At 39.3% G+C, this 57,671-nt stretch carries 58 protein-coding genes and 1 other annotated feature (2 of these 59 running past the window's edge); of the genes, 38 read left to right on the forward strand and 20 right to left on the reverse strand.

Annotated features, from left to right (window positions below):
- Positions 1-532 carry the 3' portion of an ATP-dependent Clp protease ATP-binding subunit gene (locus tag A6M13_RS03715; RefSeq protein WP_066542970.1) on the forward strand. Its footprint begins 1,598 nt before the window's first position, so 532 of the gene's 2,130 nt are visible here — the last part of the coding sequence; its start codon lies beyond the left edge, outside the window; its stop codon occupies positions 530-532.
- A 287-nt stretch (positions 533-819) separates the two neighbouring features.
- On the opposite strand, the gene A6M13_RS03720 is transcribed toward A6M13_RS03715, so the two are convergent.
- Positions 820-1,005 carry a YjzD family protein gene (locus tag A6M13_RS03720; protein WP_066542974.1) on the reverse strand — a complete coding sequence of 62 codons (186 nt, stop codon included), beginning with the start codon at positions 1,003-1,005 and terminating at the stop codon, positions 820-822.
- Between the two features lie 286 nt (positions 1,006-1,291).
- Between A6M13_RS03720 and A6M13_RS03725 the strand changes: the two genes are divergently transcribed.
- From A6M13_RS03725 to A6M13_RS03735, 3 genes are all read left to right on the forward strand, one after another.
- On the forward strand, positions 1,292-2,236 hold the full coding sequence (locus tag A6M13_RS03725; RefSeq protein WP_066542975.1) for a beta-ketoacyl-ACP synthase III: 945 nt from the start codon (positions 1,292-1,294) through the stop codon (positions 2,234-2,236).
- Positions 2,237-2,253: 17 nt separating this feature from the next.
- Positions 2,254-3,492 (forward strand): beta-ketoacyl-ACP synthase II, encoded by a 1,239-nt coding sequence (fabF, locus tag A6M13_RS03730; RefSeq protein ID WP_066542976.1) that lies wholly within the window; start codon positions 2,254-2,256, stop codon positions 3,490-3,492.
- A 166-nt stretch (positions 3,493-3,658) separates the two neighbouring features.
- Positions 3,659-4,048, forward strand: a complete 390-nt coding sequence (locus A6M13_RS03735; protein ID WP_066542977.1) for a hypothetical protein — start codon at positions 3,659-3,661, stop codon at positions 4,046-4,048.
- Between the two features lie 40 nt (positions 4,049-4,088).
- Here the strand turns inward: A6M13_RS03735 and trpS are convergent, their stop codons facing one another.
- Positions 4,089-5,078 carry a tryptophan--tRNA ligase gene (gene trpS / locus A6M13_RS03740; protein WP_066542981.1) on the reverse strand — a complete coding sequence of 330 codons (990 nt, stop codon included), beginning with the start codon at positions 5,076-5,078 and terminating at the stop codon, positions 4,089-4,091.
- Positions 5,079-5,130: 52 nt separating this feature from the next.
- Positions 5,131-5,344: a binding site (T-box leader), on the reverse strand.
- Between the two features lie 413 nt (positions 5,345-5,757).
- Between trpS and spxA the strand changes: the two genes are divergently transcribed.
- From spxA to pepF, 4 genes are all read left to right on the forward strand, one after another.
- Positions 5,758-6,153, forward strand: coding sequence for a transcriptional regulator SpxA (gene spxA / locus A6M13_RS03745; protein ID WP_066543669.1), 396 nt, complete (start codon positions 5,758-5,760; stop codon positions 6,151-6,153).
- 273 nt (positions 6,154-6,426) lie between these two features.
- On the forward strand, positions 6,427-7,083 hold the full coding sequence (locus tag A6M13_RS03750; protein WP_066542983.1) for an adaptor protein MecA: 657 nt from the start codon (positions 6,427-6,429) through the stop codon (positions 7,081-7,083).
- A 166-nt stretch (positions 7,084-7,249) separates the two neighbouring features.
- A complete protein-coding gene (locus A6M13_RS03755) occupies positions 7,250-8,317 on the forward strand; it encodes a competence protein CoiA (protein ID WP_066542984.1) in 1,068 nt (355 codons plus the stop codon).
- A gap of 67 nt (positions 8,318-8,384) precedes the next feature.
- A complete protein-coding gene (gene pepF, locus A6M13_RS03760; protein ID WP_066542986.1) occupies positions 8,385-10,196 on the forward strand; it encodes an oligoendopeptidase F in 1,812 nt (603 codons plus the stop codon).
- A gap of 517 nt (positions 10,197-10,713) precedes the next feature.
- On the opposite strand, the gene A6M13_RS03765 is transcribed toward pepF, so the two are convergent.
- The 5 genes from A6M13_RS03765 to A6M13_RS03785 form a co-directional block, all read right to left on the reverse strand.
- Entirely contained in the window at positions 10,714-11,121 is a 408-nt protein-coding gene (locus tag A6M13_RS03765; protein WP_066542988.1) for an acyl-CoA thioesterase, read from the reverse strand.
- A gap of 172 nt (positions 11,122-11,293) precedes the next feature.
- Entirely contained in the window at positions 11,294-12,106 is an 813-nt protein-coding gene (locus tag A6M13_RS03770) for a DsbA family protein (protein WP_066542992.1), read from the reverse strand.
- On the reverse strand, positions 12,106-12,507 hold the full coding sequence (locus tag A6M13_RS03775; RefSeq protein ID WP_066542997.1) for a globin domain-containing protein: 402 nt from the start codon (positions 12,505-12,507) through the stop codon (positions 12,106-12,108). Before A6M13_RS03775 ends, A6M13_RS03770 begins: the two co-directional genes overlap by 1 nt.
- Positions 12,508-12,803: 296 nt before the next feature.
- Positions 12,804-13,562 carry a lytic transglycosylase domain-containing protein gene (locus tag A6M13_RS16595; RefSeq protein WP_066542999.1) on the reverse strand — a complete coding sequence of 253 codons (759 nt, stop codon included), beginning with the start codon at positions 13,560-13,562 and terminating at the stop codon, positions 12,804-12,806.
- A 5-nt stretch (positions 13,563-13,567) separates the two neighbouring features.
- Positions 13,568-14,152 carry a CYTH domain-containing protein gene (locus A6M13_RS03785; RefSeq protein ID WP_066543001.1) on the reverse strand — a complete coding sequence of 195 codons (585 nt, stop codon included), beginning with the start codon at positions 14,150-14,152 and terminating at the stop codon, positions 13,568-13,570.
- Positions 14,153-14,266: 114 nt separating this feature from the next.
- On the opposite strand from A6M13_RS03785, the gene A6M13_RS03790 reads away from it, so the two are divergent.
- From A6M13_RS03790 to dut, 10 genes are all read left to right on the forward strand, one after another.
- Positions 14,267-14,650, forward strand: a complete 384-nt coding sequence (locus A6M13_RS03790) for a UPF0738 family protein (protein ID WP_066543006.1) — start codon at positions 14,267-14,269, stop codon at positions 14,648-14,650.
- A gap of 39 nt (positions 14,651-14,689) precedes the next feature.
- Entirely contained in the window at positions 14,690-15,361 is a 672-nt protein-coding gene (yjbM, locus tag A6M13_RS03795) for a GTP diphosphokinase (RefSeq protein WP_066543008.1), read from the forward strand.
- Positions 15,361-16,161 carry an NAD kinase gene (locus A6M13_RS03800; RefSeq protein WP_066543670.1) on the forward strand — a complete coding sequence of 267 codons (801 nt, stop codon included), beginning with the start codon at positions 15,361-15,363 and terminating at the stop codon, positions 16,159-16,161. The genes yjbM and A6M13_RS03800 overlap by 1 nt, the downstream gene beginning before the upstream one ends.
- Entirely contained in the window at positions 16,133-17,053 is a 921-nt protein-coding gene (locus A6M13_RS03805; RefSeq protein WP_245669227.1) for an RluA family pseudouridine synthase, read from the forward strand. Before A6M13_RS03800 ends, A6M13_RS03805 begins: the two co-directional genes overlap by 29 nt.
- Before the next feature lie 229 nt (positions 17,054-17,282).
- A complete protein-coding gene (gene mgtE / locus A6M13_RS03810) occupies positions 17,283-18,614 on the forward strand; it encodes a magnesium transporter (RefSeq protein WP_425393908.1) in 1,332 nt (443 codons plus the stop codon).
- Between the two features lie 485 nt (positions 18,615-19,099).
- Positions 19,100-19,324, forward strand: coding sequence for a glutaredoxin family protein (locus A6M13_RS03815; RefSeq protein ID WP_066543014.1), 225 nt, complete (start codon positions 19,100-19,102; stop codon positions 19,322-19,324).
- Positions 19,270-19,692 (forward strand): class Ib ribonucleoside-diphosphate reductase assembly flavoprotein NrdI, encoded by a 423-nt coding sequence (gene nrdI, locus A6M13_RS03820; RefSeq protein WP_245669229.1) that lies wholly within the window; start codon positions 19,270-19,272, stop codon positions 19,690-19,692. The genes A6M13_RS03815 and nrdI overlap by 55 nt, the downstream gene beginning before the upstream one ends.
- The gene (gene nrdE, locus A6M13_RS03825) at positions 19,677-21,770 is read left to right on the forward strand and encodes a class 1b ribonucleoside-diphosphate reductase subunit alpha (RefSeq protein WP_066543017.1); all 2,094 of its coding nucleotides are present in this window, start codon (positions 19,677-19,679) and stop codon (positions 21,768-21,770) included. The genes nrdI and nrdE overlap by 16 nt, the downstream gene beginning before the upstream one ends.
- Positions 21,758-22,726, forward strand: coding sequence for a class 1b ribonucleoside-diphosphate reductase subunit beta (gene nrdF / locus A6M13_RS03830; protein WP_066543018.1), 969 nt, complete (start codon positions 21,758-21,760; stop codon positions 22,724-22,726). Before nrdE ends, nrdF begins: the two co-directional genes overlap by 13 nt.
- A gap of 12 nt (positions 22,727-22,738) precedes the next feature.
- A complete protein-coding gene (gene dut, locus A6M13_RS03835; RefSeq protein WP_066543019.1) occupies positions 22,739-23,170 on the forward strand; it encodes a dUTP diphosphatase in 432 nt (143 codons plus the stop codon).
- Positions 23,171-23,673: 503 nt separating this feature from the next.
- On the opposite strand, the gene A6M13_RS03840 is transcribed toward dut, so the two are convergent.
- The 3 genes from A6M13_RS03840 to A6M13_RS03850 form a co-directional block, all read right to left on the reverse strand.
- Positions 23,674-24,108, reverse strand: coding sequence for a GNAT family N-acetyltransferase (locus tag A6M13_RS03840; RefSeq protein WP_066543021.1), 435 nt, complete (start codon positions 24,106-24,108; stop codon positions 23,674-23,676).
- Between the two features lies 1 nt (position 24,109).
- On the reverse strand, positions 24,110-24,625 hold the full coding sequence (locus A6M13_RS03845) for a YjcG family protein (protein WP_066543023.1): 516 nt from the start codon (positions 24,623-24,625) through the stop codon (positions 24,110-24,112).
- 87 nt (positions 24,626-24,712) lie between these two features.
- The gene (locus A6M13_RS03850) at positions 24,713-25,432 is read right to left on the reverse strand and encodes an alpha/beta hydrolase (RefSeq protein ID WP_066543025.1); all 720 of its coding nucleotides are present in this window, start codon (positions 25,430-25,432) and stop codon (positions 24,713-24,715) included.
- A gap of 106 nt (positions 25,433-25,538) precedes the next feature.
- On the opposite strand from A6M13_RS03850, the gene A6M13_RS03855 reads away from it, so the two are divergent.
- From A6M13_RS03855 to A6M13_RS03885, 7 genes are all read left to right on the forward strand, one after another.
- Positions 25,539-26,093, forward strand: a complete 555-nt coding sequence (locus A6M13_RS03855; protein ID WP_066543026.1) for a phosphatidylglycerophosphatase A family protein — start codon at positions 25,539-25,541, stop codon at positions 26,091-26,093.
- Between the two features lie 138 nt (positions 26,094-26,231).
- Complete coding sequence (locus A6M13_RS03860; RefSeq protein ID WP_066543029.1) at positions 26,232-26,846, forward strand: thermonuclease family protein; 615 nt, start codon at positions 26,232-26,234, stop codon at positions 26,844-26,846.
- 282 nt (positions 26,847-27,128) lie between these two features.
- A complete protein-coding gene (locus A6M13_RS03865) occupies positions 27,129-27,839 on the forward strand; it encodes an NEAT domain-containing protein (RefSeq protein ID WP_066543031.1) in 711 nt (236 codons plus the stop codon).
- Positions 27,840-27,842: 3 nt separating this feature from the next.
- A complete protein-coding gene (locus A6M13_RS03870; RefSeq protein ID WP_066543032.1) occupies positions 27,843-28,838 on the forward strand; it encodes an S-layer homology domain-containing protein in 996 nt (331 codons plus the stop codon).
- A gap of 63 nt (positions 28,839-28,901) precedes the next feature.
- A complete protein-coding gene (gene srtB, locus A6M13_RS03875; protein ID WP_169817412.1) occupies positions 28,902-29,648 on the forward strand; it encodes a class B sortase in 747 nt (248 codons plus the stop codon).
- Positions 29,649-29,719: 71 nt separating this feature from the next.
- Positions 29,720-30,352, forward strand: coding sequence for a nitroreductase family protein (locus A6M13_RS03880; RefSeq protein WP_066543035.1), 633 nt, complete (start codon positions 29,720-29,722; stop codon positions 30,350-30,352).
- A gap of 84 nt (positions 30,353-30,436) precedes the next feature.
- Entirely contained in the window at positions 30,437-30,964 is a 528-nt protein-coding gene (locus A6M13_RS03885) for a YceI family protein (RefSeq protein ID WP_066543037.1), read from the forward strand.
- 391 nt (positions 30,965-31,355) lie between these two features.
- On the opposite strand, the gene A6M13_RS03890 is transcribed toward A6M13_RS03885, so the two are convergent.
- The 3 genes from A6M13_RS03890 to A6M13_RS03900 form a co-directional block, all read right to left on the reverse strand.
- Complete coding sequence (locus A6M13_RS03890) at positions 31,356-31,979, reverse strand: peptidoglycan recognition protein family protein (RefSeq protein ID WP_066543038.1); 624 nt, start codon at positions 31,977-31,979, stop codon at positions 31,356-31,358.
- A 113-nt stretch (positions 31,980-32,092) separates the two neighbouring features.
- Positions 32,093-32,554 carry a hypothetical protein gene (locus A6M13_RS03895; protein WP_066543040.1) on the reverse strand — a complete coding sequence of 154 codons (462 nt, stop codon included), beginning with the start codon at positions 32,552-32,554 and terminating at the stop codon, positions 32,093-32,095.
- Between the two features lie 55 nt (positions 32,555-32,609).
- Complete coding sequence (locus A6M13_RS03900) at positions 32,610-33,248, reverse strand: GntR family transcriptional regulator (protein ID WP_066543041.1); 639 nt, start codon at positions 33,246-33,248, stop codon at positions 32,610-32,612.
- Positions 33,249-33,448: 200 nt separating this feature from the next.
- Between A6M13_RS03900 and A6M13_RS03905 the strand changes: the two genes are divergently transcribed.
- Positions 33,449-34,837, forward strand: a complete 1,389-nt coding sequence (locus A6M13_RS03905; RefSeq protein WP_066543043.1) for an aldehyde dehydrogenase — start codon at positions 33,449-33,451, stop codon at positions 34,835-34,837.
- A gap of 298 nt (positions 34,838-35,135) precedes the next feature.
- Here the strand turns inward: A6M13_RS03905 and A6M13_RS03910 are convergent, their stop codons facing one another.
- Positions 35,136-36,695, reverse strand: coding sequence for a two-component system sensor histidine kinase NtrB (locus A6M13_RS03910; RefSeq protein WP_066543045.1), 1,560 nt, complete (start codon positions 36,693-36,695; stop codon positions 35,136-35,138).
- Between the two features lie 98 nt (positions 36,696-36,793).
- Between A6M13_RS03910 and A6M13_RS03915 the strand changes: the two genes are divergently transcribed.
- Positions 36,794-37,843: a M42 family metallopeptidase gene (locus A6M13_RS03915; protein WP_066543047.1), complete on the forward strand. Its 1,050-nt coding sequence runs from the start codon at positions 36,794-36,796 to the stop codon at positions 37,841-37,843.
- Positions 37,844-37,858: 15 nt separating this feature from the next.
- Entirely contained in the window at positions 37,859-39,331 is a 1,473-nt protein-coding gene (locus A6M13_RS03920; protein ID WP_066543049.1) for a UDP-N-acetylmuramoyl-L-alanyl-D-glutamate--2,6-diaminopimelate ligase, read from the forward strand.
- An 86-nt stretch (positions 39,332-39,417) separates the two neighbouring features.
- On the opposite strand, the gene A6M13_RS16640 is transcribed toward A6M13_RS03920, so the two are convergent.
- From A6M13_RS16640 to A6M13_RS16095, 4 genes are all read right to left on the reverse strand, one after another.
- On the reverse strand, positions 39,418-40,194 hold the full coding sequence (locus A6M13_RS16640) for an NtaA/DmoA family FMN-dependent monooxygenase (RefSeq protein ID WP_342669462.1): 777 nt from the start codon (positions 40,192-40,194) through the stop codon (positions 39,418-39,420).
- The gene (locus A6M13_RS16645; protein WP_342669463.1) at positions 40,157-40,735 is read right to left on the reverse strand and encodes an LLM class flavin-dependent oxidoreductase; all 579 of its coding nucleotides are present in this window, start codon (positions 40,733-40,735) and stop codon (positions 40,157-40,159) included. The genes A6M13_RS16640 and A6M13_RS16645 overlap by 38 nt, the downstream gene beginning before the upstream one ends.
- Positions 40,736-40,750: 15 nt before the next feature.
- Positions 40,751-40,915, reverse strand: coding sequence for a hypothetical protein (locus A6M13_RS16225; protein ID WP_169817413.1), 165 nt, complete (start codon positions 40,913-40,915; stop codon positions 40,751-40,753).
- A 332-nt stretch (positions 40,916-41,247) separates the two neighbouring features.
- Positions 41,248-41,757, reverse strand: a complete 510-nt coding sequence (locus tag A6M13_RS16095) for an ABC transporter substrate-binding protein (RefSeq protein ID WP_141680895.1) — start codon at positions 41,755-41,757, stop codon at positions 41,248-41,250.
- 385 nt (positions 41,758-42,142) lie between these two features.
- On the opposite strand from A6M13_RS16095, the gene A6M13_RS03935 reads away from it, so the two are divergent.
- The 4 genes from A6M13_RS03935 to A6M13_RS03950 all read left to right on the forward strand — a co-directional run bounded on the left by A6M13_RS03935 (position 42,143) and on the right by A6M13_RS03950 (position 49,686).
- The gene (locus tag A6M13_RS03935) at positions 42,143-43,714 is read left to right on the forward strand and encodes a peptide chain release factor 3 (RefSeq protein ID WP_066543051.1); all 1,572 of its coding nucleotides are present in this window, start codon (positions 42,143-42,145) and stop codon (positions 43,712-43,714) included.
- Between the two features lie 146 nt (positions 43,715-43,860).
- Complete coding sequence (locus tag A6M13_RS03940; protein WP_066543052.1) at positions 43,861-46,905, forward strand: efflux RND transporter permease subunit; 3,045 nt, start codon at positions 43,861-43,863, stop codon at positions 46,903-46,905.
- 307 nt (positions 46,906-47,212) lie between these two features.
- A complete protein-coding gene (locus A6M13_RS03945) occupies positions 47,213-47,986 on the forward strand; it encodes a TerC family protein (RefSeq protein ID WP_066543053.1) in 774 nt (257 codons plus the stop codon).
- Positions 47,987-48,378: 392 nt separating this feature from the next.
- Positions 48,379-49,686: a TrkH family potassium uptake protein gene (locus tag A6M13_RS03950; RefSeq protein WP_066543676.1), complete on the forward strand. Its 1,308-nt coding sequence runs from the start codon at positions 48,379-48,381 to the stop codon at positions 49,684-49,686.
- Positions 49,687-49,731: 45 nt separating this feature from the next.
- Here the strand turns inward: A6M13_RS03950 and A6M13_RS03955 are convergent, their stop codons facing one another.
- Positions 49,732-51,474, reverse strand: a complete 1,743-nt coding sequence (locus A6M13_RS03955) for a B12-binding domain-containing radical SAM protein (RefSeq protein WP_066543055.1) — start codon at positions 51,472-51,474, stop codon at positions 49,732-49,734.
- Between the two features lie 206 nt (positions 51,475-51,680).
- On the opposite strand from A6M13_RS03955, the gene A6M13_RS03960 reads away from it, so the two are divergent.
- Entirely contained in the window at positions 51,681-52,127 is a 447-nt protein-coding gene (locus A6M13_RS03960; protein ID WP_066543056.1) for a MarR family winged helix-turn-helix transcriptional regulator, read from the forward strand.
- 66 nt (positions 52,128-52,193) lie between these two features.
- Here A6M13_RS03960 and A6M13_RS03965 read toward each other — a convergent pair whose 3' ends face one another.
- Positions 52,194-52,994: a hypothetical protein gene (locus A6M13_RS03965; protein ID WP_066543057.1), complete on the reverse strand. Its 801-nt coding sequence runs from the start codon at positions 52,992-52,994 to the stop codon at positions 52,194-52,196.
- A gap of 326 nt (positions 52,995-53,320) precedes the next feature.
- Between A6M13_RS03965 and A6M13_RS03970 the strand changes: the two genes are divergently transcribed.
- The 5 genes from A6M13_RS03970 to A6M13_RS03990 all read left to right on the forward strand — a co-directional run.
- The gene (locus tag A6M13_RS03970) at positions 53,321-53,509 is read left to right on the forward strand and encodes a hypothetical protein (protein WP_066543058.1); all 189 of its coding nucleotides are present in this window, start codon (positions 53,321-53,323) and stop codon (positions 53,507-53,509) included.
- Between the two features lie 25 nt (positions 53,510-53,534).
- Positions 53,535-53,714 carry an aspartyl-phosphate phosphatase Spo0E family protein gene (locus A6M13_RS03975; RefSeq protein WP_066543059.1) on the forward strand — a complete coding sequence of 60 codons (180 nt, stop codon included), beginning with the start codon at positions 53,535-53,537 and terminating at the stop codon, positions 53,712-53,714.
- Between the two features lie 159 nt (positions 53,715-53,873).
- The gene (locus A6M13_RS03980) at positions 53,874-54,740 is read left to right on the forward strand and encodes an NAD(P)-dependent oxidoreductase (RefSeq protein ID WP_066543064.1); all 867 of its coding nucleotides are present in this window, start codon (positions 53,874-53,876) and stop codon (positions 54,738-54,740) included.
- 405 nt (positions 54,741-55,145) lie between these two features.
- Complete coding sequence (locus tag A6M13_RS03985) at positions 55,146-56,048, forward strand: chemotaxis protein (protein WP_066543066.1); 903 nt, start codon at positions 55,146-55,148, stop codon at positions 56,046-56,048.
- A gap of 155 nt (positions 56,049-56,203) precedes the next feature.
- A protein-coding gene (locus A6M13_RS03990) for a Ppx/GppA family phosphatase (protein ID WP_066543068.1) crosses the window boundary here: on the forward strand, positions 56,204-57,671 show its 5' portion. It continues 56 nt past the right edge of the window; 1,468 of the gene's 1,524 nt are visible here — the first part of the coding sequence; the start codon lies at positions 56,204-56,206; the stop codon falls past the right edge of the window.

Raw genomic sequence — 57,671 nt, forward strand, 5'->3', positions numbered from 1 at the left:
AAAGGCACATCCAGATGTTGCGAATATTTTACTGCAAGTATTAGATGATGGGCGTATTACAGATAGTCAAGGTCGTCTCGTTGATTTTAGCAATACAGTGATGATTTTAACATCGAATATTGGCTCTCATTTCTTATTAGAAGGGCAACCAAACGATCCGGAAGTAGAAGATAAAGTGATGCAAGCGCTACGCTTACACTTTAAGCCAGAGTTATTAAATCGTATGGATGATATTGTGTTATTCCATTCATTAACGACGACGCATTTCCATGCGATTGCCGAAAAATATGTACAGCAGCTTGTAAAACGTGTGGCAGAGCAAGAAATTACGGTAGAAGTAGAGCCGACTGTTCTTGATTTTGTTGTGACAGAAGGCATGGACCCACAATTTGGTGCACGTCCACTACGTCGATTTGTACAACGCCATATTGAAACAGCTGTTGCGCGTGAATTATTAAAAGGTGATGTTGTTGCAGGAGACACACTGGTTGTCGCAATGCAAGATGGTCATATTACAACGTATCATAAATAGCGATAAAGGAGCTCAAGTACGCAATATGTACTTGAGCTTTTTTCGATGGCAGGTATAGAGGACGAAGGTGCTATAAATGACGCGGACATTACTTGAGCAATTGTGTAGAGACGATGATGAGGAAAAGGCCCAGGTATTCACAATATATTTAGTAAAACAAGGTGAACAGCTCATACTAGATTACAGCTATTATGTTCAGCTTTACTTCAACCAACGTTATATCTTATAGCGAAATTTGCATAATTAGAAAACCCCGCGTAGCGAAAAGCTACACGGGGTTTTGCTAATTAATGATGGTCAGGTGTTGGTTCGCTTGGAATCACTGCTGCAATCGCAAGTACTAAGATTGCGAAGACAACTGAAACGATAGCGCCTGCTTGGAAGTCAAAAGTTACGCCAAGTACCGCTGATACTACGTAATTTAACATCGTCACTAGGATAAATGACCATAAAAACGTCATGATATATTGCATCAATTTCACCTCTACTAGAACGTTATTGATTTAATGCCGTAATAATATTACACCTTTCCTATAATAACATATGGATATAGGAAAGAAAAACACCTTTTTCATAAAGCGTAAAGATGACGAAATTTCTTGTCGAAAATGCGTCAGTCAAGCTGTAGTTATCGTCAGTATAGGGCAAAAATTATCGAAAGTCGAGTGAACAGATTATGAAATTTTTGTTGAATTTCAAAAAATATGAGCTATAATTATGACCAAGTACTAATAATTACTTACAAAGGGGTCGTCATGAATGACACAATTAGCAGGAATCATTGGGGTGGGCAGTTATGTGCCTGAAAAATGTGTAACAAATCGTGATTTAGAAAAAATAATGGATACATCAGACGAGTGGATTCGTACACGAACAGGAATCGAGGCGCGGCATTTTGCTGCTGACGATGAGCAAGCGTCCGATATGGCTGTTCATGCCGCGCGACAAGCGATGGAAAAGGCAGGTATCACAGCGGAGCAAGTCGGGCTTATTTTAGTTGCGACGGTATCACAAGAGCAAACGTTTCCGAGTGTTGCGTGTTTAGTACAAGAGCAAATTGGTGCAAAACATGCGGCAGCGATGGATGTAGCAGCAGCTTGTGCAGGCTTTATGTATGGGGTTATTACAGCAAAGCAGTTTATTGAATCAAATGCTTATGACTATGTACTAGTAATCGGTACTGAAAAGCTGTCAAAGTTTATTGATTGGGAAGACCGCAATACAGCTGTATTATTTGGTGACGGAGCGAGTGCGGTTGTTATGGGTAAAGTACGTGAAGGTCGCGGTATTTTATCATTTGAACTCGGCGCAGATGGAACGGGCGGCAAGCATTTATATTTAACACCGCAACAGCATATTGCAATGAACGGGCGTGAAGTATTTAAATTTGCAGTGCGCCAAATGGGTGATTCATCGTTACACGTATTAGAAAAAGCGGGCTTAACGAAAGAAGATGTGAATTTTTTAATTCCGCATCAGGCGAATATTCGTATTATGGAATCTGCGCGTGAACGTTTACATATGCCAGCAGAAAAGATGGCTGTAACCATTCATCGTTACGGCAATACATCGGCTGCATCTATTGGTACAGCATTATATGAAGAGCTAGAAAAAGGAACAATTCAAGATGATGATATTATTGTAATGGTCGGCTTTGGCGGCGGTTTAACATGGGGCGCAATTGCAATGCGTTGGGGACAATAACAAGGGGGATATTAGACATGACGAAACGACGAGTAGTAGTAACAGGGGTTGGCGCAGTAACACCAGTAGGCAATACAGCAAAGGAAGCATGGGGAGCTGTACTTGCAGGGAAAAGCGGTATCGGACCGTTAACACGTTTAGATGCATCGCAGTACCCAGTAAGTGTTGCCGCAGAGGTGAAAGACTTCTCGATAGAAACATGGATTGATAAAAAGGAAGCACGAAAAATGGACCGCTTCACACAGTTTGCATTAGCAGCGGCCATTGAAGCAGTAGAGGATGCCAAGCTTACAATTAATGACGATAATGCAAATCGTGTCGGCGTATGGATTGGTTCAGGTATTGGTGGAATGGAAACATTTGAACAGCAGTTCCGTACATTTTTAGATCGTGGTGTGCGCCGTGTGAGCCCATTTTTCGTGCCGATGATGATTCCAGACATGGCATCAGGGCAAGTATCGATTTATTTTGGCGCAAAGGGCATTAACTCATGTAGCGTAACAGCGTGTGCATCAGGTACAAATTCGATTGGTGATGCATTTAAAGTCATTGAGCGCGGTGATGCAGACGTTATGATTACAGGTGGTGCAGAAGCGCCAATTACAACAATGGCTGTAGCTGGTTTCTGTGCAAATACCGCTTTATCATTTAATGAAGACCCTGCAACAGCCTCTCGTCCATTTGATAAAAATCGTGATGGTTTTGTCATTGGTGAAGGGGCAGGGATTGTCATTTTAGAAGAATATGAACATGCTGTAGCGCGTGGTGCAGATATTTATGCAGAAATTGTTGGTTATGGTGCAACAGGTGATGCGCATCATATTACAGCACCAGCACCAGAAGGCGAGGGAGCTGCGCGTGCGATGGCTCAGGCACTTGCAGATGGCGATGTCAACCCAACACAAATTGGTTATATTAATGCGCATGGTACAAGTACAGGCTACAATGACTTATACGAAACGCAAGCGGTAAAAACAGTGTTTGGTGAGCATGCATATAAGCTTGCGATGAGTTCAACAAAATCAATGACGGGTCATTTACTTGGCGCGGCAGGTGGTATTGAAGCAATCTTCTCGGTACTTGCTTTACGCGAAGGGAAAATTCCGCCAACGATGAATTTAGCAGAGCCAGACCCACAATGTGATTTAGATTATGTGGCAAATGCAGCGCGTGAGCAGCAAGTAGACTACGCACTCAGCAATTCATTAGGCTTTGGTGGGCATAACGCTACACTTGTATTTAAACGATTTGCGTAATTGCTAGAAGTGGCTTCAACAGTCGTTTCCGAAATAATTGATAAAGAGAGCGTTCTAAAAAACTTTTTAGAACCTCTCTTTTTATTGTGCGTCTATTATAAATAAGGAAGTACATGGAATTTTTTTGTGGTACAATTTCTACAATCTATACGAAGGGGTGTATCGTATGAAAAAATGGTTAATCGGGTTAGGCGTTGGTGTTGTTGTATGTGTCATATGGCTTGGCGTACCGTTTTTTGTGCCGCAGCATGTGACGGCGACATCTGCTGACGTGACAGAAATTCGTTTGTTTAATGGAGATACAGGAGAGGCACGTAGCATAACGGATGAAGCGTTGATTGATGCTTTTTTAAACGAAGCGGCGCAAACGGAATATGTACGTGAAAAAATAGCGTATGGTCTTGGCTATACATTACGTGTCACGTATATGGATGGGAATAAAAAGGTAGATGAATATTTGTTGGACGAGAATGGTACAGTACGCCAATCGATCTTTGTGTATGGGGTGAAGGAGCAGCCGTTTTTAGCGCAGCAAGCATGGGATTATGGGCAATAAAAAACGAGGTTTCGCGTGATGCGAAGCCTCGTTTTTTTGATTAGCGGCGCTTGCGTCCTAAGCCCATTGCGTTTTCCATTTTCTTTAATGTTTTATTCGCAATGGCATTTGCTTTTTCAGCACCTAAATCTAAAATTTGGTCTAGTTCGGGTGAATCAATTAACTCATAATAACGTTCTTGTAGCGGTGTTAAATGTGTAATTAAGCTTTCAGCAACGCCAGCTTTAAATGCACCGTAGCCAAGACCGTCATATTTTGCGACAACGTCATCAATCGATACGTTGTTAACAGCTGCTTCGATTGTCAGTAAGTTTGAAACGCCAGGCTTTTCAGCAACGTCAAAACGTACAATACCTTCTGAGTCTGTAACCGCCGATTTAATCTTTTTCTCGATTTCTTTTGCTGTATCTAAGAAGCGGATTGTTGCTTTCGTATTTGTATCTGATTTACTCATTTTTTTCGTTGGTTCTTGCAGTGATTTAATACGTGCGCCTTCTTTTGGAATTTGCACTTCAGGAATTGTTAAAATATCGCCGTAACGATGGTTAAAACGGTTTGCTAAATCACGTGTTAATTCTAAGTGCTGCTTTTGATCTTCACCAACAGGCACGATATCCGCATTGTATAGTAAAATATCCGCAGCCATTAACGGTGGGTATGTTAAGAGTGCCGCAGAGACTGATTCTTTCCCCGTTGATTTATCTTTAAATTGTGTCATACGCTCTAATTCACCGATTGAAGCGATACACTGCATAATCCAGCCTGCTTGTGCGTGAGCTGGTACTTCAGATTGAATGAATAATGTTGCCTTTTCTGGGTCAATACCTGTTGCGATATACGTTGCAGCAAGTGCGCGGATATTTTTACGTAAATCTAAGCGGTCCTGTGGTACGGTAATGGCGTGTTGATCAACGATGCAGTAAATGGCATTTCCTTGTTCTTGGAATGCAGGGAATTGGCGGAATGCTCCTAAATAGTTCCCTAATGTAATGACGCCTGTTGGTTGTACACCTGAAAAAATAGTTTTCATGAATAGTTCCTCCTTAAAATTGGCAAATAAAAAAACATCATGCTCCCTTCGAATAAGGGACGAATGATGTTTGAATCCGCGGTACCACCCAGCTTGTTAGTTGCCTAACCACTTTGCCTCGTAACGTGAGCACACGCATATAGCTACTAAAGGTTCACCATATGAACTCAGAAGCCCATTCGATAAAGCGCGTTGTCTATTTACAGCAGCCATAGACTCTCTCAATCCGCATCTCTTTATGTACTTTTCTTCGTCATCGTTTCTAGTTATTTGCAAAAATTATATAGAATTTTGTGCCAAGATGCAACTACGTGCTATAAATAAAGAAGTCCGGGAATCGAAACAATGATATTGATTCTCAATTAATGATTTTAATTGAGAAAAAATATTTCGGAAACAACGTTTAAATGATAATGAATATGGGAAAATAATGTATAGAACAAACAACATAAAAATTCTCAAATTCAAGGTTTTTAATGTAAGACTATTTTTGTGTAGGAAAAATGTATTTTTTAAGGGAAAACGCGCATAAAATAAGTTGATTATTGTCTGTGCTTTTTGTAATATTATATATTCAAAAATTGAAAGTTGATGTATAATGAACTTACATTTAATTTAGATTAATTATAAAGTAGGGTAAATAGATTGCACTTATTTTGAAAGGAAGTGTTTCGTTATGATGGTTACTTTATTCACATCACCAAGTTGTACTTCATGCCGTAAAGCGAAAGCTTGGTTAGAAGAACATGACATTCCATATACAGAGCGTAATATCTTTTCTGAGCCATTAACGTTAAGTGAGATTAAAGAAATTTTGCGCATGACAGAAGATGGTACAGATGAAATTATTTCAACACGATCTAAAGTCTTCCAAAAATTAAACATTGATGTAGAGAGTTTATCTTTACAGCGTTTATACGAATTAATTCAAGAGTATCCAGGTTTATTACGTCGCCCAATCATTTTAGATGAGAAGCGTCTACAAGTAGGATACAATGAAGACGAAATTCGCCGCTTCTTACCACGTAAAGTACGTGCGTATCAATTACAAGAAGCACAACGTATGGTAAACTAGTCAATTGAACTTATACATACGAGCATGTTAACTCGTATATGTTATATAAAACTTGTAGCGCTTCTGTCGCTACAAGTTTCTTTTTATATTATTTAATTTTTCAGTTAATTACAGCGTTTTACTTGCTAAAAACCGAGTAGTCTACTAAACTAGCAAGTATCTTACCGAAATCAGAGCTTTGTCGTTTCTTTTTCCGGTAAAACAGCATAAAATAGAAGTAGAAACCTAAGAAACATTATGTGAGCTTAGGAATAGAGGGGAGATGTGTTTGTTATGGACATCGAACGCGTAAATGATTACACTTTAAAGCTTTACATTTCATATGATGATATTGAAGAGCGCGGCTATAGTCGTGAGGAAATTTGGTATAATCGCGGCAAAGGCGAGCAACTGTTTTGGGATATGATTGAAGAAATCGGCGAAGAAGCAGACTTTGAGCTAGAAGGCGCTGTATGGATTCATGTAAATGCTGCAGAGACGGGAATTGAAGTTGTTGTAACGCGCACATCTGAAAAAGAAGACATTTCGGGACATTCGTCAGAAAGTGAAGGCGACCCGTTTAACTTTGAAAAGATGATGGAACAAGCGTTAATACCAGAACAAGACGAGCAACGAAATATGCGTGATATACAAGAGTTATTGAAAGATAAAGATTACGCGATGTTTAAGTTAGGCGAGTTTGATGATGTTATTGGTATTGCTAAACGTTTAGCACAATTTGACCTACACACAACTTTATATAAATATGAAGGTAAGTATTACTTTAGTTTTGAAAAAGGACAGCATGACCAAGCGTATATGTTTAACGCTATTGCGACTGTCCAAGAGTTTGCAACATTAAGCGCTATGTCAACGTATTATTTACGTGAATATGGTGAAGTGATTATGGACGGTAACTGCATTGAAACTGTTCAACAATACTTCGCATAACGTTTGTGAAAAGAAAGTGGTATGAGAAATGATAACATTTCTCGTGCCACTTTTTTGTATGCAGGCGTAGCTACATACGCGTGTCTCCACTCAAAAATTTAAATTTAGCATGATTTGTGCTGCTGTCAACGTCCTACATATACACTAAAGAAAAAGGAGGGCGTGTATGTTAACAGCTCAACAACAGGACGGCACGCAAATTTGTACATTACATTATTCACGCGAACAGTTACGTACACGTCGAACGGAACAGTTTTATTGTAGAGATTGTCAGGCTGCTGTGACATTGAAGATTGGTAGGAAAAATATTCCTCATTTTGCCCATAAATCTGTGCACTGTCATCAATTTTCAAGCGAACGCGAATCGCCGACACATTTGGCAGGAAAAGCGGCATTGTATTCTTTTTTCCAACAGCATTGTCATGATGTTCAGCTAGAAATGTATATACAACAAATTGCGCAGCGCCCAGATGTACTCATCGACCAAACATATGCGATTGAATTTCAGTGTAGTACCATTCCGCTGTCCTTTATCGAACAGCGAACGGATGGCTATATATCAGCAAACTATATTCCCATTTGGATTTTACATGCAAAGCATACAGCGCTTGGCTGGAATGTTCTTTCATTAACACAATTTGAACAATATTTTTTTCAAGATGCCCATGCGTATCCCTATTTATTATTATTTCAACCAGAGCAACAAATGTTTTACTACTACACATCCTGCATACAAGTAAGTAAGACGAAATTTTTATGCTACGTACAACAAATCCCCCTTCAGGCACAAACCTTTCCATTTTACACGCCAGCAGCAATTCCGTTAGCCATCTATCTTGAAACGATTGACACTCAACGTCAGCACCGCGAACGTTATTTAGAACATAGTAGGCGTTTTAATACACAAGGTGTACATCACCGAATATTACGACTGGCGTACGACCATTTTGGCGGTGTAGCGTATACACCCTTTTATATTGGGGTGTACATCCCGAATGCCTTTTGCTTTAATATGCACCCGTTTGATTGGCAGCTATTATTTGTCGTCTGGCGAAAATTACATCGACACGCACACTATGATGAGTTTCAACAGTGGTCGCAACTGGCGATGTTTACACCTATTCAATATCAGGTATTGGAGCAATATGAACAGATATTACAAACACCGAACCTCGCGAGCCTGTCATACGAGCAATTATTTACGTATATTCACTGCGAAATAGTTGCGCAATAAGCAAATAATTGAGAAAATAAATGAATAATTCGGTTTTCGAAAGAACTGACAGATAGGGGATATGACAATGGCAAAAAACGTCTTATTACGAAATGAAGTACCAGAAGAATTAACATGGCGTTTAGAAGATATTTTTGAAAATGAAACGCTGTGGAATGAGGAGTTTGATGCGATTACAGCATTAGTTGAACAAGCATCAACTTATGAAAATCGTTTAGCAAATAGCGCAGCTGATTTTTTAGCAGTGTTACAGTATAGCGAAGAAGTAAGCTCACGTTTAGGCAAACTATATGTCTATGCACATATGCGTAATGACCAAGATACAGCTAACAGCACGTATCAAGCATTAGAGTCACGCGCGGTAGCTCTATCATCAAAAGCATCTGCAGCATTATCGTTTATCACACCTGAAATTATGGATATGGATGAAGCGGTAATTGAACAATACTTAACAGAAAATGAAGAGTTAGCTGTCTATCGTCAATCTTTAAAAGAGACATTAATGGCACGTCCACACATTTTACCAGCAGAGCAAGAAGCATTAATGGCACAAATGGGTGAAGTGCGTGGTGCATCATCAAACACATTCTCAGTACTAAATAATGCGGATTTAGTATTCCCAATCATTAAAGATGATAAAGGGGAAGATTTCCAAATTACACATGGTAACTATATTAAAGCGTTAGAAAGCTCAGACCGTGCATTCCGTGAACGCGCATTTAAAGCAGTATATGCTACATATGATAGCTTTAAAAATACATTTGCTTCAACACTTGCAGGGAAAGTAAAGGGGGCCAACGCAACAGCACGTATTCGTAAATATGATTCAGCGCGTCATGCAGCATTATCGAATAACTTTATCCCAGAAGCGGTATATGACCAATTAGTAGAAGCGATTAATGACCATTTACCATTATTACATCGTTACGTAGCGTTACGTAAACAAGTGCTTGGTGTAGACGAGTTACATATGTATGATTTATTTACACCACTGGTACCAGAAACGGATATGGAATATACGTATGACGATGCAAAACGTGTAATGGTCGACAGCTTTGCGCCACTTGGGAAAGACTATCAAGATACAGTACAGCACGGTTTAGACAATCGTTGGGTAGATGTACTTGAAAACAAAGGGAAGCGTAGTGGTGCCTACTCATCAGGTACATATGGTACGAACCCATATGTATTAATGAACTGGCAAAACAATGTGAATAACTTATTTACATTAGCGCATGAATTCGGTCATAGCATGCATAGTTATTACACACGTAAGCACCAACCATATGTATACGGTAGCTACTCAATTTTCGTAGCGGAAGTTGCGTCAACATGTAATGAGGAACTATTATTTGAGCATTTACTGAATACGTTAGAAGATGAACAACAAAAAATTTACTTATTAAATCATTGGTTAGATGGTTTCCGTGGTACAGTATTCCGTCAAACAATGTTTGCAGAATTTGAGCATTTAATGCATGAACTGGACCGTCAAGGCGTGCCGTTAACAGCTGAGAAGCTAACGGAAGAATATTACGCATTAAATAAGAAGTATTTTGGTGACGATATGGTCGTGGATGAAGAGATTGGTTATGAGTGGGCACGTATCCCTCATTTCTACTACAATTACTATGTATATCAATATGCGACAGGTCAGTCAGCAGCAACCGCGTTATCGAAAAAGATTTTAGAAGAAGGCGAGCCAGCTGTTGAGAAATATATTAATAATTTCTTAAAAGCAGGTTGCTCGGCTGCACCAATTGATGTATTAAAAGCAGCAGGCGTTGACATGAGTTCGCCACAACCAATTATTGACGCGTGTAAAGTGTTTGAACAAAAGTTAAATGAATTAGAGGCATTATTGCTAAATAATAAGTAGTGTCGAAAAAATGACTATTCTCTTAATGGGTAGTCATTTTTTGATGTTACGAAACTAATTTATTTTTCAAGAATAGTAAATTGTGGCGTAAAAAGGAGAAGCATATTTCAAAATGATTGTCTGGACATACCGACGAAAAGCCTTTTTAATACGATGAAATCGCTTTCTATTTGACGGATTTGTGAAAATCGGTTTAACTTGTTGATTCAGTGGGTAATACGTGTTAAAGTTATAACTGTGAAATAAATCACAAACCAAACATACACCCCTTTGTTTGAACGTGAACATTTCTCCCATCCCCTTTGTGAAAAGAGGGTCTTCATTCTGTCGAGGCTTGAAGGCTCTCTTTTATTTTTGTTCAATAATAAAAAATTAACATTTTTATAGAGAAAGTTATGCCATTTGTTAACAAATTGGTACGAAAAGTCGTGACGTATATTGTGTATATGAAAAAGGATGGTTTGAGTGAAAAGACTCAAACCATCCTTTTTTCATGGAAATCTTCTATTATATAGTATTATGTTTGTGGTTGAATAAGATGTGCTTGTAGGCGTTCGCGTACGATGTCAGGAATCGCAATGGAGCTTTGTGTTTTATTGTCAAAGCATACTAATGTGCATTGACCTGTTGCGACAATTTCACGGTCTGTGTTACGAAGCACTTCTTGACGCAATGTTAAGCTTTTTGTGCCTAACTTTTCAACCGATGTGCGAGCGATGAGTGTATCGTTGGCATATGTTTGATGAATATAGTCACATGTTAGACGCGCAACAACCATTCCAACCTCGGTCGCATCCTCTAGTTGCATAACCTCATGGAAAAACTTCATACGGCTTTCTTCAAAATAATAAAAATAGCTTGTGTTGTTCGTGTGACCGAATGCATCGGTTTCACAAAAACGCACATATACTGATGTTTCATGCATAACCTCATCCCCCTTTACATTAAGTATTATCATTAATGGAGAGAAATGCAAGTTATAAATAGCGAAAAAATGATTTTTCGAGCATAATGAAGTTGTGTAGTGAACGATAATATGAAAAAAGCTCCGTCAATCCCAGTGTGGGTGTTGACGGAGCTTTTAGTTGAAATAGTACTTACACTTTTAAGCGCCATAACGTGAAATCGTTTGTATACGTACGTTCTACTTTTTGTTGAAGCATACGCTTTTTTAATTCACGTTCTGCTGCTGCTTCAGTCATATTATAAATAAGTGCAACTTCTTTTGTAGAAAGAGAATGATAGCGTGTGAGAAGTTCTTCAAGTGTTGGTGGTTGATTACGTACAAGTGGTGTATTGAGCATTTCTGATAAAATATGTTCGTATACGTCGTAACTATATAAACCACCTACTTTTAAGCCTTCATCTTCAATACATTCATTGAAAAAGACAATCGTTGGTGCTTCTTCTACTTCCATTTCGCGTGTGATATGTAGGTCACATTGGAATGCATGAGCCGCTTCCTTTGAACCGAAATCACTGCGGAATTCCTGCATATCTAGTTGTGCCTCTTCAGCGATTTCTAATAGGGTAGCGTAAGATTGGATATTTTTTTGTTGCAGTACAAGTTGCTCTTGTAGCTTCGTTAAAAATCGTAATCCAGCTCGCTTTCCTTGTAGCTCTGCCGCTTTAATCGCAACAGACGGTAATACAGGATGTTTCACATCTACTTCTTGCCCTGACATACAGCCTTTTGTTTTTTCTTCAATACAATTTAACGACGCAAGCTTCGTACTTAAAATAAAGCGAGCGGTAAAATAATGTTCATATTCTACTTGTAGCTTGCGAATCATCGACTGCATTTCCACAGATTTTGAGCACAAAGGGTCAATAAAAATATAAAGCTCTAGTGGTTTATGCAGAGGCTGCGAGGGTGTTACTGGTTCCGTTAAAAGTTGAACATGCGTCACTAGAACCCCTCCTCTTCGTGGTCGTTCGGTGCGTTGACCATATGGTGCGCGGTCATCACTAAACGTTTGTAATAAATTTCTCGAAACTTACCATCTAAGCCGACTTCATCCATTGCTTCTGCCATACATTCCAACCATGCTTGCGCGCGGTCAGGCGTAATTTTAAAATGCATATGTCGTGCGCGCATCATTGGATGTCCGTGTTCTTCTGTATATATGTTAGGCCCACCTAAGTATTGGGTCTGAAATTGAATTTGCTTACGAATCGTTTCCGTGAAATCCTCTGGAAAGATGGGGATAAGCAAAGGGTGTTGACTAACACGTTTATAGAAGGCGTGCATCAACTCAGAAAGTTTTTCAGCACCAATTTCCTCATAAGGAATTTTTGAGATTCGATTCATAGGTGTCTTGCTCCTTTAAACCATTTTCATATGCGCTAAATCGCTAACGCAGTTAGGTATTTCTTTACTGTACATTTATTCTATCAACGAAAACGATGGAATACAAACAAAGTGCCTTTTTTGATGGCAGTATACATCGTAAAACATAGGACTTAATATATAGTTTATTGTGAGAAAAAACAGAAAATATGAGTTTCTTCTATATAATGGACAGTCCCATTCACTCATATTTTGTCCAATGTTTTGGGATAAAAAAACCTCCCATATGAATCGCTATAAATGGGAGGTTTTGTATGTTATGCGCGATAATAATTCGTAATTTTAGCAACATAGTTTTGTGTTTCTTTAAATGGGGGAATGCCGCCATATTTTTTCACATTGCCCGGGCCAGCATTATACGCAGCTAATGCTGTTTCAAGATTGCCCCCAAACTGGTCTAACATTTGGCGTAAATATTTCGCACCACCCATAATATTTTGTGCAGGATCTAATGAATTTGTTACACCTAAATATTTTGCGGTAGCAGGCATTAGTTGCATTAAACCACTTGCACCTGCATAGCTTTTCGCAGAAGCGTTGAAATTGGATTCTTGTTTCATCATCGAAGCGATGAGTTTCGGATCTAAATCGTATTTCTCGGCCGCTTGCTGAATAAGGGCACTGTATTTATTTGCACCAGCAAGTGACCCTTCAAAAATGACAGAGTTTGTATCTGTTGTTGTAGCATTCGTTACTTGTTCTTTTTGTACGTGGTCGTTTAAAACACTATAAAGGGCAGGTGGCATATATGTAGAAGCCGTCCCCGTTGTTAATGAACCTAATAGTAGTGAAGCTGTGCTTGCCGTTGTAGCTGTTGAATCATTATCAAGTGCATTGACCAGTGATGGGATTGCCCCTAAATAATTTTGTAAATCGTTTGTCGATGCATTGTTGCTTAACACATCTGAAATAAGTTCTGAAAACAACGAAGAAGTATTCGCCGCTTGTTGTGTGTCGCCAGTCATCGTTTGAATGGCAGCAGTATCTGTTAATGAACGAATCGTTGAAATGGTCATGTCAGTTATCCTTTCTGTTGTGCAAGTATATCGGCAAAGCGTGCAATTTTCTTTTTCGTTTGGCGTGTTGGAATGTTAAATTGTGCAAGTAATTCTGCAAAAATGCGTGCGCCTTCTGTTGCATCGTTTGTTTCGTATTCTATCTCGTAATCTTCATGTCCTAAATAAAGCGCATGGTCGAGTACAACAAGCCCACCTTTATAATCGACCTCAATACGCTTAGTTGTTAGCGAACCGTAGTGATTAATTTCAGAAACAGGAATATTTGCGTCTACAAGTTGTCGGTGAATTGCATCAGGAAATGTGTCACCGTTAAAAATACGTTGTGCATCGGCTTCGGTAATGTCCACATTCGTTTCTATACTTGTGTGCACATCGACCAGTCGCTTTAATGTCGCTTCAAATGCATCATTCGTTTGGCGAATGCGTAAGCCACTACGCATATCCTTTATATGTAAGGCTGCGGTATCAAAATAATGGTTCGCTAAAGTGACTGCTTGTTGCGGGGTTACGTTAAAATGTGCACAAAGCTGCTTGTATTCATCGTACGTTACGATATTTTTAAATTCAATTTCGGTTTGCTGAGTCATCTAGACATCATCCTTTTTCATATAGTATTGCGCAACCTTTCCGAAAAGTGTCTGCCCGTATACAAAACGGTATGGTAAAATATGAACAGAATGGTTGGAAAGGGAGTTATAGTGTTGCGTAATCAATTTACTGTTAGTATAGCAGACGAAACGTCGCTTATTTTTAGTTTAAATGAAAAGATTGAACATGACAAAATGAATCCTGCTGGACAACTGATTGTCGACTCTGACAATCCTGCATTTGTATACTTAGTGGATTTGCCAGTAGGATATGGTTATATTCGTTTTGAGCCAACTGTATGGCCAGCATTAGTACAAGTTTTAGAACGACAGCAAGACCCACAACTACAATTCGCGGAGCAAGTTATGTTGTTACCGCAATTCTTTGAAGAATTACACATGCTTGTTTATAATATCGAAGGAAACGGTAATTATGGAAATGTGTTTGTTGAAGCAGTTGAACAAACTTTCGCATCGATTTTACAGCAAGCACAGTAATGTGTAGATATACCGATTGTTGAGAGGAGAAGAGTGTGCATGGGACAGTGGGAACGCTTTTTAGGCCCCTATAAGCAAGCTGTTGATGAATTAAAGGTGAAGCTAAAAGGTATGCGTTCGCAGTTTGGCATTAATAACACAAACTCACCAATCGAATTCGTAACAGGTCGCGTAAAGCCACTTGCAAGTATTTATGATAAAACGCTCGAAAAAGGCTTGCCATTTGAGCCGTCTGAGCAACTCGCACATGAAATTCAAGATATTGCGGGCTTACGTATTATGTGTCAGTTTATTGATGATATTTTTACAGTAGTCGATTTAATTCGTCAGCGTAAAGATATGACGATTATCGAAGAGCGTGATTATATTTCACATAGTAAAAGTAGTGGCTATCGCTCCCATCATGTTATTGTACAATACCCGGTGGAAACGATACACGGTACGAAAATTGTCCTTGCAGAAATTCAAATTCGTACGTTAGCGATGAATTTTTGGGCATCGATTGAGCATTCATTAAACTATAAATATAAGGGAGATTTCCCAGAAGAAATTAAAAACCGATTGCAAAGAGCGGCAGAGGCAGCTTTTCAATTAGATGAAGAAATGTCGCAAATTCGCAGTGAAATTCATGAGGCACAAGCGTATTTCACCGAACTAAAAGAAGGCGATAATCCTAAAACAAATCGACCAAACAAGGAGCGTGATGCATGATGAATTTTGCGATTCAAGCACGTTTAGATGATCAATCAAAAGAATTAACAGAGCTGGCGAAAACGTATTTACTTGATTTTGGTTTGAAGCATGATGAAGAAAGTCCAGATATTGTATTGTCGATAGGGGGAGACGGTACATTACTCCATGCTTTTCATCGCTTTTCACATTTATTAGATAAAGTATCGTTTGTCGGTATTCACACAGGGCATCTTGGGTTTTATGCGGATTGGAAGCCTTCTGAGCTAGAGAAGCTTGTGTTATCAATTGCTAAAAAGGATTTTAATGTTGTGGAATACCCGTTATTAGAGGTACAAGTTCACCATAACTCTTCAGGTGTGAATAAATATTTAGCGTTAAATGAAGCAACTGTTAAATCACCAAGCGTCACACTTGTGATGGATGTTGAATTAAATGGGAAACATTTTGAACGTTTCCGCGGAGACGGTTTATGTGTATCTACGCCGTCAGGTTCCACTGCCTATAATAAAGCATTAGGTGGTGCGATTATTCACCCAACCCTACAAGCGATTCAACTAACGGAAATGGCATCGATTAATAATCGTGTCTTCCGTACAGTAGGCTCGTCGCTTGTTTTACCAGCACATCATAACTGTGAGCTAAAACCAGTGAGTGAATCACAGGAGTTTAATATGACGATTGATCATATTAGCTTAGACCAGTCAGATGTTGCAAAGATTCAATTTAACGTTGCACGTGAGAAAGTTCGTTTTGCACGATTCCGCCCATTCCCGTTTTGGGAGCGTGTACATGAATCATTTGTATCCAATGATGTCTAAACCATTTCAAGTGACGTTTGTGATGCCAACTGACGGGGTGCTTCTGCGTGAAGCGCTCGGTCAATTTGGTATTTCCAAACGTGCATTAACAGCGATTAAGTATGAAGGCGGACAATTACTTGTAAACGGTGTAGAAAAAACGGTGAGACATCCATTGCAAGCTGGGGATGAGGTCACGGTTATTTTCCCGATTGAAAAGCCGAGTGAAGGATTACTTGCAGAGCAAGGACCGCTTGATATTGTATATGAAGATGAGGCAATTTTGATCATTAATAAACCTGCGGGGCAAAGTACAATTCCGTCCCGTGAGCATCCAACGGGAAGTGTTGCAAACGTGCTGATGCATTATTTTGAGACGATTGGTTTACAGTCAACAGCGCATATTGTGACACGACTAGACCGTGATACATCTGGTTTAATGTGTATTGCAAAAAATCGACACATCCATCATTTAATGGGACTAGCTCAAAAAACACATGATGTGGACCGTATGTATGAAGCCATTGTTCATGGACATGTCGACAACGATTTTATCGAGGTGAAAGCGCCGATTGGTCGTAAAGATACGAGTATTATTGAACGTGAAGTCCGAGCGGATGGTCAGTTCGCGCATACAGACGTGACTGTACTCGCTCGCTTTATGTATAACGGCGAAGCATTTTCACATGTGCGTATGAAGCTGTATACAGGTCGTACGCATCAAATACGTGTACATTTAGCCTATTTAGGGTATCCGTTAGTAGGAGACGGTTTATATGGTGGTTCAAAGGCATTTATTGAGCGACATGCCTTGCATTGTGTCAAGCTGACATATCAGCACCCTGTAACAAGTGAGCGATGTGTGCATGACATTCCATTAGCAGATGATTTACAACGATTTTTGCGCGCGTAAGCAAATTTCATATTGTAGGAATAGCTGTCTTTTCATTGTGTAAAACACAATAAAAAAGACGGCTTTTTCAGCTTTTTGCTAAATCGTACCATTATCTAATAATTGCAGCGATGAAAAAATAATTTGAACTCATTCGGCAGCAAGACTATACTGATGTAGGAAATAGACATCGCGGAAGGAGGCGACATGCATGATGGACGAGAAAGTTGAACGAGATGAAGCACAACGAATGATTGACACGCTCACACAATATTTGCAAACGGGCAATATTGATGCATTCCGAGATGAATTTTTTGAGCTTCATCCATATGATCAGGCACAATTTTATGAAAAGGTGACCCCTGATATACGACAGATTATCTATCAGTATTTATCTCCTGAAGAACTAGCGGAAATATTCCAAGCATTAGAGCTAGACGACGATGAGTACGTCGAGTTTTTAAATGAAATGGATATTAATTACGCAGCTACGATGTTGTCGGAAATGAATTCGGATGACGCAGTAGATGTATTAAATGAGCTAGATGATGATGAACGAGATAGTTATTTAAATTTAATGGACGACGAAACCGTTGAAGAAATTAGTGAGCTGATGCAGTATGAAAATTATACAGCAGGTGCCATTATGACAACGGAGTACGTAGCGATTAATGAAAATTCTACAACACGCTCAGCCATGCATATTTTACGCAATGAAGCGCCAACAGCTGAGACGATTTATTATTTATTTGTTATCAATATGAAAAAGCAATTAGTCGGTGTCCTGTCATTACGTGACTTGATCGTGGCAGATGATGATGTGTTAATTCGTGACGTCATGAACGAACGTGTTGTGAGTGTACATGTAAAAGATGACCAAGAGGAAGTTGCGCAAATTATGCGTGATTATAATTTTTTAGCATTACCAGTAATTGACGATCAACAAGAATTGTTGGGAATTATTACAGTCGATGATATTATCGATGTTATTGACGAAGAAGCGGAAGATGATTACTCAAAGCTTGCCGGTATTTCTGATTTTGACCATGCTGACCAAGGACCGTTTACAGCTGCTAAGAAGCGTTTGCCATGGTTGGTGATGTTGTTATTCTTAGGAATGATTACAGCATCTTTAATGGCACAATTTGAAGATACACTTGATGCAGTAGCGATTTTAGCGATTTTTATTCCGCTTATTTCAGGGACAAGTGGGAACAGTGGTACGCAAGCATTAGCGGTCGCTGTACGTGGTTTAGCGACAAAAGAAGCCGGTGATGAGGAAAGTAAATTAAAGCTACTGCTGCGAGAGTTAAGCACCGGTATGGTGATGGGTGTTTTATGTGCAGTTGTTGTTACAGGCATCGTATATTTTTGGAAAGGCGAGCTTGTTATTGGCATGCTTGTTGGCGCAGCAATGTGCTGTTCAATTATTGTCGCAACACTGGCTGGTGCACTTATTCCGTTGTTAATGCACCGTATTGGTGTAGACCCAGCAGTAGCATCGGGTCCATTTATTACGACCCTAAATGACATTACAAGTATTTTAATTTATTTAGGGTTAGCGACAGTGTTTATTTTATAAAATGTCAACTAAAAAAGACGCAAAAGCAGCAAAAAAAATTTTTTGCTGCTTTCGTTTTTGCGTTAGTTTGCGTCATATCAATACTTGAAGATGTTCGGTCAGACTTTTTACTGATTTTTGCCCTCTTTACAGGATGAGAACGGCTGTGCTACACTAAAATCTGTTAACTAAACAACATATTGTGTTGATGTTCAAGGTCTAACCACTATATGTTGATTTTTAGGTTTATTTTTAAAAGAACGGGTATAACTAATAAAAAGCAAAAACATGCTTTTTTTATACATAGCGTTAACGATTATGTCGTTATCGACATATCTATGCACGAACTGAATGAGTAAATAAAAAGGATAGTTCATTTCTTGAAGGTAGAAATATATAGCGAAGTATATTCAAACAACGTTATATCTTACTATTTCTATAGGAGTGATATTTTTTATTTAACGGACCGTTTGTTGCATGCTGATTTATCAAAGGAGGCTATTATTATGAAATTATATACAAAAACAATCTGCCCAAAATGTTTATGGGTGAAAGCTGAAATTGAGAGAGCAGGCTTACAAGCAGAAATTATTAATATTGATAAAGATGCAGACGCATTAGCATTACTACAGCAAAAAGGCTATATGAGTGTTCCGGTTTTAGAAGTAGACGGCTCGTGGTATCACGACCAAAAGGAAATGGTACAAGCTGTGCAACTGATGCATGCATGATTGTGTACGCATCAAGAACTGGAAATATTCGAGCAATTATAGAGAAACTAAATGTGCCAGCCGTTCAATTGACGGCTGGTCTCGCAATGACTGAACCTTTTTTAATGTTTACGTATACAGATGGCATTGGGCAAGTACCGAGCAGCGTCGAGACGTTTATGCAAGACAATGGGCACTATTGCCAAGGCGTCATTGTGAGTGGAAATCGTAATTTTGGACATGATGTATTTGGTCGTGCAGGAGATATTCTTGCGAAACAATATAATGTGCCACTCGTACGTAAATTGGATTTACGAGGCTATCAAGCAGATTACGAGGCTGTAGAGCAGTTTTACTTTGAAAGGGTGGTAGCATGCAAGCGTATGTAAAGTTAAATAATGAAGTACTACACACATATAAAACTTCAGGTCACTTAGAGCGTGAGAAAGATTTAGAAGCGGTAACATTATATATGCAAGAGGAAATTGAACCGAAACTTCGTAAATTCAATACACCACTTGAACGATTACACTGGTTAATCGAGGAACAGTATTATGAAGAGGCGTTTTTAGCGCAGTATGATGATGCTTTTTTAACAGCGATTTTTGAAAGCACTTACGCAAAAGGTTTTACGTTCCCATCGTTTATGAGTGCAAGTAAGTTTTTTGATAGTTATGCGATGAAGAGTCGTGATGGTAAAGAAATCTTAGAACGTTATGAAGATAGAATTATTATTATCGCACTTTATTTAGCACAGGGAGATACAGCACTTGTTGAGGAAGCTGTAGATGCGATGTTGACAGCGTATCAGCCAGCGACACCTACAGCATTAAATAGTGGAAAAGCAGCCCGTGGCGAGCTTGTTAGTTGCTTTAAATTGACAATGGATGACAGCATGAACTCGATTGCTGAAAACATCGGCTATTGTTTAGAGCTATCACGCTTAGGTGGTGGTGTTGGCGTGAACTTAACGGATTTACGTCCACTGGGTGACCCGATTAAAGGTATTTTAAACCGTGCGAGTGGCGTAATGCCCGTTGCAAAGCTATTAGAGAACAGCTTTAGTTATTCAAATCAACTAGGACAGCGTAATGGTTCAGGTGTTGTATATTTAAATGTATTCCACCCAGATATTGAAAACTTTATTTCATCGAAAAAGCCAAATGCAGACGATAAAATTCGTTTAGCGACGTTATCAACAGGTATCATTTTGCCAGATATTTTCTTTGAGCTAATGCGCAACGATGAAGATATTGTTTTGATGAGCCCTTATGATATTGAGCGTGCTTACGGCAAACGTATGTCAGAGATTTCACTGACAGATATGTATGAGGAGCTATTAGCAAACCCAGCGATTCGTCAAATTAAGCGTTTGAATGCCCGTAAATTATATACAGAAGTGAAAAAAGCACAATTTGAATCCGGCTATCCATTTGAGATTTTTGATGACAATGTAAACAACGCACATCCACTGAAAAATGTTGGCCGTGTGAAGATGAGTAATTTATGTACGGAAATCTTACAAGCCCAGCATACAAGTGTAATTACAGACCAAAATGAAGAAAATGATTATGGCTTAGATGTATCATGTAACTTAGGTTCATTAAATATTCATGAAGCGGTGAAAGTGAAAAGTTTTGAAACATTAGTGGCAACGTCTATTCGCTTATTAACGAGCGTCTCGACAATGACGAATATTGTGAACGTACCATCTGTTGCGAAAGCAAATAAGCTGATGCATTCAGTAGGCTTAGGTGCGATGAATTTACATGGTCATTTAGTTGCAAGCGGCATTCAGTATGGCTCAAAAGATTCTGTTGCCTTTACGGATGCGTTTTTCGAAGCGTTAAACTATTACTCGTTAAAAGCGTCAATGGAACTTGCAAAGCAACGTAATGAAACATTTTATGGCTTTGAAGGTAGTGACTATGCAACGGGTGCGTACTTTGAGCAGTATACAATGAAAGAGGAAGTTGAATATTCGGCAGATGTATTACGTGCATTAGGCAACACGCCAATTATTACAGCTACGATGTGGGCACAGTTAAAAGAAGACGTAGCGCAGTATGGTTTATTTAACTCGTATCGTTTAGCGATTGCTCCAACAGGTAGTATTAGTTATATTCGTAACTCAACAGCGTCTATTGCACCTGTGACAGAGCGCGTGGAAGTACGTGATTACGCGGATAGTCGTACGATTTATCCGATGCCATTTTTAACAAATGACAATGCACATTTATACAAAGAAGCATATGAAATGGACTTATACGATATGGTTGATTTATATGCTGCTGCACAAAAACATGTTGACCAAGGTTTATCAATGACGTTATACGTTACAGACCAATGGACGACAGAGCAATTGGCAAAAGTATATATTTATGCATGGACGAAGGGCATTAAAACAGTTTATTATGTGCGCCAACGTCTACAAAGTGTAGAGGAGTGTGTCGCATGTCAAATTTAGTATTTAAAGCGGTCAACTGGAATCGCCCAACATCGGAGCTTGCGCAAGTATTTTGGGATCAACAATGGAAACAAATTTGGTTCCCAGAGGAAATCGCAGTGAGTAAAGATGTGAAACAGTGGCAAGAGTTTGAACATAAAGAAACGTACAAGCGTGTATTTGGTGGTTTAACGTTACTGGATACGATTCAAACAAATATTGGCATGAACGAAATTGCGCGCTTTACACCAGACTTACAGGAAAAAGCAGTATTAACGGTGTTTGGTTCATTTGAAGCGATTCATGCAAAATCATATTCATATATTTTTACGACACTTTGTACGAATACAGAAATTGACGAAATTTTTGAGTGGGTACAACAAAACCCACAGCTACAATATAAAGCGAACAAAATCGCTGAAGTATACGGTGCGATTAAAGAAGGCGACCAAGCGTCATTATGGAAGGCAATGTTTGCCTCAGTTATGCTTGAAAGTTTCTTATTCTATAGTGGATTCTTCTATCCCCTTTACTTAGGCGGGCAAGGAAAGCTACGCAACTCGGCAGAAGTGATTTCACTCATATTACGCGACGAAAGTATTCATGGCGTAGCAGTAGGTTTCTTTGCACAAAATATTTTCAAAAAGCTAGATGCAGCGACGCAAGAAGAGCTAACATTATGGGGCTATGAGTTTTTATTAGACTTATACCAAAATGAATGTGAATATACGGCTGAGCTGTATACAGAAACAGGTTTAGTCGGAGAGGTTGAGGCCTATATTCGTTACAATGCGAATAAAGCGTTAATGAACTTAGGCTTTGACACGATGTTCCCAGAAGAAGACGTGAACCCAATCGTTATGAATGGTATTCGTAACGAAGGCTCAACATATGACTTCTTCTCACAAAAAGGCTCAACATACGCGGTTGCGAAAGTAGCACCGATTACAGATGATACATTTAAATTTACACGATAGGATGTTTGAACAATGCAATTACGCGTAAAACGTGTCCATGAGGATGCAAAAATGCCGCTTCAAGCTCGTGCTGGCGATGCGGGCATGGATTTATTTTCAATTGAAGAAACGGTTATTCAACCAGGTGAGTGGCAATTAATTAAAACAGGTTTGCAAATTGAGTTGCCACAAGGAACAGAAGGCCAAGTGCGTCCAAGAAGCGGGTTAGCATTAAAACATGGCATTACCGTATTAAATAGTCCAGGCACAATTGATGAAGGCTACCGCGGAGATGTAGGGGTTGTGCTAATCAATCATGGCCGCGTACCATTTACAGTTGAAAAGCATATGCGTATTGCACAGCTTGTCGTACAACTTGTACCACAAGTAGAATTGCTAGAAGTGGAAGAATTAACGACAACTGAGCGTGGCGCACAAGGCTTCGGCTCAAGCGGCGTAAAATAACAGAAAGAACCGTCTAAAAGCATAAGCTTTTTAGACGGTTCTTTTTTAGCAATTATTGATTCAAAAACGGCTACTAAGCGGCCTTTCATTTCATGGTTTTTCAGTTTTTCTAAGCCTTTATCAATGCCTTCGAATGGAGTTTTGATTAATTGAGCGTTCATTTTACCAGTAGCGAAGCAGTCATATACACCTTGTAAATCTTCAACTAAGCCACCTGTACTCCCTAAAAACTGCACTTCTTTTAAAACCATCGAATACGTATTAACATTCGCTCCTAATTTACCCACACGAACGATCACAACAGTGCCTTCACATTTAACGGCTTCAATTGCATCGGCTGTTGTTTGACCGATTGTAAATAAAGCATGGAAAGTACGTATAATCGTTCGCACGCAAAAAAAGTTCGGGACAAAAAAGTAGTAGCAGAAATGTCATGATTTCCGCTACTACTTTTTGTTGATGTCTATTTTAATATATTTCTGTTAAACAAAAACGCACTGTGATTAATAATGCAATGTTTTTTCCATCACGCGATGAGGAATACCTGCATCCATAAATTCTGGTGTTGTAGAAATATATTGGAGTTTCTCGTAGAAAGGTACAGCGTATGACTGCGCTGTTAGCTTTAAACGTTTTAGTTCAGCTTGTCTTGCAAATTTTTCAATTTCTTTCATGATGAGTACGCCCAAACCTAGTCCACGGTAAGACTTAATCACACATACACGTTCCACAATTCCGATGTCACTGGGCAATTCTTGGACACGCGCAGTTGCTACAATTTTGTCATCGTCATATATGATAAAATGCGTCGAAGATTCATCAAACTCATCACGCTCTAAATGGGGCGGGACTCCTTGCTCTTGAATGAAAACTTCTCGCCGAATAGCAAACGCCGCTTCTCGTTCCGCCTGTGTTTCGACTTGCTTTGCTCTAAACAATTTAGCGATTACCTATTAGACGGAATGTTTCGTGTGCTGTCCAAGAGCCATCTTCTAACTGATACATTAAGTGGATGCGGTCAATTGTTTCTTCAGCATCTACACCTGTCATACGCAGTTGACCTAAAATATCATCGTGCTCACTGTCAGTCATTTTTTGCGCAATCGTAATGTGTGGGACAAATGTGTGTTTTTCTTCACCGGCTGGAATGGCTTCGTTAATAGCTGTATGAATATCAACTAATTGCTCAGTTGGTTCGATACGGAAATAAATCGCATTGGTAACAGGGAAAAACGAGCTAATACGTGATGCATGAATATGTAATGGCCCAAATTCGCTTGCGATTTTTGATAGTGCTTCAGAAATTTTATTCACGTCAGATTCATCTACCTCAAATGGGTCTTTTAATGTCATGTGAGGAGTTACAAGCGCATAGTGAGGGTCATATCGTTTACGATATGTATTCGCTAAATCTTGTAATTTTTTTGATGGAAATGCAACAATACCATATTTCAATCTAATCGACCTCCCGAAATTGTAACACTCTAATTTTACATTTTTAGTATAACAGAAAATGTGCTTAAAGTATTTTGAAAAGTCGATTTAACTGAAATTTTCTACAAGAGCGCGTCGTAGGTCTGGTTGCCAATATTTCCATGTATGGTTGCCATCGAACTCTTCGTAAAATACATCATAGCCATTTTCTTTCATAAGTGCGTGAAGTTGTCGGTTCGGTGTAATAAAGTCTTTAATGGTTTTATCGGTTGTCACAACTTGGTCTTCGCGCTTACCAGCGATATGATAAATAGATAGGGCATCTACTTGTGTAAAGTTGCGCGTCGCCTCCATTGTGTAATCATCCACATAAGGTGATTGCATAATGACTTTGCCGAATAAGTTTGGATATTTTAAAGCGGTTAATAACGAGATTGTCGCTGCCATAGAGTCGCCGATTAAACCGCGTCCTTGTCCCATTTGAAGCGTTGGAAACTCTTCATCTAAATAAGGTACAAGCTCGTGTGCTAAAAAGCGTGTGTAGGCTTCGAATAAATCACCTGTTGCAATATATTTACGTTGACGGTCTTTCGCATTTTTGTACGGCACACCGACAATAATTAAATTTTCGATTTCATAGTCATTGTGTAACTCATCGGCTAGACGTGGAATACGACCTAGCTGGAAATAATCACGCCCATCTGACGCAATAAGGACAGAATGTTTTACAAGTGGCGTAAAATTTGGTGGAATATAAATAAGCAGCTTAAGTTCTTCCTGCAGAGCATCACTATAAAAATCGATTTCTTTTACCGATCCTTTTTCCATAAAAAGTCCTCCTAAAAGTTGTCTAGTCGATTTTATCATAAAACGCTTACATTCGTTATAGTAATGCTTGAAACATCATTATTTACTTGAAGAGAAGAGGAATCCTATGTATCAGAAACCAACGAGAGTTCATTCAGAAGTCGTGTATAAGGCGACACGCGATGCATTAGAGCGTCGCGAAGTAACAATTGAAGATATTGGTGAAATCGTTTATAAAATGCAATCACCGTATCATGAAGGTTTAACGATGGCGCATTGCTATGAATCGGTCGAGCGTGTGTTACACAAGCGAGAAATTCAGCATGCTGTTTTAGTAGGGGTAGAGTTAGATGAGCTTGCAGAAAAGAAAATGTTATCAGCACCCCTCCAACAAATTATTGAGTCAGATGAAGGATTATTCGGTGTTGATGAAACGATTGCACTCGGCTCGGTATTTACGTATGGTAGTATTGCAGTAACAACATTCGGGCATTTAGATAAACAAAAAATTGGGGTCATTGAACGATTAGATACAAAAATTGGAGACGGGCGTGTCAATACATTTTTAGATGATTTAGTCGGCAGTATTGCGGCATGTGCAGCTTCGCGTTTAGCACACCGTAACCGCGACCTTGAAGAAGAGGGCGAAACATTTAACGCGATTGAGCCAGAGGAAGTATAAGAGGAGAGGGTTGTTCTAGTCGGTGTCATAGAACAACCTTTTTTTCTGCCATACATGAGGTGGATGTGTAGGCGCGTGTTGTATATGTCATCTGAAATATATGCTAAAATAATAGGATAACATTTAAAGGAGAAGACAATGAAATTAAGCGATATTCGAACATTAGTAAAGACGGTACCGATTTTAATTGCCGTCGCATTATATTTAATTTTTGCACCGGATAAAGATGAAGCAACGGTGGTGGTTGAATCGTCTGAAGCGGTAATTACGCCTGCATATGCAGAAGAGCAAACAGGAAATACACGCTATGAGGTAACGTATAAGGAAGCAAATGATGGTGATACTTTCTCGGTCGATGTTGACGGAAAAACGGAACGCATTCGTTTATTAATGGTTGATACACCAGAGATGAATTATAAAGAAGAAAATCCACAACCGTACGCGGAAGAAGCGAAGGCATTTACGATTGATTTATTAGAAAATGCACAAAAGATTGAAGTGTTACACGATGTCGGGGACGAACGCGACCACTATGACCGATTATTAGCATATGTTTTTGTTGACGATGTGCTGCTACAAGAGCATTTATTAGCGCAAGGTTTTGCGGCTGTTCGTTATGCACATGCTCCAAATAATACGTTAGAGCAAGACTTCTATACGATTCAAGAAAAAGCTGAAGAGGCAAAATTGAATGTCTGGGCACATGAAGGATATTTCACAAAGCAAGGCTTTAATGCATCGGTTATTGAGTAAGTAAGTGGGTTAGAATACGGTATATTTCCTATTACAAGCATGTGCTAAAATGGTGCGCGCATGTTGGTGGAGTAGATGAGGAATGAATAAAATAGTCCTACTAAAAGCGAGTGTTTTGCAATTGCAAATAACACTCGCTTTTTTTAATGCGTGAAAAAAGATACATCAAAAAGTAAATAGACGATGTGCCAAGCTACACGCAAAAAGACAATTGAGAATCATTTGCAATTATGGCATCATAAAAGATAGAAAGAATAGACGAGGGAATGAGGGTGAATACGCATGTTTAAAAAAATAGCAGTAGCGTTTATCGCGATGCTCATGATAGTGATTGCAGGTGCATCTCCATCATCTGCAAAATTAGCAGATGGCATTTACACAGTGCCGTACCAAATGAACACGGCTGGCTCAGTAAATCCATCCATTGCCAATGATTATTTTGTGAAACCAGCAAAATTAATCGTTGAAAAAGGTGTGCATACCGTTGAAGTAACGATTACAAATTCATCATGGATTACAGAATTAACACCACCAGGCTACAAAAAAATCTCTGAGGATACAACAGCAGATACACGTACATTTCAATTTACAGTAGCAGATACAAGTAAAATTGTTGAAGTGCCAATGCGCGTTGAAATTCCATCACTAGATTATTATCATTCATACATCGTTGACTTTGATTTAGATGACGCAAAAGCTACAAAAACAGGTGATGTTGGTACAGCCACAGCTAATCCGACAGCAACGTCAACAACGAAGCCTACAACATCTATGTCAACAGCGACAGCAGTAGCTGCAGCAAACACAGCGCAAGCACAGCAAACGAAACCAGCAACAACGACAGCAACGAACGCAACAGTCAATAAGACGCAACAAGCAACAGCAACACAAGTGAAAAATCCACAAACGAGCGACAATTTACCATATGTAGCAGTAGCATTCCTATTACTTTCTGCTTTTGTTATGGTTCGCTTACGTAAACAAGGAGCGTAATTTATGAAGACAACAACAATTGCAAAATGGTCAGTAGCGGCTTTTGCATTAACAGCATTTACACCTGTACTTGCAACAGATGTGCAAGCACAAATAGAAGCACAACAAGTGCCCGTTCAAGTATTTAAAGACGGCACGACAGAACTTTCTCAGATGGCGAACTATACAGAGAAAACAGTATCTGTTTCACCTGCTACAAACGGTTATACAGTCACGATGACGTTTAACCAAGGTGGCTTTGTCAATGATTTTGATGTCAACGGTACAGATACGCTTTTAGTGGAACATAATACGGAATCGAATATTAAAAAATATACATTCCATGTAGCGGAAGTTCCAACGACCGTAACGGCGGTCGTGGATTTAACGGTAAATGTACCAGGTGTTATTTCGTATGAGAAAGTATACGATGTGCAAATTAAAGTGGGCGATAAAGCGATTTCGTTTGAGCCAAAAGAATATCCATTTACCGATATTGAAAATGCGTCACAAAAAGAGGCCATTATCGAGTTATACAAAGCGGATATTTTTAAAGGCGCAGAGAAATTTAATCCAGCAAATAGCTTAAAGCGTCAGCAATTTGCGTTAATGTTACAACGTGCGTATACATTTACAGACCCTGTCACAACATCGTTTACGGATATTGGTACATATGCAGAGGAGACACAAATTGCGATTCGTTCACTAAACCATGCAGGTGTGATTAATGGGAAAACAGCCACAACATTTGCGCCGAATGATGAAGTAACACGTAAGCAAGCAGCGCTAATGATTTATCGCCTACTGAAAAATCAATTTGGCTATGTCGACCAAGTAAGCAATCCACAAGGGAAGTTTAGTGATGTGACAGGAGAAGAAACACAAGCTGTTGCAGAGTTAAATCATTTAGGCATTATGACAGGATTTGAAGGCAAGTTTAATCCAGGCCAAAAGCTAACACGTAACCAAATGGCAAAAGTGTTAAAGCAAACGATTGCGTATACAGATAACGTGAAATAAGATGAAAAGGAGATGCCTGAAATGGGCAACTCCTTTTTTTACATGAGTGTAGGAGTGAAGAAAATGGCACGACAAATCGCTTTATGGATCAGCATGCTCGTTTTTATCGTCTCGTTTTATATGGTTGGTAATTATATATACAGCTATGTCGAGAATGCGAATGCATTGGCAGAAATTCAAGAAGTGTACGAAGCACCAGTGCAACAGCAAGCAACGACTTCAGCGACACAACTTATAAATGAGCCAATAATCCGTCCTCAAATTGCAAAGCTACAGCAAATTAATAAAGAGATCGTTGGCTGGATAAGCATTGATGATACAAAGCTAAATAATCCGATTTTACAAGCGGACGACAATGATTTTTATTTAACACATAATTATAAAGGGCAACAAAGTCGCGCAGGTAGCATTTTTATGGATTACCGAAATGATGTGGCGTTAGAAGACCAGCATACGATTTTATACGGACATGTAATGCGCGATGACCGGATGTTTGGGGCATTGTCGAATTACGCAGATGAAGCGTATGCAAAGGAGCACCAAGTGATTCATGTTGAAACGATGCACGGTGCATATGAGCTACATGTATTTGCGGCATATGAAACGACGACGCGCTTTTATTATTTAGATACAACGTTTGAAGGGAAAGAATATGGCGAGTTTTTACAGGACATTAAAGGTCGCTCACGTATTGATACAGGTGTAACGATGACCGTTGCCGATAACATGGTCACTTTATCAACATGTACATTATCTGAAGACAATGATGAGCGTTTTGTTGTACATGCAAAAGTAATACCCGTAAAATAAAAGAAATGCATCGATGGGTGCATTTTTTACTACATACATATCTTGAAATCGAGATAAAAGGGGTCAGCTATATGGATTTTGAACAATTAGTAAAGGCACGTCATTCTGCGGTCAATTTTGAGCAAGATATCACGATGACAGAACAAGATTTTAAGCAAATTTTTGAGCTCACGAAATTAGCGCCAAGTGCGTATAATTTACAGTTTACGAATTATTTAGTTATTACAGATGACGACAAAAAAGAGAAGGTACGCGAATTAAGCTATGGTCAATATAAAATCCATACAGCGAGTGCCGTCGTCATTGTGTTAGGGGATAAAAACAGTTTAACAGCAGAAGCGGCATCGAAAATTTATAGCCCTCTAAAAATGTTAAACATGATTGACGAAGTAGAATACGATATGACACTACAAGCGATTGAAAACTTCCAACAAGGGCTGAAAAATAATGCGCACGGTATTGAATTAGAGCTTGCCCGTAATGTCGGGATTCATGCGATGTTCTTTATGTTAAGTGCGAAACATTACGGCTTTGATACGTGTCCAATGCATGTTCATAATGTAGAACAACTACGCGAAGAATTCCGTATACCTGCGCATTTAGAACCGGTTATGATGATAACGGTTGGTAAAAGTGTCGACCGAACACGTCCACGTGGTTATCGTAAGCCGGTAGGAGAATTTGTTCAATTTAATTCATTTTAACGAGGGAAGAAGGAATTTTACGATATAGCTCGAATACAGTAGTGTGTAGATTTCACTACATAATTTATTCTAGGAGGAAAACGCATGGCAAACTTTACGTTAGACACGGCACATTCGTCAATTCAATTTGAGGTTAAACACATGATGGTTTCGAAAGTAAAAGGTCAATTTGATTCGTATAAAGCAGATGTAACAGCAGAAAACCTAGAAGACTTAACGACAGCAACATTCCATTTCTCATTTGATGTTGCATCTATTAATACGAAAAATGATGACCGTGACAACCATTTACGTTCAGCAGATTTCTTTGATGTAGAGCAATATCCAACAATTACATTTAAATCCACCTCGATTACAGGCAGTGGCTCAGATTATGCCGTAACAGGTGACTTAACAATTAAAGATGTCACAAAGCCAGTCACATTTGAATTAGAGTATAACGGGCATGGGAAAAATCCGTGGGGTGTTGAAGTATATGGCTTTGAAGGCGAAACGAAAATTAATCGTGAAGACTTCGGTTTAACATGGAACCAAGCACTTGAAACAGGCGGTGTGCTCGTTGGAAAAGATATTAAAATTAAATTAGAATTTGAAATTAATCCAGCGACGTAAAATGTGCTATTTATGTAGTGCGTAACGTATACGAAAAGAGATTGGGACAAATCCCTATTTCTAATGAAAATAAGTGGATTAAGATGATAAGAATTTGCAGGTGCGTCCCGACACAAGCGGCGACTTCAGCAGGAAAAGCAATGTTTTTCTGCGACGAGGTACCGCAGGAGCATGAGCCTTTAATAGAGGAACATCTGCCCAAAACGCCACGTCGTGTGGCAAGGCAGATGTGACAAACATCGTGTGTGCCTCAAGCCATGCCTGCGAAACGCGTCCGCTATGTGGCGTAGCACCAAAAGCAGAAAAATCTCCTTCAGCAGTTGTCGTTGCTGAAGGAGATTTCTTTTTGTCCTAGTCTCGTTTTCACGTAATTTGTCGTGTGAGTCAGCAATTAAATCGCTTCGTAGGCTGTATGAATGTCGGCTTTTAGCTGGAGCCATGCATCTTCATTTTCGACATAATAAAGTGGGCAGAGCTTGCCTGTGACATCGTAGTGGCGAATGACATTGTCTGACGATAAATTAGCGCTATGTAGCAGCCACGCAGTTAAACGAACAAGCGCGTCATACGAAGCATCTGTAAATTTCCCAGATGCATCAGGATGCGTCACCTCAATCGAAATCGTGTCGTTATTGCGCCAATTTGTTGCATAGGACATTTCATGAAGTGGCATCGTTTGAATAATTTCGCCATCTAACCCAATGATGAAATGTGAGCTAACGGTTGTCGTTGGTGTATTAAAATAATCGCGATTTTGTTGTGCAGTCGTTCCAGGATTGCCGACATAGTGAATGACAACGTCACGTATAGCAGTGAGTGATTGACCACTGCGCGCAAGTGATGGTGAGGTGATGTACTGCTCATCAATCCAGCTAGGCGCGTCTACTTTTTTTAACGAGGCGACTTGTTGACCGGGGAAGATGGTCGTTATGATGGCTTTATTAAATGAAAGAACGATGCATAAAAGCACGAGTAATATGCCGAATAACCAACGTTTACGAATACGAAATGGCATAACGCTCATCCTTTCTAGAGTAGTTACTATTTATAATACGTAATTTTACATAAAAAAACGTCCGTCAACGAGCCGAAAGAAAATCGGTCTGTAGACGGATGCAAAGAAGGCTATCATTGTGCTGTGTACGTATAGCTACTAGCGGCTGTTGGTAGCGATGTAGCTGTTTCATCCCACTGTTGCAATGCATGTTGTGTGAATGTAACTGTGAGAATGGGTGTTTGTTGTTGCCATTCAATCAATAAGTCAGCAAGTTGTTGCGAGCTATTTACTGCGCTGATAATATCGCTTGTTTGCTGCTGTAGTGTTCGTTCATCCGTTGCATTTGCTTCGATAAATAATTCGACTTGGTCACCTGTATCACCTGGTGTTACGGCAATATCAATAATTTGTTCTTCACTGACAAATTGTTGAAGCGTGTTATAAATAGCAACCATCGTTTCTGAACCGGGAATATCTGTGTCGATATCTGTTACTTCCAAGTTTGGCTCATCTTGAATAAGGATGTTACCAATGACGCCAAAAACAGTAATGAGTATTAAAAAAAATAAATAAATTTTTAACGGTTTACGCATAAAAAAACGTCCTTTCCTCTATCGTTATTATAGAGAATTAGACGCGTCGTGACAATTATGTCGTCACGCTAAATTGTGCGCGTGATTCAGCTATTAAACATTGAATATATATTTTAGCTTGATCGAGTAATTGATCTTGGAATAAGCGAAGTAACTGTGTAAACTGTTGGATTTCTTTATAAGGTGCGTGTAAATATCCAAGGCGGTACGACAACATATGCATGCGAATAAATGGTTTTTGCCATGTTTCAAAGGATTTTTCCCAAATGGAGTTGCCGGATTGTTGAATAATCAGGGCATACAAGTCAGTAAGGCTGTGTAAATACTCATAATAGCGCTGTTGTTCGCTCATAAATTTAAGTCGTTCTAATTGTACATCGTATTGCTGTACAAAAAGGGGAGCTGGTAAACGCATCGACATGAGGGAAAGTTCGAGCAAATGAAACATGTATTCACAAAGTTGTACACATTCTTCTGGATGATAGCCAATGACTAACTTACTTTGATGCCGGTTATTGGATAAAAAGCCTTGCTGCTGTAGCGCCTGCATCGCACGACGAATCGGATTACGACCAATTTGAAGCTCTTTACTTAACGCGTAATCTGAAATGGGTTCATTGGGCAAATAAAAGCCGCGCATAAAGCGGTCTTCTAACAGTGTATATACTTCGCTGTACAGTTGATCCTTTGACATAGTACTCTCCTTTTTTCTTCTAGCATATCGAATTTTGAAAGCATTTTGAGTGAAATCACAATGGTTTTACATCCCCTTAATAAATCTTTACAAAGTCGTCATTTTTTCTGAACGATTCATCAGAATAGAGGGCTTGTTTTTGCAATTTTCGTTATTTATCCGTCATAATAAGAGAAAAGTGATGATAGGAGAGAATTTACATGACTGTTACAGCTCAACAAGTAGCACACTATATTGAGGAACAACGTACTTTCTTTTTAGAAGGGCACACACAAACAGCTGCATTTCGTATTACACAGCTTCAAAAGTTACGTACAGCGATTCAAACGTATGAGCGTGACATTGTAGAAGCTCTTTATAGCGATTTACGTAAAAGTGAATTTGAAGCATTTTCAACAGAAATTAGCATGGTCTATAGTTCCATTAGTGAATTTGAAAAAAATATAGCCGCATGGATGGCACCGGAAGAAGCGAAAACACCTATCGTCTTCCAACCAGGAAAAAGCTATATTGTACGAGAGCCATACGGAGTTACATGTATTATTGGTCCATTTAACTATCCGTTCCAACTTGTCATGGAGCCGTTACTTGGCGCGATTATTGGTGGCAATACAGCGATTGTAAAACCGTCAGAAACAGCAGTGGCCACAGCAGCGATTGTTAAAAAAATTATAGAAGAAACGTTTGAGCCACAATATATACGCGTGGTGGAAGGTGCAAAAGAAACAGTTGAATCATTAATTTATGCGCCGTTTGACTATATTTTCTTTACGGGAAGTGTCAACGTCGGCAAAATTATTGCAAAGGCATGTGCGGAGCGTTTAACACCATATACATTAGAGCTTGGTGGTAAAAGTCCAGCAATCGTTGACCATACTGCCAATTTAGCAGTAGCTGCGCAGCGTATTGCGTTTGGACGTTTCACAAATGCGGGGCAAACATGTGTCGCGCCAGATTATGTACTTGTACAACGTAGTGTACACAAAAAGTTTGTAAAATTACTGCAAAAAACAGTCCAGCAATTTTACGGCAAAAATCCGCAAACGAATGACTTTTTTGGACGTATCATTACGAAACAACAAGTCGAGCGTTTACAAAGTATGTTAGAAGCGGACGCTGCACATATTGTTACGGGTGGTCAAGTGGACGTAGCAGACCGTTATGTCGCACCGACAATTATTGATAATGTGTCGTGGGATGCTGCAACGATGCAAGAGGAAATTTTCGGTCCGATTTTACCGATTCTTGTGTACGATGATTTACCGACAGCTTTATATGAAGCGAAACGTCTCGCAAAGCCACTTGCTGCATATTTCTTCAGTGAGCATGAAGGGGCAATTGAATACTTTACGCAAAACTTCTCATTTGGTGGCGGCTGTATTAATGATACGGTCATTCATGTGGGCAATACGAAGCTACCATTTGGCGGTGTTGGCCCATCTGGAGCAGGGGCGTACCACGGCTATGCAAGCTTTGAATGCTTTACGCACGCAAAGTCAATGATGAAGCGTTCCACAAAAGTAAATCCAAGTATTTTATACCCACCGTATTCAAGTACAGAGTTGAAAATTGTGAAGACGTTTTTATAAGCGGAAGAGTGATTCAGACAACATGCTTGTCTAACTTCAACAAAGCGTTTGGGAAAGAAGTTAAAAGAGTATGAGACAAAAAGAAATATCCTTCAGCAATCACAACTGCTGAAGGATATTTTTTTGCTTTTGGCAGATGTGCCTCTTAAAAGCTCACGTTCCTGCGATACCTCGTCGCAAAATAATTGTGAGTCCTGTTGAAGTCGCCGCTTATGTCGGGACGCACGAGCGAATTGTTATCATTTCAATTAACGTATTTTCAGCAGAAAAAGGATTCTAAGCTAGCCTGTTTTAATGCCTACAATTTCACACGTGGGAAATCAATTGAAATGGTTGTCCCTTCATTGTGCGCACTGTCAATCGAAATCGAGCCGTTCGATGATTGAATAATTTTATTTGTTAGCATCATACCAAGACCAGTCCCATGCGTTTTTGTTGTGAAAAATGGCTCGAAAATTTGTGAGAGTACTTCTTCGTCCATACCGATACCATTGTCTTTAAGTGCGATAGTAACGGTATGGTCATCCTTTGCGTAAAGACGTAGCGAAATTTCACCACCGTAGTGAACCGCTTCAATTGAATTACGCAGTAAATTCAGTAGTACTTGTTTAATTTGATTTTCATCCGCAAAAATAATGAAATCATCAATCGGAATGGATTGTTCAAAATGAATGTCCTTCTGTTGGAATTCAAATTGTAAAAACGTCGCAATCGTTAAGCAAACATTTGTAAGTGAAAAGTTTTTCTTGTTTTCGACATGTGGCTTCGATAACACTAAAAACTCACTAATAATTAAATTAATGCGCTCTAATTCAGATTGAATAATTTGGGTGTATGTATAGTAAGGAGAGTCTTTATCTTGGTTCATCATTTGAATGAATCCAGAAATCGCTGTTAATGGATTACGAATCTCGTGGGCGACGCCTGCTGCAATTTCACCGGCGACTGCTAATTTTTCAGATTGTAATAATTGGCGCTCCGCTTCCTTCTTATACGCAATGTCTTGCGCAATAATTGAAATGGCTAGCATTTGTTGTTGGCGATTAAAAATTGGTGACATCGACAACTGTACATGAATGCGGCGCCCATCTTTTCGCATATCAATCGTTTCAAACGCAGGAATATTTTCACCGCTATGAAGCTTTTTAAAGCGTTGTTGTGCTGCTAGCATATTTTCAGGTGGCACAAATGGTGTCACTTTGCCAATGCATTCATCGCGATTCCAGCCGTATAATTTTTCAAAGGCAGGGTTCATATCAATGACGCGATTATCTAAGTCAACAACAGCAATCGCATCCTTCGCCTGTTCAAAAAACATCATTAAATAAGATTCACGCGATTGCGTTAAATGCTCGGAATAGCGTTTTTTTTGTGCTAGCCCTCGTTGCATGGTATGAATAAAGTATGTTTGTGTACCAATAATGATCAGTAAAAGTAATATGATTAACAGCATTGCTGGCAACGATGTAATGAGTTGTGGCTGTTGCGTGGCAAACAGTAAAAATTCGAAAATGGTTATGCCAATAATGCTACTTGTTACTTGCAGAGAGTAGTATAATGTAGCAAAAAAGCATACGACGAGTAGCCACGTTATCGAAAGTAACTCTAAGTGAAACCATGCATAAGTGAAAACGGAACTGTTCATCAGTAACAAGATGAAAATTCGCAACAGACGCCCGTTAATATTTTTAATGAAAAGTAATAAAAGTATAAATATAGCCGTTGCAACTGGAAATGGAAATAATCCTTTTTCATTGGAGAAATTAAAAATATAAATAATATTCACAATCGCAAATGAGCTAATAAATAACGTTAAGACGAATTGATTGCGACTCTTTAGAGAAATAGTTGGATTCATAACACACCTCAACGTATAGAATAATGTAATCATACATCATTTAACATTGTCGTGAAATGTTTCGTTTTGATATGATAGAGAAATAAGGAGGATTCGTTATGCAGTTTAATCAAGAATCAACATGTCAACTATTAGAAGAGCTTGTGAATATCCCAAGCCCCTCTGGATTTACAACAAAGATTATGAATGTCATGGCACAGAAGTTTGAACAAGTAGGTGTACCGTATACACGCACAAATAAAGGTGCACTTATCGTGACGATTGCGGGACACAATGACGATGAGCATCGTTTATTAACGGCTCATACAGATACGCTAGGGGCAATGGTAAAGGAAATTAAGCCAAGTGGTCGTTTAAAGCTATCAATGGTAGGAGGATTTCGTTGGAATGCAGTAGAAGGAGAATACTGCACAATTCATACGATGGATGGTAACACTGTACGTGGCACAATTTTAATGCATGAAACAACTGTACATGTGTACCCAAATGTTGGCGATTTAAAGCGTGACGAACACCATATTGAAGTACGTTTAGATGCAAAAACGACATCAGCAGATGAAACGCGCGCACTTGGCATTGAAGTAGGTGACTTCGTATCATTTGATGCTCGTTTTGAAATGACAGACACAGGCTTTATTAAATCACGTCATTTAGATGATAAAGCAAGTACAGCGTTATTGATTGAACTCGTTACATATTTACACAAAGAGCGTATTACGTTACCATATACAACACATTTCTATATTTCTAATAATGAAGAAATCGGCTTTGGTGGGAATGCGAGTATTCCAGCACAAGTAGTAGAATATATTGCGGTGGATATGGGCGCAATTGGCGATGGACAAACGTCAGATGAGTTTACGGTGTCGATTTGTGCGAAAGATTCAAGTGGGCCGTATCATTATGAATTAACACGTCATCTAGTTGCACTTGCGAAAGAGCAAAATATCGCGCATAAATTTGATATTTATCCATATTACGGTTCGGATGCATCGGCAGCTATTCGAGCAGGTTACGATATTAAACATGCATTATTTGGACCTGGGATTGAAGCATCTCATGCGTATGAACGTACACATATCGACGCGCTAGAAAATACAGCAAAGCTATTATATGCTTATGTAACATCACCTATGGTAGGGCAATAAGGAGGAGCAAGGTTTATGTATGCAGAGGAGCTTTTAAGTGCATTGCCATTGAAACAAGTGATTGGTCCAATGCCAACACAAATTAAAGATATCGCGATTGACTCTCGCAGCGTTCAGCCGAAAAGTTTATTCGTCTGTATTAAGGGCGAAACAGTGGATGGGCATGATTTCGCGCAAAAAGCAGTCGATAACGGTGCAATCGTTATCGTAACAGAACGTGTATTACCGTTAGCAGAAGACATTACACAAGTAATTGTAGCAGATACAAATCGCGCAGTCGGTTTACTCGCTGCGAAGTTTTTTGATTACCCCTCAAACGAAGTAACAATGGTTGGTGTAACCGGTACAAACGGCAAAACGAGTGTAACGGGCATCATTCATAACTTATTACAGTCTATGGGTGAAAAATCAGCATTATCAGGTACAATCGGCTTTAATTTAAACGGCATTTTATACGAAACAGCAAATACAACAAGTGATGCATTAAGCACACAACAAATGATTTTCCGTGCGAAAATGGAAGGCTGTCGCGCAATGATTATGGAAGTGTCTTCTCATGGATTAGCGCTAGGTCGTTTAGCAGGCGTAGACTTTGATATTGCCATTTTTACAAATTTAACGCATGACCATTTAGATTTCCATGGCACGATGGAAGAGTACGGCAATGCCAAAGGTTTATTATTTTCACAATTAGGACAAGACTTAGCGAAAAATAAAGTCGTTGTGTTAAACGCAGATGACGTCTGGTCAAAAAAATATGCGGCATTAACGCAGTTCCCAATTTACACGTACGGCATTCAAGAAGATGCAGCATTTAAAGCATCAAATATCCGCTATGCAAATGGTATGACACATTTTACGTTACATAGCCCAGAAGGTGAGTTTGACGTAAGTATGCATTTACTTGGGGAGTTCAATGTGTACAACGTGCTGGCTGCAATTGCAGCATTTTACGGACGCGGCTTCGCTGTTGAATTAGTTGTCGAACATATTGAACAGCTACCACCAGTAAAAGGGCGTATGGAAAAGGTACAATCGGATTTACCATTCGATATTTTCATTGATTACGCGCATACACCAGATGCGATTGAAAAAGCGATTGATGCAGCGATGCCATATAAACGTGATGGGAAGAAAATTATCTTCTTAGTTGGAACAGGTGGTGGACGTGATAAATCGAAACGTCCAGCAATGGCTGAAAAAGCGTCACGCGCAGAATATGTAGTATTAACGACTGATGACCCACGCTATGAAGAATTTGATAGCATTACAGGCGACTTGGCAAAAGGGATGACACATGACCAATTTGCATGTATCGGTGACCGTGCAGAAGCGGTGCGCCATGCCGTATCTGTTGCAGATGAAGGCGATATTATTATTTTCGCGGGTAAAGGGCATGAAGATTATCAAATTGTCGAAAATACAAAATATCAACATAGCGATACGGAAATTGCAGTCGAAGCAGGACGCAAAAAGTTTAATCTGTAGTAAGTATATGTAGCTGTTACGTTAACATAAGAACGTACCATCTGACTTGACACATGTCGGATGGTACGTTTTTTTGTATGGGTAAACTATAAAAAAACAGGGACGGGCTTTTGTAAACCGAAATGCTCGCGTAGTGTAGAGCCGCTATATGCTGTTCTAAAAAGTCCACGGCGCTGTAATTCAGGGAGCACAAGTTCGATAAAATCATCAAACCCTTGTGGATATGTCGGGGCTAAAATATTAAAGCCATCTGCTGCTTCATGTTCAAACCAATGTTGTAACACATCGGCGATATATTCAGGTGTCCCGACAATTTCATAATGACCACGCCCGCCAGAAATACGTTGGTATAGCTGACGAATCGTTAAATTTTCGTCGCGCGCTAATTTTGTAATAATGTCTACACGGCTGCGATGTCCAGTCGCTGCACCGTCAAACACAGCTTGTGGCAAGTAGCCATCAACATTATAGCTAGATAAATCAAAGCCGATAAGCGCAGAAAGTCGTGCGATACCTGCTTCAACAGGAATATAATCGAGCAATTGTTGATGCTTTGCTTGCGCTTCTTCAAATGTGCGACCAACAACAGGGAAGATGCCCGGCAAAATTTTGAGTTCATCTGTACGTCGTCCGTATTTCGCTAAGCGTGATTTAACATCTTGGTAAAATGCTTGTGCATCTTCAAAGCTTTGCCATGCTGTGAAAATCGCTTCCGCTGTACGTGCGGCTAGTTCACGTCCCGGCTCTGAGGAACCAGCTTGCACAATAACCGGATGTCCTTGCTTCGATTGCGGGATTGTTAGCGGACCCGTAATATTGAAATGTTTACCGGCATGACCGACGACATGTACCTTTTTTTTCATTGACTAATTGGTTCGTCTCACGATTATACGCAATCGCATCTTCTTCAATGCTTGTCCATAATTTTTTTGTGACATCGACATATTCTTCTGCTCGTGCATAACGCGCTTCAGGTGTTAGTTGTTCATACGGTACATCGAAGTTTTGGCCCGCTGCTTCATTACTTGTGACAACGTTCCAGCCTGCGCGACCGTTACTAATAATATCGAGCGAAGCAAATTGACGCGCAACATTAAATAGCTCTGTAAATATGGTAGAAACGGTACCAACAAGTCCAATTTTTTCAGTGACGCTAGCAAGTGCAGATAATAATGTAAATGGCTCTAAAAATGGTGCAAATGATGCGTGATGTGGATCTGGAGATGTCACACCGTCCGCTAAAAAAATCGCATCAAATTTTGCAGCTTCAGCTTTTTTTGCCTGCTCTTTAATAAATTCGATATTTAATAATTGTTCCTTTGTCGTAGATGGATCACGCCAAGCTGCTACGTGATGTCCTGGGAACATAAAGAATGCACCTAAACTCATTTGTCTGTTTGTCATAAAAAATCGCCCCTTTTATTGAATATAGTCATTGAATTCATTTGTATATAAATCGTCTAGTTCAATAACACCTTCTTCAAGCTCGCCTTTTTCAATTAACCAATCAATCCAAATGGTAAAGTCACCCTCTATAATTTCCCCACCTGTTGTCGGTACACCAAAACTTTTAAAGTATGGCAAATTGTCGATTGTTTCATTTTCATCACGTTTTTGGATAATAGACTCGAATGTTGCAACAACTGTTTCAAGTGGTTGCTCTTTTGACCACTCTAACGCTTTCGCAACCCCTGTAACAAATGTTCGAACGGTATCAGGATTTTCTTGAATATATTGGTGAGAGAAAAAAATGAACCTGCTGAAAATTCACGATTGTACACGTCGACATCGGACGCGATTTTTTTTATGTCACCATGTGCCTTTGCTAATTCTGCAGAAAGACTAGAAAGCGCAACAGCATCTACTTGTTGTTGTGAAAGGGTTTGAATGGCAGAAGAAATCGGAATAACAACTGGTTATGCTTCCTTCACTTGCGCCTCATTTAAGCCACCTTGTCTTAAATAATCTGTAACAAAGAACTCCGAGTGCGCGCCGAGTGTATTCATGCCGATTTTTTTGCCAATTAAGTCTTGCGCAGAATCGATATCACTGCTTTCTAATACATACAGTCCTGCATCTGTTTGTTGGTCACTGCCGTAATAGCTAATGACCGATTCAATCGGTACACCTTTTGCGATGGATTTGACAATGGCTCCGTTGAATGCCCCACCAAAATCAACTTCGCCAATGCTGACTAATTGAATACTTTCTGGACCACCTGTGTATTGTCCAACATTTTCTAACGTAATATTTTCAAAATAACCAAGCTCTTGTGCGAGTTCAGCTAAGCTGACTGAACCAGGCGTAGATTGATATTGAAGAACAGTATCTTGCTCCGTTGCTTGTGCTTCAGATTTTTCATCGCCACACGCGCCTAATAAAAGAGCTGTTGCCAATAGTGCTGATAGTGGAAGTAAACGTTTCATGTATATCGCTCCTAATCATAAGTTTATTTAGCTTATTACTTGGTTTTATTGTGCACATGTCGCATTCGCACATTGTCATCACCATCCCCGACTGAATTTATTAATCGTAAACGCACAAAGACCGTCGAAAATATTTCGACGGCCTCTAGTTGTCTAGTTAGCGTTAAATCCGATTAATTTGATTGGTTTAACTGTAAATTACGCGAAAATAAAAGTCAACAAAATTTTAAAAATTTTTTAGGCGTTTGTTGGAAAAAAGGGGAGAGTGTACGGGGAAACAAGAAAAAAAACGATATTTTTGTGCACAATAAGCAAAAATGGTTGTGTGTGATATTAGTTTTCTTTTATGATAAGAAAGTATGTAAAAAAGGAGACGAAACAAAATATGACTTTAGAACAAGATATTTTATCTCGTCGTACATTTGCCATCATTTCCCACCCGGATGCTGGTAAAACGACGATTACAGAAAAATTGCTATTATTCGGTGGCGCAATTCGTGATGCAGGGACAGTAAAAGGGAAAAAGACAGGGAAATTTGCAACGTCTGACTGGATGGATATTGAGAAACAACGTGGAATCTCGGTAACGTCTTCAGTCATGCAATTTGATTATTCAGGTTGTCGCGTGAACATTCTTGATACACCTGGTCACCAAGACTTCTCGGAGGATACGTACCGTACATTAATGGCGGTAGACTCAGCGGTCATGGTAGTAGACGCAGCAAAAGGTATTGAGGCACAAACATTAAAATTATTCAAAGTATGTAAAATGCGTGGGATTCCGATTTTCACGTTTATTAATAAATTAGACCGTCAAGGGAAAGAGCCACTTGAGCTAATTGAAGAGCTTGAAGAAAGCTTAGGTATTAACGCATATCCAATGAACTGGCCAATCGGTATGGGGAAAGAATTCCTTGGGATTTATGACCGTTATAACAAGCGTATTGAACAGTTCCGTGTAGAAGAGGACGACCGCTTCTTACCGCTTGATGAAGAAGGTCACTTAGCTGTAGACCACGCGATGAAACAAACATCATATTATTCACAAGCAATGGATGATATTGAATTATTAAATGAAGCAGGAAATGCATATTCACGCGATAAGATTGACCGCGGTGAATTAACGCCAGTATTTTTCGGTTCGGCATTAACAAACTTCGGTGTTCAAACATTCCTGGATACGTATTTACAATTTGCGCCAACACCGCAACCACGTATTACAGAGGATGAGCAGTTTATCGACCCAGTAGAGCATAATGCTTTCTCTGGCTTTATTTTCAAAATTCAAGCGAACATGAACCCGGCGCACCGTGACCGTATTGCGTTTGTGCGTATCGTATCAGGGCAATTTGACCGCGGTATGAACTTAACGCTTGCTCGTACGAATAAATCATTTAAAGTATCGCAATCGACGCAATTTTTAGCGGATGACCGTGAGACTGTGAATACCGCTGTAGCTGGTGATATTATCGGTTTATACGATTCGGGCACATATCAAATTGGTGATACGTTAACAGGTGGTAAGAAGACGTTTAATTTTGAGAAATTACCACAATTCACACCTGAAATTTTCATGAAAGTATCTGCGAAAAACGTAATGAAAGGCAAGCAGTTCCAAAAAGGTGTACTACAATTAGTACAAGAGGGCGCTATCCAATATTTCAAAACATTACACACAGAAGAAATTATTTTAGGTGCAGTTGGTCAACTGCAATTCGAAGTATTCCAACACCGTATGCAAGGCGAGTACAATGTAGACGTAATTATGCAGCCAGTTGGTCAAAAAATTGCACGTTGGGTCGAAAATGAAGAAGACGTAAAAGATTCAATGCACTCAGCGCGTTCAATGCTTGTAAAAGACCGTTTTGATAATAAAGTATTTTTATTTGAAAATGAGTTCGCAATGCGTTGGTTCAATGATAAAAACGAGCACATTAAATTATATAGCTTACTGTAAGCTAGTCATGCGAAAAGCAGCTTTCGACAAATTATTGTCGGAGGCTGTTTTTTCATTGCTGATGATACTGACACGTGTATATTAGTACGCACTCTATTATAAAATAGCGTATCATAAAAAGTACTTGAGATAAGGGAGCAGTGTGTATGAATATTAGCCGTTTTTCAATTAAACGTCCGGTATTTACAATTGTGACGATGCTATTTGTCATTATTTTAGGTGTCGTGTCATTACTGAAAATACCGATTACATTAATACCAGAGTTAAACCCACCGATTGCGGTTGTCGTAACATCGTATCCAGGTGCGAGCCCGCAAGAAGTAAATGAAAAAGTTACGAAGCCACTCGAAGCATCACTTGCGACATTGCCGGGCATTAAGCGTCTGCAATCAACATCGCAAGAAAGTGCTAATTTTATTTTATTAGAATTTGATTGGTCTACTACGATTGATGAAGTGCAGCAAGATGTGCTTCAACGCATTGGTGTTGTGCCGATGCCAGAAGGGGTCAGCCCACCGCAGTTTTTAAAGTTTGACCCGGCACAATTCCCAGTTATGCAATTATCATTACGCTCTTCGGGTGATGAAGATATTCGCTTAATTGCCGAAGAGTTAGAAAAGCAATTACTGCAAATTAACGGTGTTGCGAGTGTAACAACATCAGGGAAGCTCGTAGAAGAAATTAACATTGAATTAGATGCCGATGCGTTAAAAGAAAAGGGCTATACACAGCAAGATATTGTACAGCTTATTCAGGCGAATAATGTGTCGTTACCGGGAGACCCTATTACAACAGATGATGCGCAAACGTTAACGACGCGTATTGTCAGTGGGTTTTCGTCGGTAGAGGAGCTTGCGGCATTGCCGTTATCAGTGAGCCCATTAACGGGGGAGTTAGTAACCTTAGCTGATATTGCAACGGTAACACGTCAGCAACAAGAACAAACATCCATTACACGTGCAAACGATGAACAGGCGGTATTGCTCTCCGTATTACAAGAGTCGGGTGCAAATACAGCTGAGGTATCAAGCGCATTTCAAGAAGCACTAGATGGTCTTTTACAAGATTCACGATATGACGGTGTCACAGCGGATATTTTATTTGACCAAGGGGATTACATCCGTTTATCGATTGCCAATATTGGTCAATCATTACTTATCGGTGGCGTATTTGCGATGCTTGTATTATTTGCCTTTTTACGTAATGTGAAAAGTCCGCTCATTATTGGGATCGCGATTCCGTACTCAGTAATCGTGACATTTGTGTTAATGTATTTTGCTGATTTTTCATTGAATGTTTTAACGCTCGGTGCACTTGCGCTTGGTATTGGGATGCTCGTCGATAACTCAATTGTAGTCATTGAAAATATCGAACGTCATTTAGCGATGGGGAAAGCACGTACTGAAGCAGCTTATCACGGTGCAAAAGAAGTGATGCTAGCGTTAATTGCTTCGACTGTGACGACAGTAGCGGTATTTATTCCGATATTATTTATAGAAGGTTTAATTGGCCAAATATTTACGGAGTTTGCGTTAACGATTTCGTTTAGCTTGTGCGCATCATTACTCGTTGCGTTAACGGTTGTACCGATGCTCGCAAGCCGCTTTTTACAGCCAAATACAACAGAGCAAAAACGTTATGAAACGAAAGTATACGTCCGTTTTTTACGTTCCGTACGTTGGGCATTAAAGAGAAGACTTGTTATTTTAATCAGTGCAGTTGTTCTTGTTGCTGTGAGCATTTTTGGCTTATTTAACGCAGAAACAGAGTTTTTACCAGCGACAGATGAAGGTTTTGTATCAATCAGTGTTGCATTACCAGAAGGAACGGCGCTTCAAAAAACAGAGGAAATTGTTAGTGAGATTGAAGCGGTATTAAAGGAACAAGCAGAGCTTGACGTTTATGTCAGTCTAATTGGCAGTACACAAGAAGACCAATCTCGCGGTTCCGCAAGCTTTAATGAAGCGGAAATATCGGTAAAACTAGTTGAACTAGCAGAACGTGACCGCAGTGTATTTGCATTTTCTGAAGATGTTCAACAACAAGTAGAAGCGGTCGTTGGCGAGCAGGCAGAGGTGGAATTTAGCGTTTCAACGTCAGCAGGGTCATCGCCAACAACGACATCATTTCGCGTATTAGATGCGAATGAACAGCGACTAGAAGAAAGTGTCGCACAGATTCAGGCTGCCTTAGAAAAACAAGAAGGTATTCTTGAGGTACGTTCAGATTTAGTGAATACAGCGGAAGAGCTACAAATTACAGTGGATCAAGAAGCGGTAAAACAATATGGTTTACTGCCAGCTCAAGTGGCACAAAGTGTTTACAATATGACACGCGGGATGTTAACAACACAAATGATCGACGAGAACAGTACAGTATTGTCTGTATATACGACATTTGGCGATGCCTTTTCACAAAACATCGACCAAATTCGTAAAATGGAATTACGTGCCCCATCTGGTGTCTTTGTTGCGCTAGAAGATATTACAACGATTGAAGTCGCGGCAGCTCCGACATCAATTCGTCGTTCAGACCAAACGCCGGCTGTTGCAATTTTTGTTGATTATGAAAGCGCACAATCGCTCGGTGGTATTTCATCGATTATTGATAATGCGCTTGAAACAGTGACACTTGATGATGAAACACAAATCGCATTTACAGGCGACCGTGAACTTTATGATAGTGCAGTCGATGATATGATTATGGCGGTTATTTTAGCAGTTGTGCTCGTGTATTTAGTGATGGCGGCACAATTTGAATCGTTTAAATATCCGTTTGTCATGCTGTTTACAATTCCACTTATGGTCATTGGCGTAACAGCATCTTTATATGTGACAAATACTTTACTGGGGGTAACGGCAGTCATTGGAATACTCGTACTCGTCGGCATTGTCGTCAATAACGGCATTGTACTCGTTGACTATATTAACCAGCGAAAAGCAGATGGTCATTCAACAGAAGAGGCTATTATGCTGGGGGTTCGTGACCGCGTACGACCAATTTGTATGACGGCACTTACAACAATTTTAGGGCTTGTTCCAATTGCACTCGGTATCGGGGAAGGCACGGAGTTAAATCAGCCGATGGGGATTGTTACAATTGGTGGGCTATTATGTTCAACGATTCTCACATTATATATAGTACCAATTATGTATAGTTATGTTGATAAAATGAATGTAAAGGACTTGTAAAAAGATAAGGATGGTTCTTTGCATCGTAAAAAAAACATGCTATAATGAAAACAACTTAAATGAATATCTTTTTGACAACGTTGTCAAAGGGGAGTAGCTATAGGGTTCGCCCTACTTCACATTCGTCATTACATGGTGATGAGCCATCGGGTGTGATAGCAAAAGTATTTCTAACTTTGCTTAGCAAGACCTTTGCCTTTTATTAGGCATGGGTCTTTTTTGTTGTCTAAAAAGCTTTATTCAAATAAGTGTGAATATCGTTTTTTAGGGTAAAACGTATTGTATAACTAAAGGAGGAACAGTATTCATGGAAGCAATATTATTGGAATACGCATGGGTTATCATCGTCCTAATTTTCTTAGAGGGATTATTAGCGGCAGATAACGCGGTTGTAATGGCGGTAATGGTAAAACATTTACCGAAAGAGCAACAAAAGAAAGCATTATTTTACGGTCTATTTGGGGCATTCGTGTTCCGTTTCGCAGCATTATTCTTAATTACAATTTTAGCTAAATATTGGCAAATTCAAGCGTTAGGTGCAGCTTACTTACTATTCATCTCCATTAAGCATCTATACGACAATCACTTCAAGAAAGAAGATGAAGAAGACGGTGTTGAAGGCGGCGGGAAAAAAGGTTCTGGCTTCTGGATGACTGTATTAAAAGTAGAGTTAGCAGATATTGCTTTTGCTATTGACTCAATGCTTGCAGCGGTAGCAATCGCCATTACATTACCACCACTACCAGGTTATGAAGATGTAATGGTTGGCGGTATTAACATTGGTCCATTCTCTGTTATGTTCTTAGGTGGTTTCGTAGGTTTAATTATTATGCGTTTTGCGGCACAAGCATTCGTAGGCTTATTAAACAAATATCCAACTTTAGAAACGACAGCGTTCTTAATTGTAGGTTGGGTAGGGGTTAAGTTAGCCGTACTAGCTTTAGGTCACGAAAACTTAGCAATTATTGACCCAGGTTTCGCACACTCGACAACATGGAAAGTAATCTTCTGGATTGTATTATTAACATTAGCAATCGGTGGATATGTTGTAAGTGTAATGAAGGGCAAAAAAGACGCATAACAACTAGATAGTGTGTTAAAGAGATTGAGACAAAACAAATATCCTTCAGCAACGACAACTGCTGAAGGATATTTTTCTGTTTCTAAAAGTTCATGCTCCTGCTATACCTCGTCGCAGAAAAAATTTGTTTGTTCTGTGGAAGTCGCCGCTTGTGTCGGGACGCACCAACACATTTTTATCATCTCAACACACTCATTTTCATCAGAAATAGCGTTCTGTCCTAGTCTCTTTCATTACGATGATATAGGTCTTGAATAACGAAAAGAAAGGTACATAAAAAGCATCTATTCAACGGTCGCAACTTTGCCTATACTAGAGAAACAGACGAGGTGTGAAAGAGAGGGATTTGTGTGTGGGAGAAGCTACGTAGCCGAGCAATTACACCGTTCCAAATGATTGTAACCTATTACATGATTGCGATTGCGATATCATTCGGGTTACTTCGTTTACCATTTGTTCATCAAGAAGGTATTGAGGTGACATGGTTTGATAGCTTATTTATGGCGATTAGTGCTGTGAGTGTGACCGGTTTAACGGTAGTAGATGTATCTACGACTTATTCCGTTTATGGCATTGTTGTCATTATTTTAATTTTACAACTCGGTGCGATTGGTATTATGTCGATTGGTACGTTAATTTGGGTCATGTTTGGGAAAAAAATTGGCATGAAAGAACGTCAACTCATTATGATCGATAGTAATCAGTTGACAGTATCGGGCGTTGTACATTTAGTTCTACAAATTTTTCGTTTATTAATTACGATTGAAATTACCGGTGCGTTTTTATTAATGATTCACTATAGCCGTTATTTTGATACGTTTGAAGAAGCAATGCTACACGGCGTATTCACGGCTGTATCAGCAACGACAAACGGTGGTTTTGATATTACTGGCATGTCGATGCACCCGTATCATCACGATTATTTTATCCAGTTTATTTGTATGATTTTAGTAATGCTCGGTGCGATTGGCTTTCCTGTACTCATTGAAGTAAAAGCATTTTTAAAGGCGGAGCATGCGAGTAATTTTCGTTTTAGTTTATTTACGAAAATTACAACGGTCACATATTTTGGGCTATTTATTGTTGGGGCAATTGGTATTTTTATTTTAGAAATTTTCCATTCGATGAAGAAAATGTCATGGCATGAAGCTATTTTCACCGCAATTTTTCATTCGGCATCGACGCGTTCTGCAGGTTTATCAACTGTACCGATGACGGATTTTAATGAAGCAACGAATGTCTTCATGAGCTTTTTAATGTTTATTGGTGCTTCGCCAAGCTCAGTTGGTGGGGGAATTCGAACGACGACATTTGCGCTTGTTGTGCTATTTTTAGTGTCGTTTGCGATGGGGCGTGACAAAATTCATATTTTTGGGCGCAGTATTGCACAAATTGATATTTATCGTGCGTTTGCAGTATTTATTGTCGCATTATTAATCGTGATGGTATCGACAATGATTTTATTAATTACAGAACCGAAAGCGACATTGACACAAATTTTGTATGAAATTACGTCCGCGTTCGGAACGTGTGGCTTATCGCTCGGCATTACCGATGATTTATCGATTATCGGAAAAATTGTTATTATGCTGCTAATGTTTATTGGACGTGTGGGCTTAATTTCATTCCTCTATTCACTTGGTGGCAATAAACGAAAACGTAAATATGATTACCCGACGGAGCGTGTGATTATTGGGTGAAAAAAAGGAGCTGTCCGAATTTCGGATAGCTCCTTGATTATTTACTTATTCAGCAGGTGTAAATGTCGTAATAAACGGTGCATCGCCTTGGCGGAAGTACACAAGCATATAGCTTGGACGCTTTTCAATGCGACCTTGCTGTAATGCTGCGTAGTCGAATTCAACTGGTACAAGTAATGTATGCTTGAATAAGTCACGTTCGCTAACGTTTAACGCAGCAAAGTCTGCACCAGCAGCAAATGCATCTACGCGAATAGCTTGTAATAATTTCTTTTGCTCCTCGCCCGACAAGTGCATTGACCACCATGGTTTACGCGGAATAAATTGCTGTGGCAATACATAATCAAGCACCATTAAGCTTTCTACCATCGCCACATCGACATGTGGTAATGTACGTAAAAATTCAAGTAGACGATTAAATAAATCTTCTAATTGATGCCCGATACGTGACCAGCCACGTGTTTCCCAATACGTACCGAATTGTTGGAAGAAATCAAATGGTGTTTCGAATACATCTGTTACTAAATATTCAATCGTATGGTCCATACGGTGAGCATTCCAATATTTCTCCAGCACGTCTTCGGCATGTTTAATACGTACAATATCATCGAATGTTAACACATTATTGGAGAAGATTTCGTACGGTGCTACATCGACATATGTGTAACCATATTTTGGTGCTTCAACACGTAAGCCTGTGCCACGTAATAGCTTTAAGAAGCCAAGTTGTAATTCTTCAGGGCGCATGGCGAATACATCGTTAAATGTATTGCGGAATGAAGCATAATCTTCTTCTGGTAAGCCCGCAATTAAATCTAAATGTTGGTCGATTTTTCCGCCTTCTTTTACCATCGTTACAGTACGCATTAGCTTCTGGAAGTTTTGACGGCGCTTCACAAGCTCATTCGTTAAATCATTCGTTGATTGGACACCAATTTCGAAGCGGAATAAGCCTTTCGGTGCGTTATCATTTAAGAACTGAATGACTTCAGGACGCATAATGTCCGCTGTAATTTCAAATTGGAACACAACGCCAGGCTGGTGCTCATCAATTAAAAATTGGAACATTTCCATCGCATAGCTACGACTAATGTTGAATGTACGGTCCACGAATTTAATGGTGCGTGCACCGTTATTCATTAAGTAGCGAATGTCTTCTTTAATTTTTTCGCGGTTAAAGTAACGAACACCTACTTCAATACTTGATAAGCAGAATTGGCAGCTAAATGGGCAACCACGGCTTGTTTCAATATATTGAATACGTTTGCCAAGCTCTTTTTTATCTTCTTCAAAGCGGAATGGACTTGGTAGTTCACGTAAGTCTACTTTTGGTGGCTGTGCATGAATGCGCATTTTTCCATCTTCTGAGTAGCAAATACCACGAACATCGGCAAGTTCACGTTTCCCGTCAATATGCTCGATTAATTCAACGATCGATACTTCACCTTCACCCATCACGATGAAGTCTACTTCTGGAATCTTTTTTAACCAGTCATGCACATCGTAAGAAACTTCCGGACCACCGACAATAATTTTCACTTCGGGTAATACCGTGCGCAACATGCGAATGACTTTAATCGTCTCTTCGATGTTCCAAATATAACAGCTGAAACCGACAATATCAGGGTTTTTTTGGAATAAATCTGATACAATATTGAAAGCAGGGTCTTTAATTGTGTACTCTGCCATTTCAGATTCGTATTGTGGCAATAATGCGCCTTTTAAATAGCGCAATGCTAAGTTTGTATGAATGTATTTGGCATTCAATGTAGATAGTACGATTTTCATGAAAAAATCTCCTTCACATATAATCACTTCAACTGAAGTTTTATTGTCATAATGTCATTTCGTATATATAAATATAACCGTCTTATTTTATACGTTAACAATCATTTATACAACTAATAACGTGTAAACAGCGCATCTATTTTGACAAAGCTTTTGAGAGTTTTATATAATGGAGAAATTATTACGGAGAAAATGAGGATGACAAAATGTTAGCAGAAGATACAAAGCAATCATTAAAGCTATATATTGTAATGTCTCGTGCGATGAAAGCAATCAATGAACAAACAACGAAGTTTTTTCAAGAAAATGGCTTAAACCCAACGGAATTTGCAGTGTTAGAATTATTATTTCATAAAGGTCGTCAACCGCTTCAGCAAATTGGTTCGAAAATTTTACTGGCAAGTGGTTCGATTACGTATGTCGTAGATAAATTAGAGAAGCGTGGCTTTTTAGCGCGTGTGCATTGTCCAAATGACCGCCGTGTGACGTATGCAGAAATTACTGAAGCCGGTGAAGCGTTTATGGCTGAATTATTCCCGCGTCATGAAGAGCAATTGCATGCTTTACTTGATACACTTTCGTCAGATGAAAAAGATACAATGATCGAATTGCTAAAAAAATTAGGCTTATCGATTAAAAATTTATCGTATTAACAGAAGTATAGTTATAACACGAAAAAAACACCGGTGATCTTTCTTCGCCGGTGTTTTTTCATTATATTATTGACCTTTAATCGTTGCAGCCATTTGAATCATCGCCTGTGTTAAATCTGTTTCAAGTGTATCATAGATTGTAAATTTCGCTAATGTAGAGGGTGTTTCAATTGCCATCACAACGACTTTTTCATTATCAATTGTCACATCAAATGCAGCGATATTTGCAATGTTGTCGTGATAAGGTAATTCTTCAATTGGTGATGCTTCACCAAGTGTACCAGCTTCTTCTAACGCACTGTTAAATAACTCGTCATATGTTATTTCACCTAGTGTATATGTTTCGATCGCCATCGTTATACGCACATCGGCATCGTAAATTAATTGGTCTTTTCCTGGCTCTTCAGCTACAAGTGTAAAGCCGTTCATCACTTCTAAGCCAAATGGTTGTTCCGCGCTTGTTAAGAAATTAGTTGGCGCAGTTTGCACATTACCGTTTTGCATATACGTAATTTCGCTTGATGGCGTTACTTCTGTAGCAGGTGAACCTTCAACTGTTTCACTGTCTGCCTCTTCGATAATCGCTTCTTCTTCTGTTTGTTCAACAACACTTTCTACTGTTTCACTATCCGCTTCTTCAATCGGGTTCGCTTGTTCAGTTGCTTCTGGCTCTACCGTTGTCGATGGTTGTGTAGGTGAAGCACTGGCTTCTGCTTCTTGCTGTTCAGTTGCTTGTTCAACGGCTTGTGTTGCTTCCGTTGTTGCTTCTTCTACGGGTGTAGGGTCTACAGCTACTTCTTTTGTTGTGTCGTTACAGGCAGCTAAAAATAAAGCTGCTGTTGCTGAGAGCATCAACATTTTTTTCATTCATAAGTCCTCCAGACATTGTTTCGCCGAAGCGAAAAGATTCTTTCTCCATTATAAGCACAACAGAATAGAATACATAGTGCTAAATTGTATTTGATTCATATGGCTTAACTTCTTTAAAGGACGTTTCTTATTTGGAAATGTTCACCGGATTTTGGAGTCATTGTATGTTAAAATAAAAACTTATGATTCTTTATTGTGAAATGCCATATTCATCGGTATAATAAGTTTTGTAAAAAAAAGTCAATACAGTAAAAGAAAAACTAATACATTGGCAACATCGTGTAAGAAAAGACGTCTAGTAAGTCAGAAGGAGTTGCAAAAAAATGACCAATTATGTACAGCTATTAAATGATTTAGCATCGCAAAAAATAACGAAAATAGATGTTAGTAAAGAAGAATTTTATGCATTTCGTGAATTGCTCGTAAAGCATCCGAAATTCAAACACTTCCGTGGTACAGCTCATCAAGGTGGAAATATTACGTATACATTTTTAGAAGTACCACGTAGTTAAATAAAGAAGAAGGGGACGAAGCGAAATGGGCAATGAGCTTTTACAGAAAATAGAGTACACTCGTGCAAAGATGATTCAAAGTGGCATGGCAAATGGTTTTAGACATGCCCATACAATTCGTTTAAGTGAGAAAGTAGATGCATTACTGAATCTTTATTATGCGCAAGTACAACCAGCAACTAAATCATCGACAACTAAAAATTAAAAAACATTCAAAATAAATGTTTAGCATAAATATTTACGGGAAAAGTACTTTTGAACACAGCAACATTCTCATTTCCCCCTTTAGAGTGACCAATGGAATTGGTTGCTCTCTTTTTTTGTATTCAGAAATATGTTACAACTTTACAAAGGAGGTTTTACGATGAAAACAATAGCGATGATTGGTACGGGTGTAATGGGTGCGAGTATTGTTAAACATTTATTGCAAGCGGACTATGCCGTTACCGTGTATACGCGTACGAAAGAAAAAGCTGACCCACTTCTAGCGCTCGGTGCCACATGGGCGACAACACCAGCAGAAGCAGCACAAGGAAAAGATGTCGTCTTAACAATGGTTGGCTATCCTTCTGATGTAGAGGAAGTGTACTTTGGGAAACAAGGTATTTTTGAAACAGCAGAGCCGGGTGCATTTTTAATTGATTTAACAACATCAGAACCGACATTAGCGAAGCGTATTTATAGTGAAGCGCTAAAAAGAAATTTACATAGCTTAGATGCCCCAGTATCGGGAGGAGATTTAGGTGCACAACAAGGCACATTATCGATTATGGTAGGCGGTGATGAGGCAGATTTTGAGGCTGCACGCCCGTTACTGTCAGTATTCGGAAAAAATATCGTCTATCAAGGGCAAGCAGGTGCTGGGCAACATACGAAAATGTGTAACCAAATTGTCATTGCGACAGGCATGATTGGTATTTGTGAGTCAATGGTGTATGCAAAACGAGCGGGGTTACATCCAGAAACGGTCTTAACGTCGATTACTGCTGGCGCTGCAGGATCATGGGGCTTGAGCAATTTAGCACCACGCATGTTACAACAAGACTATGCACCAGGATTTTATATTAAACATTTCGTGAAAGATATGGGTATTGCGTTAAAAGAATGCGCACAAATGAATTTACAATTACCAGGGCTTTTAGTGGCACATGAAATGTATGAAGAGTTAATCGCTGCTGGCTATGGCGATGACGGAACACAAGCGATTATGAAGTTGTATGATGTGAAGTAGAATGAAGTGTAAAAAGTAGAAGACTGGGACAAAAAGAAATATCCTTCAGCAGTTGTCGTTGCTGAAGGACATTTTCTGCTTTTAAAAGCTTCTGCTCTTGCAGAAGTCGCCGCTTGTGTCGGAACGCACCAGCAAATGTTTATCATCTCACCACACGTATTTTCATCAGAAGTAGGGTTCTGTCCCAGCTAAATTCTGTTTTTTAAAGTTCACTTTTTCATACAACATACCACCATTGGAAATCTATATTTTAGATTAAAAGTCCTATTATTTTTGTCGATATTAGGTGTAAATGAGGGGCGATTAACAAAGGTGTCTTACGTAATCTGTAATAGGTTTGCACCATAGTTTATGTTACAATGACTGTATAATCGAACGTGAAAAGCGGAAGGAGTGGACCTGCTCATGGATCATAAGGGCATTCTACTAGAGAGTGGTACAAACGAATTAGAAATTGTTGAATTTGAAGTAGCCAATAATAAATTTGGTATTAACGTTATTAAAGTAAAAGAAATTATTCAGCCGATGCCGGTAACGTTTATTCCACATGCACACCCACATGTGGAAGGCATTATTCAGTTACGCGGTGAGGTGTTACCGGTCGTGGATATGCTGCAGGTGTTAGGAATTCCGACAACAGAGCGTAGCCCACAACATAAATATATTGTCGCGGAGTTTAATAAACAGCGCGTCGTATTCCACGTGGATAATGTGACACAAATTCATCGTATTTCATGGAATCAAATTGAGAAGCCATCCGATATGTATCATGGTGGTGCATCTCAAGTAATCGGCGTTATTAAACAAGCCGAAGACATGATTTTATTGTTAGACTTCGAGCGAATTATGGTAGATATTAATCCAGATTCAGGTATTCGCGTTGAGGCTGTACGTAAATTAGGGGAGCGTGAGCGCTCGGAAAAACGTATTGTTGTCGCGGAAGATTCGCCATTACTACGTAAATTATTATTTGAAACATTATCAGAAGCAGGGTATGTAAATACGGAGTTTTATGAAAATGGTCGTGATGTGCTGACGTATTTAGAAAATCTTGTCGCTGAAGGAAAAGACGTTACAAAAGAAGTACAATTAGTTGTGACGGATATTGAAATGCCACAAATGGACGGTCATCATTTAACGAAACAAATTAAAGCGAATCCGCAACTGCAGCAGCTACCGGTTATTATTTTCTCAAGCTTAATTACCGATGATTTACGTCATAAAGGTGATGAAGTTGGCGCAGAAGACCAAATTAGTAAGCCAGAAATTGCGGAACTTATTTTACGAATTGACCAATTAATTTTATAATAAATAAAGAGCTGAATGGACGGGTTTTGTGCATTCGGCTTTTTTGCACATATAGACGATTTAACACAATTGTAAAGTTTATGAAATTTGTACGAAATAGGTCAATGTATGTACGGAGCATCGTATAATACATATGGACACAGTGGGGTGGAATAATGAATAAAAAGACAGCAATTATTGATATTGGCTCAAACACGGTGCGTCTTGTTATTTATAAATATGACGATGAAGGCACATTACATGAATTAGCAAATATGAAAAAGGTAGCGCGTTTACGTTCGTACATCGAAGAAGATGGCGTTATGAATGCACAAGGGGTTGAGGTATTAAAGGAGCTATTATTACAATACAAGCAAATATTAGCAGACTTTGATGTCCCACATGTATATGCGGCAGCTACAGCGGCAGTACGACAGGCGACCAATCACGAAGAAATTGTTTGGACGATGCAGGAGGAAACAGGCATTGAGTTGAAAGTTTTAACGGAAGAGCAAGAGGCTTATTTTGGTTTTATGGCAGTAGCCTATTCATTAGCCACTTCTTCTGCTATTACGATTGATATGGGTGGCGGTAGTACAGAGATTACGTTATTTGAAAACAAAGTACTACAGCATACACATAGTTTCCCATTCGGTACGGTGTCATTGAAGCAAAAATTTATTGCTGGTGACAAAATGACCGACAGCGAACGTAAAGCACTGATTGCCTATGTAAAAGAGCAGTTCGAAAGTTTACCGTGGATTGTAGACCGTCATTTGCCGATTATTGGAATTGGTGGAAGTGCTCGTAACGTTGCACAAATTCAACAACAACGTATTAAATATCCATTATCAGGTGTGCATCAGTATGAAATGACGAAGCAAGAGATGGATGATCTTGCGCAATTTTTATGGCCGCTGACATTTGAAGAGTTAAATCAGCTAGAAGGGCTATCGTCAGACCGTGCTGATATTATTTTACCTGCCTTAGATGTATTCCGTACGTTGATGGATGTCGTACATACCGGGGCATTTCAGTTTAGTAAAAAAGGGTTACGTGAAGGCATCATTATTAATCAAATTTTGCAAGAGTCTCCAGATGCGTACAATAAATATGATGTTTTTCATGAACATTCTCGTCGACTAGCTGCTAGTTTCGGACGTTCTGAAGCAGAGCAACAGCATGTGGATTATTTAGTGACGACATTATATCGCCAAACGTGTGAAGAGTTTGGTTTAGTGCGTATGGAACGTGAGCTAGAGATGATTCGCGGAGCAGCGCCATTGTATCACATTGGTGAATTTATCGAGCAAGATGCAGCAAGTCAACATACCTTCTATTTAATTGCGAACCAATCGATACCAGGTATTAAGCATCGGGAGCGTTTGCGAATGGCATTGATTGCATCATATAAAAATAGAGGGCAATTGGAACAGCTTTTAGTACGTTATCAAGATTGGCTATCGAAAGATGAAATTAAAGAAGTGCGTATGCTTGGGTCTGTTTTAAAATTTATTCATGCCTTAAATATTTCAAAACGCCAAATTATACAAGATGTCGTGCTTAAAAACTTAGAGGATGTTGTGGAAATTACGTTTACGACAACACAGCTTGCTGCAGCGGAAAGCTATGCGGCAGAACGTC

This window comes from Caryophanon tenue (assembly GCF_001700315.1).
Lineage (GTDB): Bacteria > Bacillota > Bacilli > Bacillales_A > Planococcaceae > Caryophanon > Caryophanon tenue.

What these genes read in the sequence shown, in the direction of transcription:
- A6M13_RS03900 (WP_066543041.1), bottom strand. Translation starts at nt 33,248, where the DNA reads ATGTCAAAGGATCAACTGTACAGCGAAGTATATACACTGTTAGAAGAC.
- A6M13_RS03775 (WP_066542997.1), bottom strand. Translation starts at nt 12,507, where the DNA reads ATGAATCGAATCTCAAAAATTCCTTATGAGGAAATTGGTGCTGAAAAA.
- A6M13_RS03950 (WP_066543676.1), top strand. Translation starts at nt 48,379, where the DNA reads ATGATTGTAACCTATTACATGATTGCGATTGCGATATCATTCGGGTTA.
- A6M13_RS03905 (WP_066543043.1), top strand. Translation starts at nt 33,449, where the DNA reads ATGACTGTTACAGCTCAACAAGTAGCACACTATATTGAGGAACAACGT.
- spxA (WP_066543669.1), top strand. Translation starts at nt 5,758, where the DNA reads ATGGTTACTTTATTCACATCACCAAGTTGTACTTCATGCCGTAAAGCG.
- A6M13_RS03920 (WP_066543049.1), top strand. Translation starts at nt 37,859, where the DNA reads ATGTATGCAGAGGAGCTTTTAAGTGCATTGCCATTGAAACAAGTGATT.
- A6M13_RS03860 (WP_066543029.1), top strand. Translation starts at nt 26,232, where the DNA reads ATGAAATTAAGCGATATTCGAACATTAGTAAAGACGGTACCGATTTTA.
- A6M13_RS03975 (WP_066543059.1), top strand. Translation starts at nt 53,535, where the DNA reads ATGGGCAATGAGCTTTTACAGAAAATAGAGTACACTCGTGCAAAGATG.
- A6M13_RS03915 (WP_066543047.1), top strand. Translation starts at nt 36,794, where the DNA reads ATGCAGTTTAATCAAGAATCAACATGTCAACTATTAGAAGAGCTTGTG.
- A6M13_RS03855 (WP_066543026.1), top strand. Translation starts at nt 25,539, where the DNA reads ATGTATCAGAAACCAACGAGAGTTCATTCAGAAGTCGTGTATAAGGCG.
- A6M13_RS03850 (WP_066543025.1), bottom strand. Translation starts at nt 25,432, where the DNA reads ATGGAAAAAGGATCGGTAAAAGAAATCGATTTTTATAGTGATGCTCTG.
- A6M13_RS03895 (WP_066543040.1), bottom strand. Translation starts at nt 32,554, where the DNA reads ATGCGTAAACCGTTAAAAATTTATTTATTTTTTTTAATACTCATTACT.
- A6M13_RS03735 (WP_066542977.1), top strand. Translation starts at nt 3,659, where the DNA reads ATGAAAAAATGGTTAATCGGGTTAGGCGTTGGTGTTGTTGTATGTGTC.
- A6M13_RS03880 (WP_066543035.1), top strand. Translation starts at nt 29,720, where the DNA reads ATGGATTTTGAACAATTAGTAAAGGCACGTCATTCTGCGGTCAATTTT.
- srtB (WP_169817412.1), top strand. Translation starts at nt 28,902, where the DNA reads ATGGCACGACAAATCGCTTTATGGATCAGCATGCTCGTTTTTATCGTC.
- A6M13_RS03800 (WP_066543670.1), top strand. Translation starts at nt 15,361, where the DNA reads ATGAATTTTGCGATTCAAGCACGTTTAGATGATCAATCAAAAGAATTA.
- A6M13_RS03945 (WP_066543053.1), top strand. Translation starts at nt 47,213, where the DNA reads ATGGAAGCAATATTATTGGAATACGCATGGGTTATCATCGTCCTAATT.
- A6M13_RS03725 (WP_066542975.1), top strand. Translation starts at nt 1,292, where the DNA reads ATGACACAATTAGCAGGAATCATTGGGGTGGGCAGTTATGTGCCTGAA.
- A6M13_RS03960 (WP_066543056.1), top strand. Translation starts at nt 51,681, where the DNA reads ATGTTAGCAGAAGATACAAAGCAATCATTAAAGCTATATATTGTAATG.
- nrdF (WP_066543018.1), top strand. Translation starts at nt 21,758, where the DNA reads ATGTCAAATTTAGTATTTAAAGCGGTCAACTGGAATCGCCCAACATCG.
- A6M13_RS03755 (WP_066542984.1), top strand. Translation starts at nt 7,250, where the DNA reads ATGTTAACAGCTCAACAACAGGACGGCACGCAAATTTGTACATTACAT.
- A6M13_RS03865 (WP_066543031.1), top strand. Translation starts at nt 27,129, where the DNA reads ATGTTTAAAAAAATAGCAGTAGCGTTTATCGCGATGCTCATGATAGTG.
- A6M13_RS03940 (WP_066543052.1), top strand. Translation starts at nt 43,861, where the DNA reads ATGAATATTAGCCGTTTTTCAATTAAACGTCCGGTATTTACAATTGTG.
- A6M13_RS03815 (WP_066543014.1), top strand. Translation starts at nt 19,100, where the DNA reads ATGAAATTATATACAAAAACAATCTGCCCAAAATGTTTATGGGTGAAA.
- A6M13_RS16595 (WP_066542999.1), bottom strand. Translation starts at nt 13,562, where the DNA reads ATGACCATTTCAACGATTCGTTCATTAACAGATACTGCTGCCATTCAA.
- A6M13_RS03885 (WP_066543037.1), top strand. Translation starts at nt 30,437, where the DNA reads ATGGCAAACTTTACGTTAGACACGGCACATTCGTCAATTCAATTTGAG.
- A6M13_RS16640 (WP_342669462.1), bottom strand. Translation starts at nt 40,194, where the DNA reads ATGAAAAAAAAGGTACATGTCGTCGGTCATGCCGGTAAACATTTCAAT.
- mgtE (WP_425393908.1), top strand. Translation starts at nt 17,283, where the DNA reads ATGATTGACACGCTCACACAATATTTGCAAACGGGCAATATTGATGCA.
- A6M13_RS03890 (WP_066543038.1), bottom strand. Translation starts at nt 31,979, where the DNA reads ATGCCATTTCGTATTCGTAAACGTTGGTTATTCGGCATATTACTCGTG.
- A6M13_RS03765 (WP_066542988.1), bottom strand. Translation starts at nt 11,121, where the DNA reads ATGCATGAAACATCAGTATATGTGCGTTTTTGTGAAACCGATGCATTC.
- A6M13_RS03955 (WP_066543055.1), bottom strand. Translation starts at nt 51,474, where the DNA reads ATGAAAATCGTACTATCTACATTGAATGCCAAATACATTCATACAAAC.
- yjbM (WP_066543008.1), top strand. Translation starts at nt 14,690, where the DNA reads ATGGGACAGTGGGAACGCTTTTTAGGCCCCTATAAGCAAGCTGTTGAT.
- A6M13_RS03805 (WP_245669227.1), top strand. Translation starts at nt 16,133, where the DNA reads ATGAATCATTTGTATCCAATGATGTCTAAACCATTTCAAGTGACGTTT.
- A6M13_RS16095 (WP_141680895.1), bottom strand. Translation starts at nt 41,757, where the DNA reads ATGAAACGTTTACTTCCACTATCAGCACTATTGGCAACAGCTCTTTTA.
- A6M13_RS03720 (WP_066542974.1), bottom strand. Translation starts at nt 1,005, where the DNA reads ATGCAATATATCATGACGTTTTTATGGTCATTTATCCTAGTGACGATG.
- A6M13_RS03910 (WP_066543045.1), bottom strand. Translation starts at nt 36,695, where the DNA reads ATGAATCCAACTATTTCTCTAAAGAGTCGCAATCAATTCGTCTTAACG.
- A6M13_RS16645 (WP_342669463.1), bottom strand. Translation starts at nt 40,735, where the DNA reads ATGACAAACAGACAAATGAGTTTAGGTGCATTCTTTATGTTCCCAGGA.
- trpS (WP_066542981.1), bottom strand. Translation starts at nt 5,078, where the DNA reads ATGAAAACTATTTTTTCAGGTGTACAACCAACAGGCGTCATTACATTA.
- A6M13_RS03750 (WP_066542983.1), top strand. Translation starts at nt 6,427, where the DNA reads ATGGACATCGAACGCGTAAATGATTACACTTTAAAGCTTTACATTTCA.
- A6M13_RS03980 (WP_066543064.1), top strand. Translation starts at nt 53,874, where the DNA reads ATGAAAACAATAGCGATGATTGGTACGGGTGTAATGGGTGCGAGTATT.
- pepF (WP_066542986.1), top strand. Translation starts at nt 8,385, where the DNA reads ATGGCAAAAAACGTCTTATTACGAAATGAAGTACCAGAAGAATTAACA.
- A6M13_RS03965 (WP_066543057.1), bottom strand. Translation starts at nt 52,994, where the DNA reads ATGAAAAAAATGTTGATGCTCTCAGCAACAGCAGCTTTATTTTTAGCT.
- dut (WP_066543019.1), top strand. Translation starts at nt 22,739, where the DNA reads ATGCAATTACGCGTAAAACGTGTCCATGAGGATGCAAAAATGCCGCTT.
- A6M13_RS03785 (WP_066543001.1), bottom strand. Translation starts at nt 14,152, where the DNA reads ATGACTCAGCAAACCGAAATTGAATTTAAAAATATCGTAACGTACGAT.
- A6M13_RS03985 (WP_066543066.1), top strand. Translation starts at nt 55,146, where the DNA reads ATGGATCATAAGGGCATTCTACTAGAGAGTGGTACAAACGAATTAGAA.
- A6M13_RS03870 (WP_066543032.1), top strand. Translation starts at nt 27,843, where the DNA reads ATGAAGACAACAACAATTGCAAAATGGTCAGTAGCGGCTTTTGCATTA.
- A6M13_RS03935 (WP_066543051.1), top strand. Translation starts at nt 42,143, where the DNA reads ATGACTTTAGAACAAGATATTTTATCTCGTCGTACATTTGCCATCATT.
- A6M13_RS03970 (WP_066543058.1), top strand. Translation starts at nt 53,321, where the DNA reads ATGACCAATTATGTACAGCTATTAAATGATTTAGCATCGCAAAAAATA.
- fabF (WP_066542976.1), top strand. Translation starts at nt 2,254, where the DNA reads ATGACGAAACGACGAGTAGTAGTAACAGGGGTTGGCGCAGTAACACCA.
- nrdE (WP_066543017.1), top strand. Translation starts at nt 19,677, where the DNA reads ATGCAAGCGTATGTAAAGTTAAATAATGAAGTACTACACACATATAAA.